A 57,671-nucleotide genomic window follows, 5' to 3' on the forward strand; every position below is an offset into this window, starting at 1 on the left:
GGGGCACGATCTGGAAAGCACCGTGCAGGCCGATCGCATCGGACAGGCGCCCCGTAATGAACGGGCCCGGGGCCAGCCCCAGCATATTGTTGGCCAGCGTCAACGTCGCAAAAGCCGTGCCGTGGACCGAATAGTGCGTCAGGTTGGCGACCATGGCCCCGGCCGGGCCCGTGGTGCCTGCAACAACCAACATGCCCAGGCAGATCATTGCCAGTTGCACGGGCCCGGCGGGCAAGGCGAATGCCAGCGACAGCAGCATGCAACTGCCCAGGCAGTAAGCAATGGCCAGGGCGACCTTGCGCTCCGGCGAATGCCGGCACAGGCGATCGCTGAGCATCCCGCACAGAATCATCCCCGCACCGCTGCACAACACGATGATCGCCGCCATGCCGCCGGCTTTGTCCGCGCCCATGTCGTAGTAGCGATTGAGGTAGCTGGGCATCCACACAATCACGGTGCCGCCAACGAACAACTGCAAACCACTGCCGATGTAGGTCGCGATCACCGAGCGACTGGCAAACAGCGTGCGCAGCCTGGCCTTTGCCGCCGCCTTGTCCAGCGCCTGCGCAGCACGCTGCGGAGCAATGCGAGACTCCTTGACGATGAGCGGATACAGCACCGCCAACAGCAGACCAAACAGCGCCATGCCGGCGAACGACCAGCGCCAGCCCAGCTTGGCGGCGATGGTGCCGCCCAACGCCATGCCCAGCACCGAGCCGAACATGCCGCCGGCCATGAACGCACTGGCCAGGGTTGCCCGCATGTGCTTGGGAAACACCGAAATCACCACGGCGATGCCGACGCTGCCGTACGCTGCTTCACCAACGCCCACCATGAACCGTGCGATGAACATTTGCGGGTAGTCCTGCGCCAGCGCGCAACCCAGGGTCGCCAGGCTCCACAGCAGGGCCATCAACGCCAGGCTCTTGACCCGGCCGAACCGATCGGCCAGCAACGACAACGGAAACGTCAGCAAGCCGACCATCAAGGCCACGATGCCACTGAGCAGGCCGAGCTGGCTGTCGCTCAGTGCCCATTCGCCCTTGAGCATCGGGAACACCGCGTTGAGTACCTGACGCGACATGTAATCGGAGATCAACAGGCCGAACGTCAGGGCGAAGACGATCCAGGCATATTTGCGCGCAACGTTGACGGTACAGTCGTCATCGTCGGCGGCGATTGGATGAAAGGCCATGCAGCCTCCTCGAAACGTTGTTTTTGTTGTTATCGAGCGTTTTTGACATACCACGGGCGAGAGATCATCGATCCCCCGCCCTTGCTACCGGTCAGCCGCGTTGCGGCACACCTTTCTGCCCGGCCTTGCGGTTGGGCGACATGCCGTTGGCCAACAGGGTTTCTTCGATGCTGTTGTACTTCACACCGATGCGATAGATCTCACGGGCTTCTTTGCCCGTGGCGATTTCGCGACCCAGTTCATGGGCGATGCGCACGGTTTGCTGGATCTGCGCCACCGAGCTGAAGCGGTCGCCCTTGTGATCAATGATAGTGTCTTCATTACCCACGCGCGGGTGCATCCCCATGGCCATCGACATGGTGTTGAACGGCATGACGTTCTTGAGCAGCGATTCGGAGGTCAGGGTGCAACCGTCCGGCGCGCGGTGGATGAAGTTGAAGAAGTTGAACGGGTTCGGGCCGTCGAAGCCGCCGCCGATGCCGATCCAAGTCAGGTTCAGCGGGCCCATGTATACGCCTCGGCGTACCAGACGTTCCAGGGTTTCCATGGCGTGCATGCCGGTCAACTGGAAGTGCGGCTGGATGCCGTTGTCCATCAGGCGCTTGAGGTGCTCGGCAACCCAGGCCGGGCCTGCCGGTACGGTCATTTCGCTGTAGGCCGCCTGAATCATCGGATTGGCCAGGGAGGTGCCTTCCAGGTATTCCGGGTACAGCAGCTCCATGATGTTCATTTGCGTGGTGTTGATCGCCACGGTCACCTGATCCGGCTTCGGCGTCAGTTCGGCCAGCATGTGGCGGGTATCGTCGGACAGCCACTTGGCCGCCTCACCATCACTTTCCGGGGCGAAGGAAATCGAACCGCCGACCTGGATGATCATGTCCGGCACGGCTTCACGCACGCCGGCGATCAGTTCGTTGAACTTGGACAGGCGCTTGGAGCCCTTGCCGTCCAATTCCCGCACGTGCAGGTGCAGCACGGTGGCCCCGGCTTCGTAGCAATCGACCGCTTTCTGGACTTGCTCGTCCATGGTCAGCGGGATGTCTTCCGGGAAGTCTTCAGGCATCCATTCCGGGCCGTACGGGGCCACGGTGATGACCACTTTTTCCATGTTTTCGGGGTGCAGGGAATCGTCGAAGAATTGCATGGTTTACTCCAGTTCTTATGATTGTCCCGCCCACCCGGATTCGTGCCGGGCAGGCGTGTTTACGAGAGCGAATGCAGAAGGGGGTGAATCAGTACGTCTTGTCGCCGATGATCCCGGCGCGTTCCATCTTGCGATGACACGGCGGGTAATCCATGACGGCGTAATGCTGGGTGCTGCGGTTGTCCCAGATGGCGATGCTGTTGGGCTTCCAGCGCCAGCGCACCTGGTACTCGGGGATGTAGGCCTGGCTGATCAGGTAGCGCAGCAGTTCGCTGGCGCCGGGGTTCGCGTCCTGGCCGAAGCGCACACGTTCGGGGGTGTGGTAGTTGCTGAAGTGGGTGGTGAAGGCGTTGACGAACAGCACCTTCTCACCGGTTTCCGGATGGGTGCGCACCACAGGGTGTTCGGCGTCCGGGTACATGGCCTTGAGGGCCAGGCGCTTTTCGATCGGCATGGCCGCGCCGAAGCTCGCTTCGATGCTGTGCCGGGCACGCAGGTCGGCGATCTTCAATTTCACATCTTCAGGCAGGTTTTCGTACGCTTCGACCATGTTCGCCCACATGGTGTCACCGCCGACCGGTGGGCACTCCACGCAGCGCAGCACGCAACCCATGGGTGGCGCCTCGCGCCAGGTGGCGTCGGTGTGCCAGGCGTTTTCGTAGCGGTCCATCGGCTGGTCCGGCTTTTTGTAGATTTGCACCAGGCCGGGGTGATCCGGGTCACTGCCGGCCACCGGGTGATCCTCCAGCTCGCCGAAACGCCGGGCGAACGCCACGTGCTCGGCGCGGCTGATGTTTTGATCACGCAGGAACACCACGCGATGGGTGAGCAACTGCGCACGAATCTCGGCAAACAGACCGTCGTCATGGATGGCGTCGGCGAGGTTGACGCCGATCAGTTCCGCGCCGATGTTGCAGGTCAATTGTTCGACTTTCACGGCAAGCTACTCCCTTAAATGACGAAAATCGACGAGCCGGTGGTCTTGCGCGATTCCAGGTCACGATGGGCCTGCACGGCATCCTGCAACGCATAGTGCTGGTTGATCTCGATCTTGATCCGGCCGCTGCCGACGTGATCGAACAACTCACCGGCCAGCGCGGCCTTTTCCGCAGGGTCGGCGATGTAGTCGGCCAGTGCCGGCCGAGTCAGGTACAGCGAACCTTTCATCGCCAGCATCACGGGATCGAACGCCGGAATCGGGCCCGAAGCAGTCCCCACGCAGACCATCAGGCCGCGGCGCTTGAGCGAATCCAGAGACCCCATGAAAGTGTTCTTGCCGACGCTGTCGAACACCACGTTGACCCCGACGCCATCCGTCAGCTCGCGAACGCGCTGGGCGACGTCTTCATGGCTGTAATTGATCACATGATCGCAACCATGGGCCCGGGCGATTTCGCCCTTGACCTCGGTGGACACGGTGCCGATGACGGTAAGGCCCAGTAGCTTGGCCCATTGCGAAACGATCAGGCCAACACCACCGGCGGCGGCGTGCAGCAAAATGCTGTCGCCGGCCTTGAAGTCGTAAATGCGGCGCATCAGGTACGAAGACGTCAGTCCGCGCATGGTCATCGCCGCGGCAGTCTCGAAACCGATGGTTTCCGGAAGCTTGATCAGCGGCGCGGCCGGGATCAGGCGTTCGGTGCTGTAGGCGCCCAGGGTATTGAGAAACCCGGTGTAGGTAACGCGATCGCCCACCTGCACATTGGTCACCCCCTCCCCGACGGCCTGGACCACACCGGCGGCTTCGACCCCCATGCCGTTCGCCAGCGGAATCGCGTAGGTGCCATTGCGAAAGTAGGTGTCGGCATAGTTCAGGCCGACCGCCACGTGACGCAGCCGAACCTGACCGGGCCCGGGGTCACCTACTTCGACATCTTCATAGCGAAGGACTTCGGGACCACCGGTTTCGTAGAAGCGGACGGCTTTGGCCATGTTTTCTTATTCTCCAGTCTCAATTATTGGCGTGCAGCATCGAATTGCGCTGATTGGACTGTAGGTTCATGGCTGGTTCGTCGCTTCTCATCCGACGACAACGACTTTTCATTTCATGACAATTGAATCCGGTGCAGGGGGGCGAAATACCGGCCGTTTGCCGTTGGCCCGCTACACCAGTTTGTCCTGTTGATTGCGGGTTTCCATCAGCATGAACTGGCGGCATCGGGATCGAAGTGAAAGGGCTGCGGATTGAACCGTTGCCGGACTACAGGCCTCCCTCCTCCGGCGGCCGGGCCAGCACCCACTGCCAGAACAGTTTGTAGCCGACTGCCAGCACTACCGGGCCGATGAACAAACCGATGACGCCGCTGGTGACCATGCCGCCCAGGGCACCGATCAGCACCACCGGCATCGGTACGTCGACCCCGCGTCCCAGCAGCAACGGCTTGAGGACGTTGTCCACCAGCCCGGCGACAAACACGTAGATGGCGAACACGATGGTCGCGGTGCTGGCGCCCTCGGTGGCGAACACATAGGCAATCACCGGTATCGTAATGAGGGTCACCGGCAACTGCATGATGCCCAGCAATAGCACTGCCAACGCCAACAGCCCGGCACCGGGAACGCCCTTGAAGACAAACCCGAGGCCCACCAGCAGCATTTGGATAAACGCGATACCGACCACGCCGAGCGCTACGGCGCGGATCGTGGAGGTGCAGAGTTCGGCGATTTTCGGCCCTTTCTCCGGACCGCTGACCCGCGAAGCGATCTGCACCGCCGCACGGCTGCCGGCTTCGCCATAGGCCATGAAAATCCCGGCGATGATCAGCGCGAAGATAAACGTCAGAAACCCCATGCCGACGCCGGCCATTGTACCCAGCAGGGTCAGGCTGACGCCCTTGATTTGCGGTATGTACTTTGCCGTCAGGCTGGGCAGATCGGTGGCGGCCTGCAACCAGATAGCCGACAACGGCTTGCCTATCAGCGGCCACCCGGCGACGGACTCGGAGGGTGGCGGAATATGGATGCCTTGGTTCTGGACACTGGCCATGGCGTTCTGGACCGAGTCGGCAATCGAGGTGCCCAACAGGTAAATCGGCACCATGAGAATCACGATGGACACCAGAATGATCAAGGTGGCAATGCGTCCTTCCTTCTGCCCCAGCGGTCCCGTGAGTTTTTCCTGCAACGGATAAAGGGTGATGGCCAGGATCACCGACCACAGCATCAGGTCGCGGAATGGACTGAAGATCTGAAAGCAGAACAGCACCAGAACCAAAATCAGCCCGGCGCGGATCAGGACATCGAGCAACCCGCGGGACATGGCCTTTTCTGAGAGCGGACTGGGCAACATGGATTCTCCTGGCAGTTCACTGCGAAGATTGGGGTCGGTTTGCCCAGCATAGACGCTCAACAGGCACTGCGTTTTTCTTGAAAAGAGCCAAAACCCAGCACACCGGCTCAATATTCGCGCTTCAATTCAAGTCACGATGCATGACGCCTGGCAAACACCGCCACAGGATGACCCATGACGCTTTTCTCACAGATTTGCACGCCACGCCTGACTGTGTGGCTATCGTTGTTATTCGCCAGTACGGGCGCAATGGCCGATGAGCCGGCGCAAAACGCACAAGGTTTTCTCGACGGGGCATCATTCGACGTGCTCAGCCGAAACTTTTACCTCAACAGTGACTATCGATCGCCTTCGCCCTCTGGCAAGAGCTATCGGCAGGAATGGGCGCAAGGTTTTATCGGCACCTTTCAGTCGGGATTCACGCCCGGCACGATTGGCTTCGGGCTCGATGCCCATGCCTTTTTGGGGCTGAAGCTGGATGGGGGCAAAGGCCATTCCGGCACGGGGCTGTTGCCGGTCGACAGTGACGGGCGCAGCGAGCCCAACTATTCCAGTGGCGGTGGTGCGCTGAAAATCAACGCGTCGCGAACCACGCTGGCCTACGGTGAGATGCTGGTGGAAACCCCGGTGTTCGACACCGCGGACAAACGCCTGCAACCGGAATATGCCACGGGTTTTCTGTTGAACAGCCGTGAAATCGAAGGCATGAACCTACAGGCCGGGCACTTTACGGCCTTCAAGAACCAGGACAGTTCGTCATCCAGGGGCGACTTTTTCGGATATGGGGCGAATACCGAAGCGGGCGGCATCTCGTTTCTGGGCGCCGATCTGTTCACGCAGAGCCCGCTGGGCGGCGCTCTATATGCCTCGGAGTTGACCGACACCTGGCACCAGTACTACGCCAATATGCATCTGAAGCAGGACCGCTGGTTCCTCGACGCCAACCTCTACCACACGCGGGATACCGGACAGGCGCTCGCGGGTGCCATCGACAACACCGCGTTCAGTCTGTCGGGCAAATACACCCTCGATGCACAGGCCTTTACCCTGGCCTGGCAGAAAATCAATGGCGATACGCCCTTCGATTTTGTCGGTGGCGACTCGATCTACCTGGCCAACTCGATCAAGTACGCCGACTTCAATGGCGCGGGCGAACACTCCTGGCAGGCTCGCTACGACCTCGATTTGGCTGCGTTTGGCATCCCCGGCCTGAAATTCATGACGCGTTATGCCAGGGGCAGCGGGATCGACGGCACCCATGCACCCCAGGGTGGCGCCTACAACCCGTTCGATCCGTCAACCGGCCAGTTCGTACCGCAACAAGGCGATGGCGGACGCCACTGGGAGCGTGACATCGACTTGCACTACATCGTGCAATCCGGGGCCGCCAAGGGCTTGTCTCTGCAACTGTCCCATGTGTCCCATCGGGCCAATGCCGCCCAGGCCGGCGATGACATCGACAGGGTCTACGTGGTCATCCAGTACCCATTGGCCTTCGGCCCTTTCTAACCGGAAAATGGCGAAAGGTGCCGAAGTGCAAGCGAGTACCTACACAAACTCCGGTAATACGCGGACTTGTGGGAGCGAGCCTGCTCGCGAAGGCAGTCTGGCATCCACCATTGATGTCGACTGACACGGCCCCTTCGCGAGCAGGCTCGCTCCCACAAGGATTGGGTGCATCCGCGAAAGTCAGATCGCCTCGTTTAACCAAGCCCTTGGTCATTGAAACTGGCGAAAGGTGCCGAAGTGCAAGCGAGTACCTACACAAACTCCGGTAATACGCGGACTTGTGGGAGCGAGCCTGCTCGCGAAGGCGGTCTGGCATCCACCATTGATGTCGACTGACACGGCCCCTTCGCGAGCAGGCTCGCTCCCACAGGGATTGGGTGCATCCGCGAAAGTCAGGTCGCCTCGTTTAACCAGGTCCTTGGTCATTGAAACTGGCGGAAGGTAGCCGGAGTCGAACAGGCCCGGGAACGGATGCCGTCCCCAACCGGGTTTGAAGCCCGGCCGCGCCACCGGGCGCGGTACCCGCTGGCCTTCGGCCCTTTCTAACCGCAAAATGGCGAAAGGTGCCGAAGTGCAAGCGAGTACCTGCACAAACTCCGGTAATACGCGGACTTGAGGGAGCGAGCCTGCTCGCGAAGGCGGTCTGGCATCCACCATTGATGTCGACTGACACGGCCCCTTCGCGAGCAGGCTCGCTCCCACAAGGATTGGGTGCATCCGCGAAAGTCAGGTCGCCTCGTTTAACCAGGTCCTTGGTCATTGAAACTGGCGGAAGGTAGCCGGAGTCGAACAGGCCCGGGAACGGATGCCGTCCCCAACCGGGTTTGAAGCCCGGCCGCGCCACCGGGCGCGGTACCCGCTGCCCTTCGGCCCTTTCTAACCGGAAAATGGCGAAAGGTGCCGAAGTGCAAACGAGTACCTACACAAACTCCGGTAATACGCGGACTTGTGGGAGCGAGCCTGCTCGCGAAGGCGGTCTGGCATCCACCATTGATGTCGACTGACACGGCCCCTTCGCGAGCCGGCTCGCTCCCACAAGGATTGGGTGCATCCGCGAAAGTCAGGTCGCCTCGTTTAACCAGGTCCTTAGTCATTGAAACTGGCGGAAGGTAGCCGGAGTCGAACCGGCCCGGGAACGGATGCCATCCCCAACCGGGTTTGAAGCCCGGCCGCGCCACCGGGCGCGATTACCTTCCTTGAAATCAGTGATCCGTTCGCCGGGCCAGTGCATTGTCCTGGCGGATATGGCGCTGGTCGCCGATTCGTCGCGTCAGGCCGAGCCGGTCGAAATATTCCAGAATCTGGATACTGCGCTTGCGTCCCAGGCCCACCGCATCGCGAAACGCCGCCACCTGAATCACCGGATTGGCGTCGGCCAGTTGCAACAGCATAGCCGCCAGACGATGGATCAGCGTGTCGGTGTAGAACAGGTCGCGCACCACCTGATGCATCAACCCCAACCGGGCCATTTTGCGCAATAGCGCGCGCACCCTGGCTTCGTCATGACCCAGTTCGCGCACCCACGGTGGATCGAACCCGGCCGCCTCGAACAACGGCTGCAACTGATGCCACAGGGTTTCATCATCCTCACTCAGGCGCACCTGATGATCGGGCATGTGCAGCCACGGGCCGTTGGCGGCAATGGCGCCGCTGGCCAACAATTCGTCGAGCAGGCTGATAAAGGTCGGGCGGTCGAGGGTCGTCCCTGTGAAACGGCGCAAACGATCACGGTCCGGGCCCATCTGATCCGGTTCCAATTCGTGAAAACGCGCTAGGTGTTGCAGCAACCCGGCTTTCAATGCGTGCCAGCGGGCAGCGTTGAAGAGTACCGGTCCCTGCCGTGTCTCGATCAACCGCACGTCCTCAGGCAATTCCCAGGTTGCCCGCGGACGGTTGAACTGGCGTTCCAGCCGCTGTGGATCGAGTCCTTTGTCGCTGTTGGCCAGCAACACCGGCAGTAGCGCTTCCAGACGAGCAGTACTGGCCAACACCTGAAGCTGTGCCAACCGTTCGGGGCTGCGGCGGTGACGGGTCGGCGCGAACGGGTCGAGTATCCGACCGCCACCGAGGGTGCGTTGCGCACTCTGGTCGCGCAGGATCAGCGGATCCCCCTTCACCGCCTGCACCGGCGCATTGAGCAGGATCTGCGCGAACATTCGCTCGCCCGGCGCCAGGCTGGCGCCTTCCAGCAACGCCACTCGCCCCGTCACGTCCTGAGTACCGATGTGCACATGCACCGGTTGAAAATGCTCGAAGGCACGAGGTTCGCCAGGCAACAGCTGAAAGTCGATGTCCAGGCGCTGGGTCGATGCGTACAGCCATTCGGTCGCCAGCCATTGACCACGATGGATCTGCTCCAGTGCCAGGCGTTCGGCGTGCAGGTTCAATGCGACGCGCTGCCCGGCCGTGGCGCATTCGGCGGCTTGATTCTGCGCATGCAGGCCCCTTACCCGTACCGGTTTGCCGAGGGGGCCGAGCAACAGCGTATCGCCCACCACCACCTGCCCGGACAGCGCAGTGCCGGTCACCACGATACCCGCGCCGGCCACACTGAACGCCCGGTCGATCCACAGGCGAAAACCACCGTCGAGGCTGCGTTGCTGCACTTCAGCCTGTGCCTCGAGCAAGGCCTGACGCAGCACGTCGATGCCCTTCCCGGTAACGCTCGACAATGCAATCAGTGGCGCATCGGCATAAGGACCGGGCGCCAACAAGCGATTGATCTGCTCGCGCACGGCTTGCACACGGGACGGCTCGACCCGATCGCATTTGCTGATGGCCACCAATGTTCGCGGGATGCCGAGCAGTTCGACGATGGCCAGGTGTTCCCGGGTCTGCGGCATCACGCCGTCATCGGCGGCCACCACCAGCAGCACCAGGTCAATGCCCTGCGCCCCGGCGAGCATGTTGTGGGTGAAGCGCTCGTGACCGGGCACGTCGATGAATCCGGTGAGCGCCGCTCCCGGCTCCAGCGCCGCATAGAGGTAGCCCAGGTCGATGGTCATGCCGCGTTCGCGCTCTTCCCGCCGCCGATCACCGGCCTGCCCGGTCAGGGCCTGAAGCAATGCGGTCTTGCCGTGATCGATGTGCCCCGCGGTGCCGACAATCACCCTGCCCGTCCCTCCTGTTTGCAATCAAGCGTGCAAATGATCCAGTTGCGCCAGCCACGCCGGCTCGTCGTCCAGTTGCCGCAAATCCAGCCACAAGGCGTCGTCGTCGATGCGTCCGAGCACCGGGATCGGCAAGCCGCGCAAGGATTCCTCCAACCCATGCAGGCAGCGTCCGCGCAGGCGTTTCGAACTGTGCGGGCGCAGACACAGCGCGGCACTCGGCAAGCGCGCCACCGGTTGGCTGCCACTGCCGATCATGCCCAGCGCCGGCACTGCGCTGACGCTCCAGGCAGCACCCAACACCTGCGCCAGTGAAGGTTGCAGGCGTTCAGCCTGGGCGAGGATGTCCGCCTGGGGGCGTGTCAGCAGGCGCAGGCTGGGCAGGCGTTCGGCCAATTGATCCGGGTTGCGGTACAGGCCCAACACCGCTTCGAGGGCGACCAGGGTCAACTTGTCGACCCGCAACGCGCGTTTCAACGGGTTCTTCTTGATCCGGGCAATCAGGTCTTTGCGCCCGACAATCAACCCGGCCTGGGGCCCGCCGAGTAACTTGTCGCCGCTGAAGGTGACGATGTCCGCGCCATCGAGCAAGGCCTGGCGCACCGTGGGCTCGGCGGGCAGTCCCCAGCGAGTCAGGTCCAGCAGGCTGCCGCTGCCAAGGTCTTCGAGCAGCGGCAAACCATGCTGGTGCGCCAGTTGCGCCAGCTCTGACGTCGGCACGCTGGTGGTGAACCCCTGAATGTTGTAATTGCTGGCGTGCACCCGCATCACCAGGCCACTGCGCGGACCGATGGCGGCTTCGTAATCCCGGGCATGGGTACGGTTAGTGGTGCCGACTTCGTGAAGCTTCACCCCGGCGCGGGCCATGATGTCGGGAATGCGGAACGCGCCGCCGATTTCGATCAGCTCGCCCCGGGAAATGATCCCCTCCTTGCGTGCCCCCAGGCTGTTGAGGGTCAGCAGCACCGCAGCCGCATTGTTGTTGACCACGGTCACCGCTTCGGCCCCGGTCAATTCTCGGATCAGCCCTTCAATGAGATCGTCGCGGTCGCCGCGCTTGCCGCTGTGCAGGTCGAATTCCAGATTCAACGGATAACGTGCAGCCATTTGCACAGCATCGATGGCCTCCTCCGGCAGCAAGGCACGACCCAGATTGGTGTGCAGCACGGTGCCGGTGAGGTTGAACACCCGGCGAACGTGACTGCGATGCTGGCTGGCCAGGCGCTCCCCGACTCGGCCCGCCAATACTTCGGGGCTTGTTTCGACGGCTTCGACCTGACACTGCCGCAGGTTTTCACGCACCTCATCGAGCAATTGCCGCAAGGCACCCAACAATGCCTCGCGCCCATAACGCTCGGCCAATGGGCTACACGCCGGGTGACGCAGCAGGCTGTCGATGGAAGGCAGGTGCAGGATTTGGCTGGCAAGGCTTGCGGGCATCAGGTGCTCCGGAATACCAGGGGGTTGGCCGTGTCTGTCCCGACCCCATCGCGAGCAGGCTCGCTCCCACATTTGAATGCATACCCCCTGTGGGAGCAATGCTTGCTCGCGATTGAAGTCCAGGCGATGCAATCATTCAGACAGTAGGCGTCATCGTTCACGACCATCGCGAGCAAGCATTGCTCCTACAGGTGATCGACGACATCCTTCGTGCCAGAGTGTAGACCCTGTGCTCACTCGTCTCCCGGTGCCAGCAACAGATTCGGAGCCAGCCGCTGGTAACCGTCCTGGGCCAGGCGCATGTCCAACATCAGGCTGGCAAGGTCCGCCGACAATGCTTCGGCACGGGCGTCGTTCTCCAGATAGAGCAGCTTCAGATAAGCATTGCAGCCCGGGCAGACCTCGGCCCGTAGAGGCGCCTGATTGGCGGCGTGGCGATCGTCTTCGAGGCTGAGGTACTCCAGGCCTTTGCTCCGCTCGCAGTACACGCATTTGACCCGCACCACGTGCCATTCGCAGGCACACAAGGAACAGACCAGATAGCGCAAACCGTTGTGCTTGCCACGATTGCGAATCACCCCGGCCATGGCCGGCGAACCGCAGGCCGGGCACTGGCTGAGGCTGTTGCCGGCGGTCAATTGCAGATTGGGTGTGCTCAGCAGCCAATGGCTCCAGGCGGTTTGCAGTGCCGCACCGAGGAACGGCACCAGGGCCGCCGGCACCAGTGAATACTGGCCACTGACCAGCGCCACCGCCCAGGCGCGGCGTTGTCCGGCACCGGCTTCACGCAGGGTGTCCAGTGCCTCGGCCACGGCGGGTTGGTCGGGGGCGGCATAGCGCTGCAACAAGGCATCGAGCCAGGCCTGCCAATCATCCTCGCGGCTCAGGCTGTCGGCGGCGAATGGCGGCAGCCCATGTTCCAGGCACAACTCGATGCGTTGTCGGTCGAGGGGCTCGCTTTGCGGCGGATCATCCAGCACCTGCTGCTGCGCCCGGCACACCCCGGCCAGCAGGCGCAGGTAATCGGCCAGCGGATGCCCTTCGGCCAGATGCTCAAGGCGCTCGGCGCGCAGACTGAACAGGTTGTGTGGCGGCAGGTGCAGAAACGGCGGCGAACCGGCCGCCGCTTCAATTTGTCCAGGTTCGAGGATGGTCGCCAAGTCGCTATCCCTTTTTGTTCAAAGGCATTTTGTTCAGCGGCGGGTCGGGACGCTCGTCCCGCGTCACTTCCCGATACCACAGTTCGTGGTGTTTCTTCGCCCATGCGCGGCTGACCCAGCCGTGCAGCATGGCGCTGACGGAACCCTTGATCCAGATGCCGGCGTAGATGTGCACGATGATGCTCAGGATCAGCACGAAACCCGCCAGGGCATGCAGCAGCATCGCCCAGCGAATGGCCGTGATGCCGAAATACGCACTGAAATACGCCCGCCAGATCACCAACCCGCTGAACAGCAACACCAGCATGCACAGCAGTAAAGTCCAGAACAGCAGTTTCTGCCCCGGGTTGTACTTGCCAATGGGTGGCACGCCCTCCTCTTCGTTGCGCATGACCCGGTCGATGCGTCGCAGCCACAATCGATCATTGGCGATGAAGGTGTTGGCGCGCCAGAAACGGAACACCAGACCAAGGAAAAACAGGAACATCAGCACGCCCATGAACGGGTGCAGGATGCGGGTCCAGGGGCCGCCGCCGAACAGGTTGCTCAGCCAGAACAAGGCCGGATGAAACAGTGCCAGCCCGGACAACCCGGCCATGAGAAACAGGATCGCCACCAGCCAGTGATTGGTGCGCTGGTTGGCGGTGTAGCGAAGGATCTGCTTGCGAATCATGGTCTGCCCCCTGTCTTCGGAGCCTGCTTCGGATCATAGGTGTGCACCGACGGATCGACTTCATGCACCGCCGGGTCCGGGCCGTGTGGAAGTTCATCCTCTTCGACCACCTGCGGACCGACACGCACGTAGTGGAAGAACCCGGCCAGCACCGCCGCGCCCATGGCCAGCAGCGCCAGGGGTTTGCTCACGCCTTTCCACAGGCTGACCAACGGGCTGATGACCGGATCGCTGGGCAACCCGGCGTACAGTTTCGGCGTGTCGGCGTGGTGCAACACATACATCACGTGGGTGCCGCCGACGCCTGCCGGGTCATACAGACCGGCGTTGTCAAAGCCGCGGCTCTTGAGGTCGACGATGCGCTCGGCGGCATGTTCCTTCATGTCTTCCTTGGAGCCGAACACGATGGCGCCGGTCGGGCAGGTTTTCACGCAGGCCGGCTCCAGCCCTACTGCCACCCGGTCCGAACACAGCGTGCACTTGTAGGCCTTGTGATCCTTCTGCGAGATGCGCGGAATGTTGAACGGGCAACCGGTGATGCAGTAACCGCAGCCGATGCAATGGTCCTGATTGAAATCGACAATGCCGTTGGCGTGCTTGATGATCGCCCCGGGGCTGGGGCATGCCGCCAGGCAACCGGGCTCGGCGCAGTGCATGCAACCGTCCTTGCGAATCAGCCATTCCAGGTTCCCGGCATCGGTTTCGTGCTCGGTGAAGCGCATCAGGGTCCAGGTTTCTGCGCTGAGGTCCTGGGGATTGTCGTAGGTGCCGAGGTTGTGACCGACATCGTCGCGCAGCTCGTTCCATTCCGAGCAGGCGACCTGGCAGGCCTTGCAGCCGATGCACTTGGTGGTGTCGATCAGCTTCGCCACTTCCTCCAGGTTGCGCACCGACGAAGGCACGGTGGTGGTGGCCGAGCGGGCAATGATGTCTTGGCTGGCCATTTAGATTTTCTCCACGTTGACCAGGAATGACTTGGATTCCGGGGTCTGGGTGTTGCCATCGCCGAGGAACGGCACCAGGGTGTTGGTCAGGTAACCGTGACGCGTCAGGCCGGTGAACCCCCAGTGCAGTGGAATCCCGATCTGGTGCACCACCTGATTGTTGACCTGCAACGGCCGGATCCGTTTGGTCACCACCGCCACCGCTTCGATGTGCCCGCGCTTGCTGCTGACGCGCACGCGGTCACCGGCGACGATGCCTTTCTCCTTGGCCAGCACCTCGCCGATTTCGACGAATTGCTCGGGCTGGGCAATTGCGTTGAGCCGGCAATGCTTGCTCCAGAAGTGGAAATGCTCGGTCAGTCGGTAGCTGGTAGCGGCGTACGGATAATCCTTGGCCACGCCGAGGGAATCCCACACCGAATCGAAGATCCGCGCCGCCGGGTTGCTGGTGGCTTTCTTGTTTTGCGGGTGCAGCGGGTTGATGCCGATCGGCGTTTCGAACGGTTCGTAATGCTCGGGGAACGGGCCTTCGTTCATCTTGTCGACGGCAAAGAACCGCGCCACGCCTTCGGGGTTCATGATGAACGGATTCATCCCCGCTTCCGGAGGCACGTCGGCCTTGTAGTCCGGCACATCGGTACCGCCCCAGGCTTTTCCGTTCCACCACACCAGGCGTTTTTTCTCGTCCCACGGCTTGCCTTGCGGGTCGGCGGAGGCTCGGTTGTAGAGAATCCGTCGGTTGGCCGGCCAAGCCCAGGCCCAGCCCTGATGCTGGTGCATGCCGAACGGATCATTGTTATCGCGCCGGGCCATCTGGTTGCCCGCTTCGGTCCAACTGCCGCAGAAAATCCAGCAACCGGAGGCCGTGCTGCCGTCATCCTTGAGCTGGCTGAACGCGGCCAGTTGCGCATTGGCCTTGATCGCCGCGCCGGTGGCGTCGGTGAAGTCGGCGGCGGCACTGCCGTTGATTTCCTTGGCCAGTTCCTCCGGCGAAGGCTCGTCGGGAACCTTGTACGGCCAGGTCAATTTAAGGATGGGATCTGGATAAGCACCACCATTGGCCTGGTAACGCTGACGCAGACGCAGGAACAGTTCGGCCATGATCCGTATGTCGGTCCGTGCCTGGCCGGGGCCATCAGCGCCTTTCCAGTGCCACTGCAGCCAACGGCTGCTGTTGACCAGCGAACCGTCTTCTTCGGCGAAACACGTGGTGGGCAGGCGGATCACTTCGGTCTGGATATCGGCGCTTTTCACATCGTTGTACGGCCCGACGTTTTTCCAGAATTCCGAGGTCTCGGTGGACAACGGGTCCATCACCACCAGCCATTTGAGCTTGGCCAACGCCGCCATCACCCGGTTCTTGTCCGGCAGCGCGGCAATCGGGTTGAAGCCCTGGCACATGTAGCCGTTGACCTTGCCCTGGCCCATCAGGTCGAAGACCTTGAGGATGTCGTAGTTGGGAATGTCCAGTTTCGGCAGGTACTCGTAAGCCCAGTTGTTCTCGGCCGTGGCGTTGGCGCCATACCAGGATTTCATCAGGCTGACGTGGAACTTGCTGTAGTTCTGCCAATAGGACAATTGCCCCGGACGCAATGGTTTTTGCGTGCGTTTGACGATGTAGGCGTTGTAATCCTGCTCGGCGTCGAGGGGCAACGTGAGGTAACCCGGCAGCGAGTTGGACAACAGGCCCAGGTCGGTCAGGCCCTGGATATTGGAGTGCCCGCGCAAGGCATTCACGCCGCCACCCGGCATGCCGACGTTACCCAGCAGCAATTGCACCATCGCCGCGCTACGGATGATCTGCGAGCCGATCGAATGCTGGGTCCAGCCCAGGGCATAGAGAATCGTCATGGTCTTGCCCGGTGTCGAGCAGGTGGCGATTTCTTCCCAGATTTTTTGCATGGCATCGACCGGCATGCCGCAAATCTGGCTCGCCAGTTCGAGGCTGTAGCGGCTGTAATGCTGCTTCATCAACTGATAGACGCAGTGCGGGTCCTGCAGGGTCGGATCGGTCTTGACGAAACCGTCCTCACCGAGTTCATAGCCCCAGCCGGATTTGTCGGTGTAGAGGCGTTTGGCTGCGTCATACCCGCTGAAAATACCATCCTCGAAGCCATAACCGGCCTTGACGATGAACGACACGTCGGTGTAATTGCGCACGTACTCGTGCTGGATCTTGTCCTCGGTCAGCAGGTAGTTGATCAGACCGCCCATGAACGCGATGTCGGTACCGGTACGAATCGGCGCGTAATAGTCGGCCACCGAGGCGGTTCGGGTAAAACGCGGATCGACCACGATCAGCCGCGCCTTGTTGTGCGCCTTGGCTTCGGTCACCCACTTGAAGCCGCAGGGGTGCGCTTCTGCTGCGTTGCCGCCCATCACCAGGACCAGGTTCGCGTTGGCGATATCGGTCCAGGTATTGGTCATGGCACCACGGCCGTACGTCGGGGCAAGACTTGCCACCGTCGGGCCGTGTCAGACACGCGCCTGGTTATCGAACCCCAGCATGCCGAGACTGCGAACCACCTTGTGGGTGATGTAACCCGCTTCGTTGGACGCCGCCGAGGCCGCGAGGAAACCGGTGGTCAGCCAGCGGTTCACTGTCTGGCCCTGGGCATTCTTCTCGATGAAGTTGGCGTCGCGGTCAGCCTTCATCAGGTCGGCGATGCGATCCAGCGCTTCATCCCAGCCGATACGCGTCCATTCACTGCTGCCGGGTTTGCGCACTTGCGGGTATTGCAGGCGCCCGGGGCTGTGAATGAAGTCCAGCAGGCCGGCGCCTTTAGGGCACAGGGTGCCGCGGTTGACCGGGTGGTCGGCGTCACCTTCGATGTGGATGATGCTTTGCGCGACATTCTTCGCCGCATCGCCCTGGCTGTACATGATCACCCCACAACCGACCGAGCAATACGGGCAGGTGTTGCGGGTTTCATGGGTATGGGCGAGCTTGAAGTGACGCACCTGTTCGGCAAAGGCAGGCGTCGGGGCCATGCCCAACGCGCCCAGGCTAGAGCCTGCAAGGCCGATACCGGCGACCTTGAAGAACTGACGACGGCTGAGGTCCATCGTGCACTCCTGATCAGGTGGAGATCCGGTGCTTTGCCGGATTTTTCCGGGCAAACACGGTCGCGGCAGACGGGCTGCCGACATCTCAAACTTTAGTCAACACACTGACAATCTGTGTGAAAACCGACCGTCGGCCGTTTGTCGAAACCTGTGGGAGCGGGCTTGCCCGCGATAGCGGTGGGTCAGCCAAGATCAATTTTGACTGTGCCGCCGTCATCGCTGGCAAGCCAGCTCCCACAGGGATTGTGTTGTTTGAACCGATTGGCGCTTATCATGGCCGGCATGATTAACCCCGCCTTCACGAGACCGCGCATGACTTTCGATTTTGACCAGGTGTTCGACCGCCACAACACCGGCAGCACCAAATGGAGCCGCTACCCGGCCGATGTGTTGCCGATGTGGGTCGCCGACATGGATTTCGCCGCGCCGCCGATGATCATCCAGGCCCTGCAAAAGCGCCTGGAACACCCGATGGTCGGCTACAGCGTGGCCCCGGACAACCTGCGCGAAGCCATCGTTGCCGACCTGTGGAACAAGTACGCCTGGCGCGTCGAGCCGCAGGAGTTGATCTTCCTGCCGGGGGTTGAATCGGGCTTCAACATGGCGCTCAAGGCACTGGTCCAGCCACAACAGAATGTCGTGGTGCAGGTTCCGAACTACCCACCACTGCGCCATGCCCCGGGCCATTGGGGCCTGAACAAGGTCGAGCTGAATTTCGACGCACAGCCGGACGGCACCTACACCACGCCGCTGCAAACCCTGAGCCGGTCGCTGCAAGGCGGCGGTGCCCTGCTGCTGAGCAACCCGCACAACCCGCTGGGCAAAGCTTTCCCCCGCGACGAACTGCAAGCCATCGCCGACATCTGCCAGGAGCACGACGCCTGGATCATTTCCGACGAGATCCATGCCGAGCTGTGCTTCGATGGGCGTAAACACATTCCGATGGCGACCCTGGGCCCACAAGTCGCCCAACGCACCATCACCCTGATGTCGGCCAGCAAGGCCTACAACATCGCCGGGTTGAAAACCTCGTTCATGATCATCCAGAACCGCCACCTGCGCGAGCGGGTCAACCACGCCCGTTGCGGCATGGTCGACAGCGTCAACCCGCTGGGCCTGGAAGCCACCCGTGTCGCCTACAGCGAAGCCGGGCCCTGGCTGGCCGAGCTGAGCGCTTACCTGCAAGGTAACCGGGATTACCTGGTCGACGCGGTGCGCACCCGCCTGCCAGGCATCACCATGAACGTGCCGCAAAGCACTTACCTGGCATGGCTCGACTGCACGGCGCTGGGGCTGGACAACCCGCAGCAGTTTTTCCTCGAACAGGCCAGGGTGGGCTTGAGCCCCGGTTTGGATTTCGGTGATGACTGCAAACAATTCGTACGCTTGAACTTCGGTTGCCCACGGTCGTTGCTGGAGGAAGGGATTGCCCGGATGGAGCGCAGTTTGCGTCACCTCAAGGCCTGATCCACCACAGATCCCCTTGTGGGAGCGAGCCTGCTCGCGAAGGCGTCAGCACAGTAACATTGCTGGAGACTGACATACCGTCTTCGCGATCAGGCTCGCTCCCACAGAGGATTTCTGTGATTTCTGAAGTAGTGCAATCCCTCTGAAATCCAACCGAACTCAAGCCAAAACACCACGGTCAACCTTTTGAATCCTCCTTGAGCCCGGAGATCAATGATGACCGACTATCCAAAACCACCCTTCCCCAAACAACACCAGCCTGTCCCCGGCTCGCAACGAAAAATGGACCCGTATCCCGACTGTGGTGAACAAAGCTACAAGGGCTCGGGACGCCTGGAGGGCAAGATTGCCCTGATTACCGGCGGTGACAGCGGTATCGGCCGTGCAGTCGTCATCGCTTTCGCCCGCGAAGGCGCGGATGTCGCCATTGCCTACCTCGATGAGCAGGACGATGCCGAGGAAACCGCGCGTTGGGTCGAGCAGGCAGGCCGGCAATGCCTGCTGCTGCCCGGGGACCTGGCGCACAAGGTGCATTGCCGCGCACTGGTGGAAAAAACCGTCGAACGCTTCGGTCGTATCGACGTGCTGGTCAATAACGCCGCATTCCAGATGACCCACGAGACCCTTGAAGACATCTCCGACGAAGAATGGGTGATGACCTTCGACGTCAACATCACCGCGATCTTCAGGATTTGCCAGGCTGCGTTGAAACACATGAAGCCCGGTAGTTCGATCATCAATACCAGCTCGGTCAATTCGGACATGCCCAACCCCACCCTGCTCGCCTATGCCACCACCAAAGGGGCAATCGCCAACTTCACCGCGGGCTTGGCACAAATGCTCGGGCCCAAGAACATCCGCGTGAACAGCGTGGCGCCGGGGCCGATCTGGACACCCCTGATTGTCTCGACCATGCCACAAGAAACGGTGCAGAACTTCGGCGGCAACACGCCGCTGGGGCGCCCGGGCCAACCGGTGGAAGTGGCGCCGATTTATGTCCTGCTGGCCTCGGACGAGGGCAGCTACATCACCGGCCAACGCTTTGGCGTGACCGGGGGCAAGCCGATACTTTGACGCCGATGAAAAATGGAACCGGCGGACACCTCCAGTGCTCCACAGCTTATGAGCCCGGCCATGGCGAAATACGGCCATGGCGGTTTCTTGATACCTGGAGGTCGTCATGTCCGCACCTTTCGTCAAGCTGTTCACCCAACCGAACTACGCGTGGACGGATATTCGCAAGGAAGAGGAAGCGCATCCTCGCCACTATCTCGCACATTTGCTCCTGCTTGGCCTGGTCCCCCCGGTGTGCCTGTATTTCGGGACGACTTATGTGGGCTGGAGTCTGGCGGAAAATGAAACGGTCAGGCTCAGTGCTGCCAGTGCGCTGCAACTGTGCCTGTTGCTATACGTGAGTATCCTGGTCGGCGTCGTGCTGATCGGGCTGTTTATCCGCTGGATGTCGCGTACTTTCGACGCGCGGCCAACGGTCAACCAATGCATAGGTTTTGCCGCCTACACCGTCACGCCGTTCTTCGTGGCGGGCCTTGCAGGCCTGTACCCCAGTCGCTGGCTGGCGATCCTGGTGCTGGGGGCTGCGTCGGTCTATTCGACGTTTTTGCTGTTCGTGGGGCTGCCGACGTTCATGCATGAACGCAAGGAACAAGGTTTGCTCAATTCGACTTGCGTCTGGGGCGTCGGGTTACTGGTGCTGGTCACGATCCTGGTGGAAATGATCCTGATTTGGTTCAACATGCTGTCGCCGGGATATTTGCGTGCCACGGTCGGTTGATGACCCGGGGCCATGAGCTTCATTGCCTGGGTCGCGGTGTTGGGTGCCGTGTTGCTGACACTGGCACTCACCTCGTCGTACCTGCGCTGGCTGCCGGTGACCACGTCAGCCGTGTGCCTGACGCTCGGGGTGGCCATCGGGCCGGCAGGTTTGGCCTGGCTCAGGCTGGATATCAAGGACGCCGCCTTCTGGATGGAGCACCTGACCGAAGTCGCGGTGTTGTTTTCCTTGTTTGTCTGCGGACTGAAATTGCGCCTGCCGCTCAGGGATCGCAAGTGGCGGGTGGCGTTCGGTCTGGCGGGGCCGGTGATGCTCCTGACCATTACCGGTGTCTGCCTGCTACTGCACGTTGCCTTCGAGCTCCCATGGGGCCCGTCGTTGCTGATCGGCGCGATTCTGGCACCCACCGACCCGGTGCTGGCTTCGTTGGTGCAGGTCAACGACGCCAAGGATGACGACCCGGTGCGTTTCGCGCTTTCGGGCGAGGCGGGGCTCAACGATGGCATCGCCTTTCCGTTTGTCATTCTCGCTCTACTGTTCCTGCAACAAGGCAGCGGCTCCTCCAGCGCCTGGCTGGATGACTGGGCACTCAAGCGCCTGTTGTGGGCCGTGCCCGCCGGTCTGTTGATCGGTTACTGCATGGGACGCGGCATCGGCCGCTTGACCCTGTCGATGCGTATCCGCAATGCCGACAGTACCTTCTCCCCCAATGATTACCTGACATTCGCGCTGATTGCCCTGGCCTATGTCACGGCAGAATCGGTATACGCCTACGGTTTTCTTTCGGTGTTTGCCGCCGGCTTGGGCCTGCGTGGGGCGGAGGTCAATTCCACGGGACATTTGCAGCCGCCGGCCGAGCACCTGGTGCAACCGGTCGTCGGTCACCAGAATGTCGAACCTGACGATGCCGTGCACGGCGATGTGGAACACCTGGAGGACACGCAGGTTGCCGCCGGGATCATGATCGGCGACATGCTGTCCTTTGGCAGTCTCGTCGAACGGGCCATGGAAGTGTTTCTGGTGACCTTGCTCGGGGTGGTATTGGTCAGTCACTGGGACTGGCGCGCGCTGTCGATTTCCCTGGCGCTGTTCTGCGTGATTCGTCCCCTCAGCGTCGCACTGGTGCCATGGGGCCGTTTGCTGAACGGCCGGCAACGATTGTTGATCGGTTGGTTCGGGATTCGCGGCATCGGTAGCTTTTACTACCTGTTCTACGCCTTGAATCACGAGCTTGCGCCAGCGCTGGCCAGCCTGTGCACCGACCTCACGCTGTCAGTGGTCGCGCTAAGCATTCTGCTGCACGGCATCAGCACTCAGCCAATGCTGGCGCGCTATGAGCAGCACAACCGTCGGCTCACTTCATCGTCGAGGCAATGATTTCCACCAGGCTTTTTTGCGTAAAGGGTTTCGACAACCGTGGAAGTCGGGTCGCAAAGCCATCCAGCCGCTCCGCAAAACCGGTGGCGAGGATGATCGGCAGGGTCGGGTTCATGATCTGGATGGCTTGTGCCAGTTGCGCGCCATTCATTTGCGGCATGGCCATATCGGTGATGACCAGGTCGAAGTGCTGCTGGTTTTCAAGCAACTGCAACGCCTGGGCGGCGGACTCCGCAATGCAGACGTGATGTCCGAGGTCTTCCAGCAACAGGCAGGTGCTGGTCAATACCAGGCTGTCGTCATCGACCACCAATACATTGAGCCGTGGAACCTGCGGTGCTGCCAGCTCCGGGCCCTGTCGCTCGGCCACCGATCCGACCCTGGCCACGGGCAACCAGAGTTCGGCGGTGGTGCCTTTGTCCTTCTCGCTTTTGAGTATGAAGCGCCCGCCCATTTGTTCGATAAAGCCATGCACCATCGACAGCCCCAGGCCCGTCCCCTTGCCGACGCCCTTGGTGGTGAAAAACGGGTCCATCGCCGAAGACAGCGTGGCGTCGTCCATGCCCATCCCTGTATCGGTGATGGAAAAACACACGTAACGCCCTGGCGCCAGCGTTGTATGCGGCTGATCGAGGACCACTTCCGAGCGGGTGCCAAGCACGATGGTGCCGCCATTGGGCATCGCATCGCGAGCATTGGTCGCCAGGTTGAGAACCGCCAGCTCCAGCTGATTGACGTCGGCCAGCACCGGCTCGGGCTCTGGCGTAAAACAGGTTTCGATTTTCACCGTCGGCCCCAGGGAGCTGCGCAGCAGACCGGTGATGCCCTCCACCAGCTTCGGTATTTCGATGGGTTCGGCCTTGAGTTCCTGCCGTCGGGCAAACGCCAACATGCGCTGGGTCAGGGATACACCACGCAAGGCGCCCTGGGTGGCGTTATCCAGCAAACGGGTTAATCGCGGATCGTCGTCTATGCGTTTGCGGACGATTTCCAGATTGCCCAGGATAACGGTCAGCAGATTGTTGAAGTCGTGGGCAATACCGCCACTGAGCTGGCCGATGGCCTGCATTTTCTGCGCCTGGAACAGCGCCTCGCGGGTTTTCTCCAGGGCTTGCTGCGCCTGTGCGGCCTCGGTGATGTCCCGGGTGATCTTGGCGAAACCGAGCAATGTGCCGGTATCGCCCCAGATCGGGTCCACCACCACATGGGCGAGAAACCGCGTACCGTCCTTGCGCAAACGCCAGCCCTTGTTTTCGAACCGCCCTTCGCGCGTCGCGATGTCCAGGGTGCGAAACGGCTCGCCGGCTGCGCGATCCTCGGGGGTATAAAACATCGAAAAGTGCTGGCCAATGACCTCTTCGGGCAAGTAGCCCTTGATGCGCTGGGCGCCAGGATTCCAGTTGGTCACACGGCCATCGGGGCCTAGCATGTAGATGGCGTAATCGGTGACGCTTTGCACCAGCAAACGGAATTGCTGCTCGCTTTGCTTGAGGGTTTCTTCGGCTGCCTTGCGATCGGTCAGGTCGCGGGTGATCTTGGCAAAACCCAGCAGCCTGCCCGAAGGATCGCGGATCGGATCGATCACCACATGGGACCAGAAATGCGTGCCGTCCTTGCGCACACGCCAGCCCTCGCCTTCGAAACGCCCCTCGCGAATCGCCGTGTCCAGCGCCCGTTGCGGCAAACCGGCCTGGCGATCCTCTTCGGTGTAGAAACGGGAGAAATGCTGGCCGAGAATCTCGGCTTCCTCATACCCCTTGAATCGCCTGGCGCCCGCGTTCCAGCTGGTTATGATGCCGTCGGGATCAATCATGTAGATCGCATAATCGACCACCGCATCGATCAGCAGGCGGAAGCGCGTTTCCTCGCTGACGCCCACTTTGCCTCGATCCTCGCTCATTGAGTTCTCGCATCAGAATTGTATGTCTGGAGTATGCGACAGATTAGCCGTTTGGACAGCCGGGCAAGCGCTATCGATTGACGTATTTGACGATGTAGGCGTTCAGCTCGTTATAGACGAAGTCCGGAACTTTCTCGGCATGAATCGCCGCCTGGAACAGTGCCAACTGGCACTCCTTGATCATTTCATTACGATCGCTCACTGCGAAAACGTGGTTCTCGATAATGCTGGAGTACGCGTCGTACGAAAAATCGACCTTGGTTGTCGTAGTGGTGACTTTACCATCTGCGGCTTTTGAATACGTGCTGTGGGCAACCTGGGTCCGCTCCTTCAGAGGCCCGAAACCGCGCTCGTACAGGTTGATCCGGGAGCCACTGATCGCCTTCGCCGCGTTTTCCAGGGCCACAAGGATTGCCTTGGCATGGCTCATGCTGGCATCCAGCTTCGACACGGAGAGAAATCTCTCCATTTCATTGTTTTGCAGACTTTTGAGCGCCCTTTTGAAACTCGACACGTGGGCAAACTCTTGAGTACAACCAACGATGTGGGTCTCGAATTGATACCCGCTGGCCGTCGCCAAAGGAGGAAAGGACACGAGGTCGATATTGTCGAAGGCTGACTCCATGATGATGTTGTATTTGCCGGTGAAGGCCTTGGTGAAGATCATCGTGCAGACCTCTCGCACAAACGACTCCGTATGTTCATAAGCATGCAAGACACCCTCTTTGATCATGTCTTCATATTGGGGGTGTTTCTTGCGGTATTGAGGCAGGTACAGCCGAACGTAATTGGTGTAGCGCTGCGTTGGCAGGAGGGCCTTTTCAAGCAGGTAGGTTTTACCTGAAGATTCCAACCCGACAACAGCCAATAGCTTGGGGATGGGTTCCACCGTTTTGCCATCGAACAGCGTTGCGCTTATTTCACTGAATGCAGCAGTGACCTGGTCAGAGGTGTAGGTGTATTTCGATGTTTGCGACATGGTTTGATTTCCTTATCAAATAGTTGGGTGATCCGGTCACCAGCCCTATCAATAAAGTGTGCTTTCGCTATTTAATCAAATGGATGATTTGATCAAGGCATGTCGATGTTTTTTAAAGTAAAAAATCCTACATCGCCGAATGAAAAAGCGTCGGTTCGATCGACCACCAGCGCGGCAACAATTGCCTGACCTTGCTCTCGCCGAAGCGATCATCGATCAGCATCACCACCCCTTGGTCCTGTTGTGTACGAATCACCCTGCCGGCGGCCTGCACCACTTTCTGCACACCGGGAAACAGGTAGGTGTAGTCGTAACCGGCACCGAAAATCGCGGCCATGCGGCCTTTCATCTGCTCATTGACCGGATTGAATTGCGCCAGCCCCAGGGTGGCGATGAACGCACCGATCAGCCGCGCGCCGGGCAAGTCGATGCCTTCGCCGAATGCCCCGCCCAATACCGCAAAACCGATGCCCTCGCCGCCTTCGGTGAACCGGTCGAGAAATTCCTGGCGTTGTGCCTCCGCCATGCCTCGGGACTGCGACCACAGGTTGATCCCTGGATAACGTTCGGCCAGTGACTGCGACACTTGCTGCAAATAATCAAAGCTGCTGAAAAACGCCAGGTAGTTGCCGGGGCGCTGGCTGAACTGGCTGGCGATCAATTCAACAATCGGCGCCACGGACGCCTGGCGATGGGCGAACCGAGTGGAGATCCGGCTGACGATATGCACTTGCAACTGGTCGGCGTCAAACGGCGATTCGACGTCGATGCACACCGTATTCGCCGGAGTCCCCAGCAGATCGGCGTAATAGTGACGCGGACTGAGTGTTGCCGAGAACAGCACAGTACTGCGTGCCGCTGTCAGGCGAGGTCCGATGAAGCGGGCTGGCACCACGTTGCGCAGGCACAGCTGCGAGAGCTGTCGTTTGCGCTCAAGGTCGCGTTTGCTGATATCGAACAGGAAGTGTTCGTCGAAGAGCTCGGCCACCCGTCCGAACTGCAACAGGTCGAAATAAAAGCCCTGGAGCGTGCTGTCCAGTCCTTGCGGGTGATCGTTGAGGTAGTCGCCGATGCTGGCACTGCAGGATGAGAGTGCCTGGAGCAGTTTCTCCGGGGCCTTGTCATAAGCCTGATAGGTGCCTTGTTGCTGATCATGCAAGGCATTCCATTCGCGATTGACCCGCTGCAAGGGCTTTTTCAACGGCTCGGGGGCGGTTTTTCGTACGGCGTTGAGGGTCGCTTGATCAAGACTGGCGCTGTACATCTGACGGCCGCGCTCCACCAGGTTGTGGGCCTCGTCCACCAGTACCGCGACTTTCCATTGGTTGGCCTGTGCCAGCCCGAACAGCAAGGCGCTGAAGTCGAAGTAATAGTTGTAATCGGCAACCACCACATCGACCCAGCGGGCCATTTCCTGACTCAGGTAGTACGGACATACCCCGTGGTCCAGGGCGATCCGGCGCAATGCATCCTGGTCAAGCAGGTTCACTTCGCTGGCAGCCTGGCGTGCGGCCGGCAGGCGGTCGTAGAAACCCTGGGCCAATGGACAGGACTCCCCATGGCAAGCCTTGTCCGGATGCTCGCAGGCCTTGTCCCGGGCAATCATCTCCAGCACGCGCAAGGGCGGTGCATCGGCACTTTTAAGGATCACCTGCGCCGCGTCCAGTGCCAGTTTGCGCCCCGGGGTTTTCGCCGTGAGAAAGAACACCTTGTCCAGTTGCTGCGGCGCGAGGGCCTTGAGCATCGGGAACAAGGTGCCAACGGTCTTGCCAATCCCCGTCGGTGCCTGGGCCATCAGGCAGCGGCCGGTGCTGACGGCTTTGAACACCGATTCGGCGAGATGACGCTGGCCCGGTCGAAAGTCGGCATGGGGAAACGCCAACGCTTGTGCCGCCCGATTTCGCCCCTCGCGATGGACCATTTCCTGCTCGGCCCAATTCAGGAACAGTGCGCAATGCAGCTCGAAGAATGGCTGCAACTGGGCAGCGCTGAAGGTCTCGACCAGGCAGGTTTCCTTTTCACTGACGATGTCGAAGTACACCAACGCGAGATTGATCTGCGCGAGCTCAAGTTTGCGGCACATCAGCCAGCCGTAGATTTTCGCTTGGGCCCAGTGCAGTTGGCGGTGATTGGCCGGTTGTTTGCTCAAGTCGCCACGGTAGGTCTTGACCTCTTCCAGGCAGTTTTGCGCGGGATCGTAGCCATCCGCCCTGCCCTTGACTGTCAGATTCCGGTACAGGCCTTCCAGTGCCACTTCGCTCTGATAGCCCTCGCTGCGCCGGGAGGCCACGGTGCGATGCCCGACGATGCCCTCCAGGGCGGTCGGCGAGGGTGTGAAGCGCAGGTCGAGGTCGCCGGCCTTGGCGGTGAACTCACACAGTGCCCGCACCGCGATGCTGTAGCTCAAGCGCCCTGCTCCGCCCATTGCACGTAGCACACGGCAATCGGCATGTGGTGTTCATGACAGAACTCCAGCCAGCGCAGCTGGTTGTCCTGCAGGCGATCCCCCGGACCCTTGACTTCGATCATGCGGTAGGTCTTTTGCTGCGGCCAGAACTGGATGAGGTCCGGCATCCCGGCGCGATTGGCCCTGATGTCGAGCAACAGCCGGTTGAACCAGTGCTTGAGGTGCTCGGCCGGCAGGCAATCCAGGGCTTGTTCCAGCAATTCGTCGTTCAGTACGTTCCAGAATACGAAGGGTGACTGCACGCCCCATTTTTCGACGTAACGCTTTCGGATGGTTTGCTGGTAACGCCCATCGTCGAGCTCGGCAAGACAGGCCTGGAACAAGTCAACCCGTCGCTCATGGAAATCCTCGTTGAGCAGGTCCGCCGGGCCGCGCTGGAACGGGTGGAAAAAGGCCCCCGGCAGCGGCGCGAAAATGGCTGGCCAGCAGAGCAGGCCGAACAGTGAGTTGACCAGGCTGTTTTCAACGTAATGCACGGGTGCCGAATCTTCGGCCAGATGCGCCTGAACGTAAAACTCCACCGACATCACCGGGTCGGTCCGGGGCAATTGCAGCTCCAGACGCAGCATTTCCCGCGCAGACGCGCGTTTCACCGGCGGCCCGCCCAGTTTGCGTCGCAACCGGGGCAAGATGCGCAACACCTGCTGATGTTCGGCGGCGCTTTGTGGCGATTGTTCGGCCTGGGTGGCGAGCTCTAGCGCCAGCTCGTATTCCTCGCAGCGTTCCAGCACGCGGATCAACCGCTGGCGTGCACCGGGGTAGGCGCATTGACGGTACAGCGCCAGCGCCGTGGAGAAATCCGCCAGGCGTTCACAGTGCTGGGCGATCTGGAACAGCAGTTTCTCACGACGCCTTTGCAGCCAGGGATTGCTCAGCCTCAACCCGTTGATCTGCTCGACGATCCCGACCACTGCCTCGCCAGCCTCGAAATGCTGCTGGCATTGGTGAAGGAACAGGCAGGCATCCACGTCCTCGCGGCTGCGCAATCCCCGGGAATCGGCGCAAAACTCGACTTTTTCGTAGGTGAAGATCCCAAGGTCGGCCAGCACGAATTCGGACCAGTCCTGGTAAAGATTGCCGAAAAACATCAGGCGCAAGCGATCGCACAGGTCCATGATGGTCAAACTGAACAAGCGGTCGTTCAGCGACGGGCACCATTGATCAAAGCTGCGCGTCTCGGGAAAGTGCTCGATCAGCGTCGGTAGCCACTCAGCCTTTTTGCCCTTGGGCTGGACGATGGCGCTGCCCAGGCATTCAACGATTTCGGCCTTGAGCAATACCTCGAACAGCGCCTCGACCGACAATGGTAATTGTTCATCGAGCCAGCCCAGTGCCACGAGGGGTTCGGCTGCGCTGGCGATGTCACCGATTTCGGCGTAATGCAGTTTGCTGCGCCTGAAATGAATGCCCTTGCGCATCACCATCCTGACCAGTAGTGCCCGGGATTCACGGGACAGGTCATTGAAGTCGGCAATGAACCGTTGCTCCTCGACGCTCAGCACATCGCCATAGCGATGCTCAAGCCAATCAAGCACTTGCATGAAATTGTTGAGGTAATAGAACGGATCGTCGAGCGGGTTTGCAGTCACGGGTAAATGGACCATGGCGAGCGAATACTGGTTATGCGTACAGATACCAGCAACACCCTGCCCGGCGCAATCGGAAAAGGATGGGTGGAGGGGGCTGTCAGTTAATTTTTTCGATCCATCGAACTTTCTGCGTTTACGTGGCACCAACCGCAATAGAGGTGCTGTCGTGCGCGACAGTCGCAACGAATTTTTGAAGTGTTTTAGAGGCGGTTATGAACATCAAGACTCTGGGTTATCCCTTGGCGGCAGCAGCTTTCATGATGCTGACCGGCTGCTCGACGCCAACCGTTGTGACCCTGCAGAACGGCACCCAGTATTTGACCAAGGACATGCCGAAAACCAAAACCAAGGATGGCTTCTTCGAATTCGAGGATATTTCCGGGGCGAAGGTCAAGGTCAAGGCGGATGAAGTGTCGACGATTCGCAAGGAAGACTAGGGACCGAGTTATCGTTCTTCGCGAGCAGGCTCGCTCCCACATTGGACTGCATACTCCTGTGGGAGCGAGCCTGCTCGCGAAGAGGCCCTGTCAGCCGATCACAATCCCCGAACCAGACAAACCATCCAGCCCCACCCCGACCAGCGTCACCGAATCATTACCAAAGCTCAGTACGGTATCCTGCCCCACCGCCGTGGCATGGGCCCGCAAGTCGTCGTTCGGCGCCACGCCTTGCACCCCGAGAAACACCAGTTTGTCGTTGGCCTGATAGCCCAGCACCCGGTCGTGGCCAAACGCGCCGCTGAACAGGAAGGTATCGATCCCGCCCCCCGATTCCAACAGATCGTTGCCAGCCCCGCCGACCAGCACGTCGTTGCCTTTGCCACCGATCAAATGATCGTTGCCGTCGAGGCCGAACAACCAATTGCCGTCCACCTGTGCCTTGAGCGTATCGTTGCCCGCACCGCCGTTTACCGACGACACGTACTGAGTCAGCTGGTTGCCGGCCGCCAGCCCGTTGGCGGTGACGCTGTGGGTCACGTCATCCTTGAACAGCCCCCATAAAAAGCCCGGTTCCTTGCTCACGATGCTGCCGATGTCACGGGTAATGCTGATGCCGCCATTGGCATCGCGGATGTACAGGTTGCCGGCACCGTCGTTGGCAAAATCGAAGTTCTTCACCGATTGCTGCAAATCCAGCACATTGTGGCCCTTGCCGCCCGACAGGATGTTGTAGCCACCGGCATCGCGAAAGGTGTCATTGCCATCGCGGCCTTCCAGATAGTCGTTGCCTTTGCCGCCCTGGATCAGGTCATTGCCGTCGCTGCCGATGATGAAGGTGCTGCCCTTGTGGGTCTCGGCATTGCGGTTCAGGTCCTGGACCCAGGTGTTGGCCCGTGCCGGGTCCGATAGGTTGGCAACGATGATGGTCGAGTCTTTGCTGGTGAGGTTGTAGAACCCGGATTCCAGTACCCGGGTCATGCCGTCGCCATAACCGGTCGGCAAATGGGAAATCCAGGTCGGGATGTTGAGGATGGAAAACGGCAGCAGATTCCAGGCGGCCGACGCATAGTGGTCGTTGAAACTGACAATGTTATTGGTGGCCGAGGCTTGATTGGCATCGTGCACGCCGACCGATGACAGGTTGAATGCCGAGCCGTCCAGTGCGCGGAACACCGGATCGTTTTCGTAGCCGACGTTCAGCACCTTGTCGCTGCTGCCCTGCGTCGGCGAGGCATAGGCGATGTAGTTGGAATCCTGGAAGAAGCCGCCCCATTTTTCACCACTCAAATCCGCCAGGCTGTTGACCGCCAACCCGCCAAGGCTGTGACCGCTGACCAGCACATCCTTGCCGGACAACCCGTTGGCCTGGGCAAACGCCGCGACGTCGGCGAACAGCTTGCCGAACGCTTCACCCGCATAGTTTTTTGCGTAATCCTTCGGACCCAATGCCGCCAACAAATCATTGATGACATCGCCGATGGAGTCACTGATCTGGCTTTCACGAGGGCCACTGGTACCGCGAAAGGCGACGCCGATTTCCGTGAGGTGCCCCTGGGCATCGTATTTGCCGAGGATTTCCACCTGGGCACTGGTGTAGCCGGCCTTTTCGCCGAAGAAGGTTCCCCGGGCATCGACTTTGCCGTCATAACCCAACTGCGCGGCGGTGACAGGTGTCCAACCGGCTTTCTTCACGGCGTCCAGTGCGGCTTTCTCCGAGTCGGGGTTCCAGGGAATGCCGGGAATCGCTCCCTGGGAGTCGGTGCCACCGATCAGCGCAGTCACCAGCGTGGCGGGCAGGCCCAAGCCGAAACCATTGTGCTGGTAACCGGTGGCGAAGCCGTTATCGAGGTTGTGATAGGAATACAGCGTGATTGCCATCGCGTCGGTGAACAACGCTTTGGCGTCTGCTGTACCAAGGTTCTTGTAGTCGTACACACCCATGGGTATTGCCTCTCTCTTTGTTGGAATTGTCAGAGATAGCTCACAGCCGGAACCTCACGAGGCGCCCCGGAGCCTCCAGTGCTCAAGTCTGTTACGCGGATACGAACGCTATCGGGTTCCCGGCCCTTGTCCGAACGCTTCATCAACCCTGGCCAGGTCCTGCTCACTCAGGGTCCCGGCGTAGTAATGCAATTTGGTCCAGGCCATCAGATAGTCATAACGGGCCTGAGCCAGGTCGCGGCGGGTGGTGAACAGTTGTTGTTCGGCGTTCAGCTCATCGAGGTTGACCCGCTCGCCGCCAAGGATGCTTTGCCGGGTCGAGACCACCAGCGCTTCGGCGGAGACCAGGGCTTTGTGGTAGGCGCGCAATTTGCTCACGCCCGACAAGCAGGCGCTGAATTGCCGACGCAACTCGATCAGGGTTTGTCGGGTCTTGCCGTCCAGTTCGTACTCGGCTTGCTCCATTGCACGGCTGGCCTGGCGGGTCGATGCCGAAACACCCCCGCCGGCGTACAGCGGTACGTTGATTTCGATGCCGATGGTGTTGGTGTCGTAGCGCTGGTTGTAGGTGTTGCCGCTTTCCGATTCGTTTTGGCGTACCGTGGCGTAGGCGCTGACTTTCGGCAGGTGCCCGGCCCGATTGCGCTCGACCTCGTAGCGTGCCACTTCCAGCGCCTGGCGCTGGGACGCGAGGTTGGGGTTATTGGCCACGGCCATCTCATGCCAGGTGTCGTAATTGGCCGGTTGCAGGGTGAAGGTCTGGAAGTGTTGATCCAGCGGGGCCAAATCGGCAATGTCGATCGACGGCACGCCAATCAGCGCACCGAGTTCACGCAGGGAGGCATCCTGTTCGTTGCGCGCTTCGATTTCCTCGGCGGTGGCCAGTTCGTAGCGAGATTCGGCTTCGAGAATGTCTGTGCGCGTACCCTCGCCCTGGCGGAACATTTGCTCGTTCTGCCGGAATTGCTGTTCGAAGGCTTTTTTCCTGGCCTGGGCGATGTCGATCTGGTCCTGGGCGAACAACGCCTTGGTGTAGCTGTCCAGCACCCGCACCAGCAATTCCTGGCTCTTGCCGCGAAAGTTTTCGTCGGCAAACAGCGATTGCGCGACCCCCTTGCGATAAGCCGCATAAGCCTCGTAGTCGAGCAACGGCTGTTGCAGGGTCAGGCTGGAGCCGTAACTGTTGTAATGGCGGTCATCGCTCTGGTTATTCCCGCGCTCGTTGAGGTAAGTGGCCTTGGAGCTGTTGCGGCCCTTGTTGTAGTTGTAACCCAGTTTCGGCAGCAATCCGGCACGGCCAATGACTCGGTTCTCAAGGCCTGCATCGCGCTCCTTGATGGCCCCGAGGTAGACCGGATCATTGCGTATTGCCTGTTCATAAATCTCGAACGGCCCCATGGCCGCCACGGCCGGGTTACCCGCGAGCAGCATCAATGCGGCCCCGAGCAAGGAAAGCTTATTCATACAGCCGAACATCCTTATTCCTCGGTCAACGCGGAGCCTGCCCGGTCGAGCAGCGGTTTGAACAAATAGTTGAGGAGCGAACGCTCACCGGTGCGCACGAACATTTGCGCCGGCATGCCGGGCTTGATCACCAGGCCATTGAGTTTTTCCATGGCCTGGTCGCTGACACTGCTGCGCAGCACGTAATAGGGTGCGCCTGTTTTCTCATCGACCATCTGATCGGCGGAGACCAGGCTGACTTCGCCCGGTACACGTGGAGTGCGGCTCTGGTTGAAGGCGGTGAACAGGATGTCCACCGGCAGATGCGGACCGACCTTGTCGACGAGGTTGACCGGGAGGCGCCCTTCCACCTCCAGCCCCGTGTCCTGAGGCACGATCTCCAGCAGACTCTCCCCCTGACGCACCACGGCGCCTACCGTGTGCACACCCAGGTTCACCGCAACGCCGTCAGCCGTGGCGACGATCTCGCTGTGCTGCAGTTCGAACCCGGCAGAATTCAGTTGTTCTTCCAGTGTCACGCTCTTGAGCTGGGCATCGGCCAATTGCGTGCGCACTTCTTTCTGGTACTCCTCGATGTGCTGTTGCAGCTTGAGGCGCGATTCGATAATCCCCTGCTCCACCCGGCCGCTTTCACCAAGGTTTTCCGCCAACTGTTGCTGCACCTGCGACAACTGCCGCTGGTACTCCATCAATCGGTTGCGCGGGATGTAGCCGTTTTCCGCCAGCGGCGTCAGATTGCTTAGCTGCTGGTGCAGGGAATCGGCCTGGGCGCTCAAGTCGGTGCGGGCACGGCGCATGCCGGTGAGTTGCGCGCCGGCACCTTCGATGCTGGCGCGCAAGGCGGCCTGCTCGCGGGCAAAGGCATCGCGGCGGCTGCTGAACAACTGGCGCTGACCGTCCAGCACCAACGCCAGGCGCGGGTCGGGATCGTTGCTCAGCTCGGCGGGGAAATTCACCTGCTTGAGGTTGTCCCGCTCGCTTTGCCATCGGGCAAGGCTGGCCCAGGCCATGCGGTACTGCGCTTGCAGCGATTGCACGTCTGCGCCGACCTGGGTCTGGTCGAGCCGGAACAGCGGCTGCCCCTGAGTCACCCATTGCCCTTCGCGCACCAGAATCTGGCTGACCACGCCGTTGCTCATCGACTGCACGGCCTTGCGCTTGCCCGACACCACCACCGTGCCTTGCACCGCAATGCCCTGATCGAGAGGTGCGAAGCTCGCCCAGGTAAAGAAACTGCCGGCGCCGACGATCGCCAGTAGCCAGCCGAGGCGGACGAAGTAACGGGCGTCGCGTTCAGGCCGTTCGGCCAGGTAACCCTGCTCCATCGTCGTTTCGCGTTGAGGGGTCGAGTGGGTGTTGCTCATACGCCGGAACTCCTTGTCGTCGGCTGAGACTGCCAGCTCATACTGAGCCCGCCCGACGCTGGCGCGGGTCTTGGCTGTTGGGACTGCTGAGCCCCCGAGAGCGCCTTGAGCACCTCCTGGCTCGCACCGAACGCCTGCAAGCGTCCGTCGTTGAGCACCAGCAACCTGTCAGCCTGGGCCAACGCGGAGGAACGATGGGTAACCAGAATCACGCTGGTGCCCTGGGCCTTCATCTGCGCGATGGCGCCGGCCAGCGCCGCTTCGCCCACGGTGTCGAGGTTGGAATTGGGCTCATCCAGCACCACCAGGCTCGGCTGGCCGTACAGTGCCCGCGCCAGGGCCACTCGTTGTTTCTGCCCGCCGGAAAGGCCTGCGCCGTTATCGCCAAGCACGGTGTCGTAGCCTTGTGGCAAGCGCAGGATCAGTTCATGAACCCCGGCCTGCTGCGCGGCGGCCACGACTTTTTGCGGATCGGTTTCCCGGAAACGCGCGATGTTTTGCGCGATGCTGCCGCTGAACAATTCGATGTCCTGTGGCAGGTAGCCGATGTAAGGCCCGAGGTCGTCCCGATTCCAGCGATGGATGTCCGCGCCGTCGAGCCGCACCGTCCCACCGAGCGTCGGCCAGACACCCACCAGCACCCGCGCCAGTGTCGATTTGCCCGAACCCGACGTACCGAGCACGCCCATCACCTCACCCGCGGCCAGGCTGAAACTCACCAGGTGCAGAGTCGCCTCCCGTTGTCCTGGTGGTCCCGCGCTGACCTGTTCAAAGGTGATCTGGCCCTTCGGCGCCGGCAGCGCCATGGCCTCGTCGCTGGACGGGTAAGCTTGCAACAAGGCGTCGAGGCGGTGGTAAGCCAGCTTGGCACCGCTCCATTGCTTCCACACGGCGATCAGCTGATCGATAGGGCTCAGCACGCGCCCCATCAGGATCGAACCGGCAATCATCATGCCGGCGCTCATGTCGCCCTTGATCACCAGCAACGCGCCAAGGCCCAGCACCAGCGATTGCAAACATAGACGCAGGGTTTTGCTCAAGGAACTGATGACCGCGCCGGTATCGCTGGCCTGATTCTGCAAGCCGAGGAAGCGTGAGTGCACCTCAAACCAGCGGTTGCGCAACGCCCCCAGCATGCCCATGGCTTGAATGGTTTCGGCGTTGTGCAAGTGGCTGGTGGCCAGTTGGCTGGATTGCTGGGAACACACGGCCGCTTCGCCCAACGGCTTTTTGGTCATGGACTCATTGAGCCAGGCCAGCGCAATCAGCAGCAGCGCCCCTGCCGTGGCAAAGACGCCGAGCCAGACGTTGAACAGATAAATCACCAACAGGTACACCGGAAACCACGGTGCATCGAAGAACGCGAACAACGCCGGGCCGGTGACGAACTGACGAATATGCGTCAGATCCCCCAACGCCTGTCCGGCGTGACCTTCGCCCTTGAACAGGTTGCGCTCGAACGCCGCCCGATACACACGCAGATTAAACCGCCGCTCCAACTCACTGCCGATACGAATAACGATGAAACTGCGAACCGCCTCCAACAAACCGATAAAGGCAAAGAACCCGACGATCATCAGCGACAACATGACCAGCGTCGTTTCATTTTGCGAAGACAGTACCCGGTCATAGACTTGCAGCATGTAGATAGAGGGCGCCAACATCAGGATATTGATCAGGGCAGTAAAACAACCAACGCTGATCAAGAGGCTCTTATAGTCTCCCAACGCCTTGATTAATGGTGCGGTGGCTGGGGCCTTCGCCATCTTCATGGGTTATTCCTGAATTGATATTCATCGCCACGCCTGGGCGAAGTTCCAATAGTTTGTCCGCACGCAGCCGATTCAGTGTCTGGTTATATTTAACCCACACTGTTTAGTGATCGATAAGGTGTCGGGAGTTAGCGATTAACCCGTTAAGCGGTTAATGCCCTGCCCGCTTGAAAGTAATGCGCTGGCCCGACTGCAACATGCCTTGATAAAGCCCCTCGTGCTGGCGGCTGAAGAACAGGATTTTTGAGCCTTCCTTGCCGGTTATTGCAATGCCGTCCGGTTCGGGGAACCAGCCGGTTACCTGCTCGCCAAGCCAGGCGGCGATGCACGGCGCGCCAGCGCCGAACGTCTGGTCTGGCCGAAGGTCGATCGAGCATTCATTCGACGCACCGACGGGCAATGTGTCCGGGTCTTGCGCGGCATTCAACGTGGCCAGCCACGTGCCGGCCAACTCCGACGGATCCGCCAGTTTAAGAATGCTTGCCATGGTTGCCTCTCCAGAAAAAATCATTAGCGCTGCCAGTAGCCATGCGCTTGCCTTGGGGGAACAGACTCTGTGCGTCATGGGTTTTGTACTCCGGGCCACGAGGGAGAAAGAGCGGCGCATCGAGCGCCGCTCTCCTTGTTCACCTCACATCAAGCGACGATGTCCGAGTACGCCGCCTGGCCCACCGTGCTGACCAGGAAATCAGCCACGCCATGCCCGGAGAAGTCGATCGACAACAGGCTGTTGCCGCCCGACGTGCTGAGCACCGCGTCACCCACCGCCCCGGTGAAGGCGCTGACAAAATGCAGTCCCGCACCGTTGGTGATGCCGGTCAGGTCGATCTTGTCCAGACCGCTGGCAAAGTCGAGGATCTGGTCGACCGCACCGGGTTTGGAATCGCTGCTGGCCGCAAACACGAACGTGTCCGAACCCGCGCCGCCCCACAGTTTGTCGGCACCGCCAGCGCCGAAAAGGATGTCGTTGCCGGCACCGCCTTTGAGCTCGTTGGACAGGTTATTACCGATCAGCAAGTCATTGCCCGAACCGCCAATGGCATTCTCGACAGCGACACCCTTGGCGATGGAGACGTTACCCACCAGGCCGCCAACGTCGGAGAACGACGCCTCATTGAGGTTGATCTTCTGGTTCTGGGTAAACCCGGAAAAATCCAGGGTGTCCTTGCCGCCTGCATCCCAGACCGAAAACACCACTTTGTCCGCTGACGAAGACGCGCTCAGGAAGTCGCGGCCAGTGTTGGAGTTGAAACCGTAGGTGGTGTCGCCGGTGCGGGTCGTGGTGTTGGCACCGTAGAGCTGCTGAATAGCCGCGATATCGTCCATCAGCGGGCCGGACGAATAGGCTTCGACGCCACCCTTGCTGAAGTTCTGGCTGGTGTTGCTTTCACTCCAGTAGCTCATGACGCTGTAGCCGCGGGTGTCTTGCCCGTAGGACGCATCATTGTAGGTCGGCGCGCCTTCGCCGGCGTTGTAGTCGCCGGGGTGGGCCAGGCCAAGGGTATGGCCGATTTCGTGGGTCAGGGTTTGCCGGCCATAGTTGTTCAGGTCCGGGGTCTTGTTGGGCGTGTAGCTGCTGTTGATCAGGTACCAGGACGTCCCGTCGTAACCGGCCCCGGTGCCAGGCAGGTAGGCAAACGCCGCCGCGCCATCCTGGCCGCCGCTGTAGTTGCCGAAGGTCATGTGGCCGTCGCCGCCGCTGGCCTTCTCGGCGAAGGTGACATTGGCTACATCGGCCCAGGATTGCATGGCAAGCACGGCCTGGGCTTTCTGCTGCGCATTGAACTGACTGAACCCGGTAATGCCGTGCTTGTTCATCGTGCTCGATGAGGCCGACGTCAGGAAGGTATAGGTCAGTTCGATTTTGCCGCTACCGTCCTTGTCCTGGTAAGCGGCGCCGTCGCGCAGCAATTGATTGGCTGCCTGGTCGACGGAGAACGAGGGTTTGCCATTGACCGTGAGGTTGCCGCCCCGATCATACTGATGGCTGAAGCCATTGATCTGATTGAATGCAGAACTGCTTGCCGCCAAGGCGGACAGCGGCAAAAACGCCTGTTCGGCGGAATCAATAGCCTGGTCTTTTACTTTCGACATAAACACACTTCCTTGTTTAGCTATGGAACAGTTTTTGTTTGATAGCGACAATCCCTGGCGAGATCGTCCTATCACTCGCCCATTGAAGGCGAATGAAAACTGACACAATTCGAAATCAAACGTCCACTACTTTTTTGGCGTCAAATCTAGTGTGTTTTGGGAAGACCCCGGAAACATTAGGCACACTGAGAAAGTCTTGAATTAAAAAATATTGAGAGCGCGTTATTGTCGGACAATCGACAATTTAATTATTAAATAAAGATAAGTTATTCGGCATACGAATCGTCCGACTATTCATGTTTAAGTGATGAAGTAACCACCCTTAATACCGAGTTATCGTTCTTCGCGAGCAGGCTCGCTCCCACAAGGTTGTGCACATATCTTGTGGGAGCGAGCCTGCTCGCGAAGAGGCCATTACAGGCGCCGAATTACCATCAGGCGTTAACAATTTCAGCTCCAGATAGGCTGCGCAACCGGTGTTATCACCCCCCCGGAACCCTCTGCGGTGTGGCAGGTTTCGCACACTGCCTTAAACTGCGATACAGCCCGGTGAACTAACGACGGGCCTCACGAAATGATCCGGGTGAAGCTGACATGAAAAAGGTCACGCCCCTTTTGACCGCTCTCCTCGCCGCCACCGCGTGTGCGGCGACGAGCACCTGTGCCAATGCCGGGACTGTAACGGTCCTGGCCACCAGCTTCGACTGCGCCAGGGCCAGCGCAACCATCGAGAAGCTGATCTGCCGCGACCCGCAACTCAAGCAGATGGACATTGAAATGACGCGCCTTTATCGCCTGGCGCTCACGGACGATCATTCGATCCCGCCCCCCGACAAGGTCGAGATCGACCAGCGCTTCTGGGTCATCGCCCGCAATCAATGTGCCACCGAGGCAGAGCCCAAGACCTGCACAATCCGCAGTTACGCCGAGCGTGCACACCAGCTTCGCCAGGGTTCGGCGATTGTGCGAACCAAGGATCCGCACAGACTCACCGATGGCCCCGTCGCCTTTCGTTGCGCAGGGCTCAACGCGTTGATTGCCGCCACGTATTTCCATGTCGAGCCCCGTGTCCTGTACCTGAAATGGGCGAACACTTCAGTCACCCTTGTCCAGGTGCCGAATGTTTCTGCCACCCAATACAACGGCAAGGACTTTCGGGGTAATTACAGTTTCTGGCAAGACGGCAACGATGCCTGGCTACAGTTGCCAGGTTCGGGGCGAATGACATGCACGGCCGAGCCGGTCGGTTAGAGACGCAACGGGACATCCTGTCCCGATGGCCTGGTGCAGCCTGTCAGCTGCCGGTGCGAATCTTGTTCCACACCCGGGTACGAACCCGGTCGATGTTCAGCGGCATCGCTTCGAGCGCGAACAATTTGCCCATCATTTCCGGGCTCGGGTAGACCTTGGTGTCGCTCTTGATGGCCGGGTCGATCAAGCTGTCCGCCTGTTCGTTGCCATTGGCGTAGTGCACATAGTTACTGACGCCGGCCATCACGTCCGGGCGCAGCAGGTAATCCATGAAGGCGTAGCCGGCCTTCTCATCGGGGGCATCGGCGGGCATGGCGACCATGTCGAACCAGATCGCCGCGCCTTCCTTGGGAATCGAGTAGCCGATGTCGATACCGTTGTTGGCTTCTTTGGCGCGGTTCTCCGCTTGCAGGATGTCGCCGGAGAACCCGACCGCCACGCAGATATCGCCGTTGGCCAGGTCGCTGGTGTATTTGGACGAATGGAAGTAGCTGACATAAGGCCGGACTTTCATCAGCAGCGCTTCGGCCTTCTTGTAGTCTTCCGGGTTTTTGCTGTGGTGCGGCAGTCCCAGGTAGTTCAGTGCGGCGGGCAGCAGTTCCGGACCATTGTCGAGAATGGCCACACCGCATTTCTGCAGCTTTTGCATGTTTTCCGGTTTGAAGATCAGGTCCCAGGAATCCACGGGGGCGTTATCGCCCAGCACGGCTTTGACCTTGGCGATGTTGTAGCCGATGCCGGTGCTGCCCCACAGGTAAGGGAAGCCGTGCTCGTTGCCCGGATCGTTGGTCTGCAAGGCCTTGAGCAGCACCGGATTGAGATTCTTCCAGTTGGGCAATTGACTCTTGTCGAGCTTCTTCAGCGCCTTGCCTTCAATCTGCCGCGCCATGAAGTGGTTGGACGGGAACACCACGTCGTAACCGGATTTCCCGGTCATCAACTTGCCATCGAGGGTTTCGTTGCTGTCATAGACGTCGTAGGTGAAGGCGATGCCGGTTTCTTTCTGGAAGTTCTTCGTGGTGTCCGGCGCGATGTAGTCCGACCAGTTGTAGATCTTGACGGTTTCCGCCGCCTGACTGATTGAAGCGGCGAGCATCAAGGGGGCCAGGGTCAGTGTCTTTCGGAGCATGAGTCGATTCCTGTATGGGTTATTTTTGTTGGCAGGCAATCAAGGGATCGGTATTAAAAGATCAAAACGTAGGTCTTGCGCACGGTCTCCTGGATGTCCCAGATCCCGAGGGTGTTGGCAGGCAACATCAGTGCGTCGCCGGCTTCTATGTGCAGGGTTTCACCGTCGTCCGGGGTGAAGGTGCAGCGGCCCTGGATGAAGTGACATAATTCCTGGGCGACGATCTGCCGCCGCCAGCGCCCGGGGGTGCATTCCCAGACGCCAGTTTCGACGCCGTCATTGCGCTCCACACTGGTGGTCGAAGCGACCGCCACGGGCGTGCCCAATGGCACGGCGACCGGGTTCGACTCTTCCAGTTTCAGGGTTGCGGTGTTCTTGAATTGCGTAATGCTCATGGGAGTACCTGTCGATGACAGCCTATGGATAGAGTGCGCGCCGCTTACTGCATGAAACCTTCCATGAACCCCGCGACTCCGCTGGCGAGTTGGCGTCGCCAAGGGGCCGTTGCCGGATTGGCCAGGGTCTGGTCTTCATGGACGAAGCTGCGGATGATCGCGTTGTAACCGAGCCAACGGCAGGGTTCGGGTTCCCAGGCCTTGAGTGCGCCGAGGCCGCCCTGCGGGATGACCCACGGCTGGTGAACCAGCTCGGTATCCCGTTCCAGGATCAGGTCAGCCAGGGTTCGCCCGCCCAGGTTGCTGGCACCGACGCCCTCCCCGCCGTAGCCGCCGGCCAAGGCGATGCCGCTGGCCCGGTCGCACAGCATGTGCGGTTTGAAACGCCGGGACATGCCCAGGTTGCCGCCCCAGCCGTGGGTGATCCGCACGTTCTTGAGTTGGGGGAACAGTTCGCCGAACAGATAACGGCGCAGCTCGATTTCGCTGCTGGTCAGGTCGAAGTCATGGCGCAGCCGGCCGGCAAACTGGTATCCGCCCCGTGCGCCGAAGATCAGCCGGTTGTCGGCCGTGCGCTGGCCATAAGTAACCTGGCGGCTGCTTTCACCAAACGCCTGGCCATGGCTGAGGCCGATTTCATCCCAGGTGGCGGCGGACAGTGGCTCAGTGGCGACGATCAAGCTTTGCACCGGCAACTGATAACGCCCCAACGGTGGCAGCGTGACGGCATAGCCTTCCACCGCCGGCACCACCCAGCGGCTGCGCACCGAGGCTTGTGCCGTGCGCAGGCTGCCGGATTGCCACTGGGTGACCGGGCTGTTTTCGTAGATGTTGACGCCCATGCGCTCGACCGTGCGTGCCAGACCACGGGCCAGTTTCGCCGGGTGCAGGGTCGCGACGTGGGGCGCATGGATACCGCCATAGGGTTTGGCGATCCGGATCTGTTGCGCCAGTTGTTCCGGGTTCAGCCAGCGGTAATCACTCTCGTTGAGGCCCTGACGGTAGAGCTTGTCCAGATACTGGCGAAGGCTGGTTTCCTGTTCGGGGTAGCGGGCCGCGCAATACAATGCGCCGCCCTTGCGAAGATCGCAGTCGATGCCTTCACGTTCGAGCACGATTCGCACTTCATCAGGAATGTTGTGCAACAGATCGTAGGAAGCCCGGCGCTGCTCCGGTGAAAGCTCGGCCAGTAGCCGGTCTTCACCCAACAGATTGCCCATCAACCAACCACCATTGCGCCCCGAGGCGCCAAAACCGGCGGTTTGCGCCTCGATGATGGCAATGTTCAGCTCGGGTGCCTGACGCTTGAGGTAGTACGCGGTCCACAGCCCGGTGTAACCGGCACCGATGATCGCCACGTCGATATCCAGATCCTGTTCCAGCGCCGCACGCGCCTGAAGCGGCTCGTCGAGTTGGTCCATCCACAAACTGATAGTGCGCCACGCCGGCATGCAAGACTCCGCCACTCAAACTTCGATGGCGTTGATCCTAGTGCGTGGCTTTAGAGGCTGTCTTGCGCGCGTGCACGCAAAGAAATTTGTTTGGCGTAGACCTTGGGCGACTGACCGGTGTGCTGGCGGAAACAGCTGTAGAACGCCGACAGTGAATTGAAGCCGGCGGCGAAGGCCAGTTCGTCGATGCGCACCGGTGGCGTGGCATTCTCCAGCGCGGCGAGCAGGTGTTGCAGGCGTGCCTGGTTGACGTAGCGATAGAAGCTCTGGCCGAGCACCTGGTTGAGCAGATAGGAAATCTGGTTGCGGCTGTACCCGCACTCCTTCGCCACCCGCTGCAGGTCGAGTTCGGGGTCGAGGTAGGGTTGCTGGCGCTGAAAATACTGCTGTAGATCATCGGCCATGAAACTCAGCTGGCGCGGTGACAAACCGAGGCGACTGACTGCCGGACGCTGGGTGCCGGTGGTTTTGCGAGTCGATGGCTCATGCACCAGCGAAGCGTACTCGTTGACCCGCCAGATCAACCCGTCCCGCACGGTGATGGCCTCGCTGGCGCGAAACGACACCAGGCCTTCGCCACCGCGCAGGGTTATCCGGTACTGAATGAACGCGGTGTTGCCATCCAGGCGAATGCGGTCCGAATGTTCCAGCGCTTCATCCGGGTCCCGAGGCATGCTGCTGCGTACGTATTCGCGTAATTCGTCCAGGCCCATCACACGGTTCTGGAAAAAGTCGTTGTACTGGATCTCGGGGTGATACAGCGCCATGACGCCGTCCAGATCCCGGTGCTTCCAGCGCAGGTGATAACGCATGACCGTTTCGCCTGTGGCCAGGGTTTGCAACGGGCCATCATCCTCGGCGTGCATAAAGGTCTCGACGAAAAAAACCGAGCTTGCCGAAGTTTCCCCTCGCCTTCAATGGCTACCGGGTCAGGAGCCGCGCTCGAACAGTGACCTGAATCAAAAAAAAGACAGCAATCGCTAATCGGCCTGAAAAAAAAACATTTTTTTCACACGTGGGTGCTACTTTTAAAGTCTGTCACTGGTTGAACCAATGAAGGTTCTTCCCTCCTAACATGAGCTAAAGGAAGCGCTCGATGAAGAAGGCGGGCAACACATGAATAGAGGGTTCAGCAAGGTCACTTTTCCAAATGCCTGCCAGCTGATGCGCTGGCATTTTCATCCCATGGGATTCGAGGCGAGCATGGATGCCCCGGGCAGCATGATTGCCCGTTTGTTTGATCGGGCCAGTGGCGAGACCATGATCGCTATTGCCGGTATTCCCTGTGCGACGGTCATGAATGCCGCCGACGTCGAGCGAATAATCGAAGCCGTCGAGGATGAGCTGGAAGCGTTCGTTCCCCCGATGGCCCTCAGGAGTTATGCCTGATAGCCGGATATCCAACAAAAAGCCCACATCCCGTGGGCTTTTTTACGCCTGACATAAAACGCTGTAGGAGCAAAGCTTGCTCGCGATGGCGGCAATTCAGTCAACAATGATGGCGCCTGATACTCCGCTATCGCGAGCAAGCTTTGCTCCCACAGCAAGCTCGCTCCTACAGGTGATTTACGCCGATGCCTTGCCTTGACGATGATCGGCAAAGAACGCCTTGCCCTTGCCAATCCGGTCCGATGCCTTAGGGGTATTGGCGGCCTGGGTATCCTGCCCGTCGACATACCAGTAGCAGTGACTCACCGCCCGAGTGATGCCCACGTAGGCCAGGCGCAGGATTTCGTCTTTCTGCGCATTATCGTATGGCTCACTGTCACTGGCCTTGCCCAGACCCGCCATGCGATACACCTGGTTCTTGTAGGGCGAACTGGTCAGGTGCTGACAATCACCGAGCAGAAAAACCGCATCGGCCTGCAAGCCCTTGGCGCTGTGATAGGTCAGTTGCCTCAGGCGCCGGGCTTCGTGCGGCAAGCTCGAATCAACATTAACTACTGACTGAATATGCTCTTCAATCAATGACTTATCGCTACTTTTTCGATAAAGCATCAAGATTGAATCACCCTTGCGGTAGTGCTCAATCAGGCGTTTGGCCATGCCTTGGTCGTCGCGGTCCAATACGTTGACCGGCAGCAGCTCCCTCGGCTCGCCACAGGCCTTGGCCTTCTTGCCGGCAATTGCCGGGGCGGCGCGCACGATGTGTTCGGCAGCATCGATGATGTGCTGGTGACTGCGGTAGTTGTCGCTGAGCATGACCTTGGTGGTGCTCGGCGAAGAAAACTCTTTGTTGAACTCCATGAAGTAACTCGGCGAACTGCCGCGCCAGCCATAGATCGATTGCCAATCATCCCCGACGCAGAGCAACGATGAACGCTGGGCACCGCGCCCTACGTGCATGGCCGGGCCACGGCTGCGTATCTCGGCCAGGCTCGCGCGGATCCAGGAGACGATCTGCGGCGATACGTCCTGGAATTCGTCGATCATCAAGTGCGACAGCGGTCGTAGCAGCTCATCGCTGAGCAGTTTGAGGTTTTCCGGGGAGTGCTCGCTGAACAGGGCAAACATCCGATTGTAGGTCATGATCGGCGGTTTCTGGTCGAGCAAATGATCTTCCAGCGCACGCCAGTACAGACTCAGGGCCTCGAAGAAAAACCGGTCCGGGTCGTCCTTGGCGAAACTCATCTGGCTCACGGCGTTCGGCACGTCCAGACCGAGGTTTTCGATAAACCCGGCCGCCGCGACAAAACAGTCCAGCAACGGTGCGGACGCCAGTTCGCCCTTGACCTTGTAATCGAAGCCCGGCCCCGCACTGGCATCACCGGCCAATGACGCCAGAACACGCCGCGAAGATTCGTAACTATCCAACCATATCAATGGCTTACGGCAGAAAGCTTGAAACAGGGTGCGCTTCACGGCCCACTCTGCGCGCACCGTCAGCTTGGCATTCGGACGGCTGACCTGCGGGTTTTCCCGGGGATCGAAACCCAATACCACCCAGGCGTCCAGGGATGGAATGTAACCATGGCAATGGAAGGTGGCGCCGTTGATATCGAAGGTCTGGCGCTTCGGTTCAATGCCTTTGATCGGCCAGGCCCCCGCGCGAAACCACAGATCTTCGATGGTGTCGCACAGTTCTTCATCGCGCCTGGCCGCCAGTTCGGTCACGGCCACCCGCTTCTGCACGTCCGGGTGATCGCGCTCCAGCTCCTTGAGCTGCAAGGCATGGCGCGACAAGGGCTTGATCAGTTCGCGAAAGCGCTCATCGCGGGTATGCAAGGCGTGATAACAGGCATTGAGTTGCTGGCGCTGGGCGTCGTTGATGCGCAGGTCGAACGGGTTGCTGTCCACCTCTTCATCGCCGCCTGGCGCGCGCAGGCTGAGGTTTTCGAATGCCTGCAGGCGTTCGAAGCCTGGCAGGCTGCGGACCATGGGTAGAATCCGCGAATGGAAGGTGCGCACCAGATCCCGTGCATCCTTGAAGCCGAGCACCCGACCCCAGAGCGCGAATATCTCGATCAGCTTGTTGATGAAGTCCTTGCGTGATTCGCGGGTGAAGGTCACCACGGTCATCGAGCTCAGCTCGAATCCCAGGTAATGCGTCAACAGCACAATGCGCAGGACCAGCGTCGTCGACTTGCCGGCGCCGGCACCGGCGATCACCGACGTTGAGGGTGTATCGCTGAAGATCATCTTCCATTGGGCGACGCTGGGTTGGACATGGGCCGGCAGCAGCCGGGCGACATCGGCTTTCATGCGCTTTTTCAACTCTGCCGTCAGGGGCAGTCGCCAGTCGTCGAACAGGTGATCATCGATGTTCGGTGGCCGATGTTCGGTGCAGCGCGAGTCGCGGATCAGCAGCACCTGTCGACCTTCTTCCAGACCTTCGAGCTTGCCTTCCTTGTAGCCATACTCCACCCCGGCAATGTGCCCGCTGCGAAAACCATCCGCCTGACCATGCAACCAGGACGCGCGGTGTTGCGCGCGCAGGCGCGTCAAACCGTGGCCAAAGAAACGCGCGGCCAGCCGCTTGAGCAGCGGCATCTCGGCCAGCGGACGAAGTTCAGGGGGAAGATCGGGGGTGTGTTGCGACACGCGGACGGACTCCAGGGTGTGAGGCTGTTGAGGGCTATGGTGTCTGCATTTGCCTTTGAGTTCTAGTGAAATGCTTATGACTCATTGGCTTATGCGCTGAATTGAAGGCTGGATGAGATTATCCATGGGGTGCGTCGCATCAAGTTACTCGATAGGTATGAAGCATTTTTTACGCTTTTTATCGATGTTTACCTGAAGGATGATGCCCTTCATCAACTACCGGTCTCGCTTCATGGCTTATGCGTCCTGCCCATGACGAACCTTTCCAGGAGACGATCATGCTCGAACTCAGACCTTTCAAGTCACTCGGTGGCGCGCACCACGGCTGGTTGGATGCCCATCACCACTTTTCGTTCGCCGAGTACCATGACCCCAAGCGCATGAACTGGGGCAACCTGCGGGTGTGGAACGACGACGTGATCGCCCCCGGCACCGGTTTCCCGCAGCACCCGCACCGGGACATGGAAATCATCACCTATGTGCGTGAAGGCGCCATTACCCACCAGGACAACCTTGGCAACAAGGGGCGTACCGAAGCGGGTGATGTCCAGGTCATGAGCGCTGGCACCGGCATCGCCCACAGCGAATACAACCTGGAGGCGACACCGACCAAGATCTTCCAGATCTGGATCATCCCCAATGAATCCGGCCTGGCACCGTCCTGGGGCGCCAAACCCTTCCCTAAAGGCCAGCGCGAAGGGTTCGTGACCCTGGCCAGCGGCAAGGCGGGCGACGATCAAAGCCTGCGCATTCGTGCCGATGCACGGCTGGTGGCGGCAAACCTGAAGGCCGGCGAAAGCGCTGAATATCACCTGGACAGCGGCCGTCGTGCGTACCTGGTCCCGGCCACCGGAGTCATAGAAATCAATGACTTACGTGCACAAGCTCGAGACGGTGTTGCAGTGGCCGATGAGCAGGTGTTGCGGGTGACGGCGATCGAGGACAGTGAAATCGTGTTGGTGGATCTGGCGTGATCCGGTAAAAACCGGGCAAAAAAAGGGGCGACCGTGAATGGTCGCCCCTTTTTTTTTGATTCGAAATCTGTGTCGCTCATAAGACCGTCATCGCGGGCAAGCCTTGCTCCCACAGGGAATGCGTTCAACTGTGGGAGCAAGGCTTGCCCGCGATGGGCCATCAATCATTTCGCAGAAATCGCGCCATCCACGAGCGTCTGAGCCTCAGCCACCAACTGCTTCAGATGCACATCGCTGACAAAGCTTTCCGCATAGATCTTGTAGATATCCTCGGTACCCGACGGACGCGCTGCGAACCAGCCGTTCTCGGTCATGACCTTCAGGCCACCAATCGCCTGGTCGTTGCCCGGCGCGTGGCTGAGGATGCGCTGGATCGCTTCGCCCGCCAGTTCGGTCGAGGTGACCTGATCCGGTGACAACTTGCTCAGCAGCGCTTTCTGCTCCGGATTGGCCTTGGCGTCGACCCGTACCGAGAACGGTTCGCCCAATTCATCGGTCAGGGCACGATAGGCCTGGCTTGGGTCACGACCGGTGCGGGCGGTCATTTCGGCTGCCAACAGCGCCGGGATCAAGCCGTCCTTGTCGGTGCACCAGACGCCACCGTCCTTGCGCAGGAACGACGCGCCAGCGCTTTCTTCACCGCCAAAACCCAGAGAGCCATCGAACAGGCCGTCGGCAAACCACTTGAAGCCGACCGGCACTTCATACAAACGACGACCCAGGCGCTTGGCCACGCGATCGATCAGCCCGCTGCTGACCACGGTTTTACCCACGGCCGCATCGGCACGCCAGTGCGGACGGTTCTGGAACAGGTAATCGATGGACACCGCCAGGTAGTTGTTCGGCGCCAGCAGGCCGCCGGACGGGGTGACGATGCCGTGGCGGTCGTGGTCAGGGTCGCAGGCAAACGCCACATCGAAACGTTCCTTGAGACCGATCAGGCCCTGCATGGCGTGAGTGGAGGACGGGTCCATGCGAATCTGGCCATCCCAATCGACGGTCATGAAGCGGAACGTCGAATCGACCTGCTTGTTCACCACCTCCAGATCCAGGCGGTAGTGCTCGGCAATTGCCGACCAGTAGCGCACGCCTGCCCCGCCCAGCGGATCGACACCCAGACGCAGTTTGGCGTCACGGATGGCGTCGAAGTCGATGACGTTGATCAGGTCGGCGACGTAGGTGTTCACATAGTCGTGACGATGGGTGGTGCTGGCTTTCAGGGCCTGTTCGTAGCTGATGCGCTTGACGCCGGCGAGCTTGTTGGCCAGCAGTTCGTTGGCCTTGGCTTCGATCCATTTGGTGATGTGGGTATCGGCCGGGCCACCGTTGGTAGGGTTGTATTTGTAACCACCGCTTTGTGGCGGGTTGTGGGATGGCGTAATGACGATGCCGTCCGCCAGACCCGAGGTGCGCCCGCGGTTGTAGCAGAGAATCGCATGGGAAATGGCCGGGGTCGGCGTGTATTCGTCGCCTTCGGCAATCATCACCGTGACGCCGTTGGCAGCCAGCACTTCCAGGGCACTGGCGCCGGCCGGGGTCGACAGCGCGTGGGTGTCGATGCCGACGAACAGAGGACCATCGATACCCTGGGCTTCGCGATACAGGCAAATGGCCTGACTGATCGCCAGGACGTGCCATTCGTTGAAACTCAGGTCGAAGGAGCTACCTCGGTGCCCGGAGGTGCCAAAAGCCACGCGCTGGGTCGAAATGGTGGCATCAGGCTGGCCGGTGTAATACGCCGTTACCAGTCGCGGGATGTCGACCAACAATTCTACCGGTGCCGGTTTGCCCGCAAAATGACTGAGTGTCATGCAAAACCTCTGGAATAGAGTGGTTCAGGAATTGGAACGCAGTTTACTGGCAGTTTGACCGCTGCGCGACGTTATCGATCCCGACTCAACTCAAGCGCACTGTTATAAACCTCGGGCAGACCGATTCAGTCGAGCGATTCCAGGCGCAATGCCTCGCCCAACAAGCCCAGTGCGATGGTGAGGTCGTGATCGCTGCCGAAGCTGTGGCTCAAGCGCAGATGTTGGGTATGCAGCCCCTGGAGACTGAACAACTCGCCCGGTGCAATGACCACCTGATGCTTGAGCAGGCGCTGGAACACCTGTCGCACATCGACCCGGCGCATCGAACGCACCCAGATCGTTGCGCCACCTTCAGGCTCGACGAACTGCAGCGCATCGCCCAGGCGTTCGCACAGCAATTGGCTCATCTGCGCCTTGCTGTCCTTGAGCCGGCGTCGCAGCAGTTGCAAATGCTGATCAATGCGACCGTTGTTGTACAAACGGGCAATGGCTTTCTGGCGAATCGAAGACAGGCGAAAGGCGCGCAGCAAAAACTGCCGCTGCCATTCGCTGCTCAGATGGCGCGAGAGCAAATAACCGTACGGGGCTTCCGGACCGATGACTTTTTCGAACGTGGAAAATACCAGCAACCGGTTCGGGGCCAGCAGATCGCGAAACCGCAGGCCATCCGGCTCGAATCCGAGCTCACCGTAACAGTCGTTTTCCAGCACCCAGCAGTCATAGCGTTCCAGTAACTGCGCGACGGTTTGCCGGTTATCGTCCGGCGCCCGGCTGCCTCGGGGCATGTTCAGCGCGGATGAAACCATCACCAAATGCACGGGCTCGGTTTCCAGCAGCTCCTTCAGATGTTCATGGTGCAGGCTGCCATTGGCCATCAGCGGCCATTCAATCACTCGCACACCCGCCGTCTGAAACAGGCGCAATATCCCCCAATCGCAAGGCGACTCCACCACCACCGTGGCGTCCTTGAGGCACAGCACGGCGATGAGAATTTCCAGCACACCGCGAAGATCGGCACCGATATAAACATCATCGGCGTGCCAGCAGCGCACCGGCGACGTGGTATAGCGCGCGGCCAAGGCCATGCGCAGCTCCAGTTCGCCACAGGGTTGTGAATTGGGTTGCGGCTGGCGTGGGTACTGGCGCAGCAGCTCTCTTTCCAGCAGCAACAACGGGCTATCGATCGGCTGCAGCAATGCCGGCTCGTCGCCGCTCAGCACCAGCATGCCAGGCCGGCGAGCATTAACATACACGCTTTCGAGCAAGTCGTTACCGCTGTAGAGCGTGCCGATGGCCGGTGTCGGCAGCGCGTAATAACCGGACTTGGCCACCGAGTACACCCGCCCTTCTTTCTCCAGCAGTGAGTAGGCGTACTGAATGGTCGAGATCGACACGTTGAGACGCTCGGCCAATTGGCGCAACGAAGGCAGGCGCAGGTGTTCATCGCCGGCGGTTTCGCCGATCAGGCTGATCAGGTAGCGGTAGACTGCCTGGTAGGCGAAATCGGTTTCGCGGGAGCCTTTCATGGCAGATGACCGCGGGGGTGACGACGCTTGTCATGCGATGCCCGGGGGGCTTTCGGTCCGCGCATTTTCAACGACCTGCCGACCGTTCACCCATCATGACGGTGTTGTCGTTGCCCTCGCCGGCCTGGACTTCCATATCCGGATCGCCCGTTGCCGATTCAACGGCCCTGCCCTGATTTACAGGCACCGGCCCAATGCGATAGAGCTGGCCAATAAGATTGACCGGCAGGCCGCTGACATCGACCATCCATTGCATGACCTGATCCGCGACCGGATACCCCTGCATGGCCCGGTGCAATTCCGGCATGGCCACCAGCATGCCGGGGTGACACTGGCGCAGAAACCGTTCGAGGGTCGCGGCATTGTCACCAAAAGGCGCGAACAGCAGGCACACCATTTGCGCTTCGCTGAGTCCCAGGCTGCGCTGTGCCTCGGCCGCCGCCCGTACACGCAGATCCGCCAGCGTCGCCGGATTGCCGAACACCTCCTCCGCCAGCTCGCACAAGCGCTCCGGCAATTGCTTGCGACGCATCATCACCAAGGCCCGTTGCAGGTATTCGGCGACACCCGCCTCGTAACTGCGGTCTTGCACGAAGCAGGCTTGCAGCCCTCGCAGGTGCGCCGCAACCGGAAGGCTGACGTACTCGTTGTCACTGAGTTGCGCCGCCAACTCGTCTGCCTGAAACCCGAGAAATTCGGTGAGCAATGGCCAACGCTCCTTAAGATTGCTCACCAGCATGTCGTGGATATCGATAAACGTTGTGCGGCGACAGGTTTCAAACTGTTCGGCCGGGTGCCACGGTACCAGGTCGTCCTCGGTGTAGAACCGCCGAAAACCTGCTCCGCCCAGTTCATCGAGCAACGCGAACAACCCGGCGTAGCCAGGCTCAGGGTAGTCCGCAGACTCAAGCCCGGCCTTGGCGACCGCTCGTTTCAAACCCTCCATGAACTGCTTCTGCTGCCGAGGCGTATCGCTGCTCACCAAGGCATCGACGCCACGGTTCCAGCGGGCGATTTGCCCGCAGAACTCACCCATGGCCAGATAACTGTCATCCCACAGATCAAGCGGCCCATCCCAGACCCGGCGATGTCCCAGCATCAGCAGGTTCGTCCGATTGGATTCGTGCCCGGCCGGCGAAACCGGCGCCGCGTGGTTGAACGGCAGGATTTCCCGGTTATCGGCCATCAGCACTTCAACCCGTGGATCGTCATAGACGAACAGTGCATTGCAAGTGCGATGGATATTTTCCAGAGCCGTCGGATTGCTGCCGTTCACACGCAAGGTTGCCACCCGCAACTGGAATGTCGCCGGCGCCCGGCCGGCGATGGTCAATTGGGCGGCGCGCAGTAATGCCAGGGTGTAGCAACTGTCACGGGAACCTGACTGGATCGCCAGCACCTTGAAGTCGCCCATTCGTTCCATGCCGCCGGCGGCAACCGCCAGGCGTTGAATCAACAACTGCAGTGCCGTGCGTTCGGCACGGGAAAAGAAACTCAGTAATCGTTGCAGCACTTGTTGGTAGACATAGTTCATCGCTTGATCATGGATGTGGGTCATCTTTATTTACCTGATGCTTGTAAGTTCGGTATTGCGCTAACAACGGCATGCACAGCGCAGGGAATGGCCTGGATATGAGGTGATGAATGGGTTTTATTGCCGAATGCTAGCACTGAAGTTTCAGCTCGACATTTCAGACAGTGAACGGGTGCAGCCACCCTTGATCACGCGCAGACAGCCGAAAGGCCCGGCCAGCGGGCCTTGCTGCGCCGGCACCCAACGTCCTAGGAAATGCCCTACAGAATCCCACAGATACTTAACACAAGAAATACAGAAAGAAGTTGCCGACAATTGTTCTGCAACTGCGTAAGAGTGCGCTGTTTGTTCAATAGACAAATGTGCAGCGCATTGAAAAGTATCGATCCGATACCCGCCCATGACTCATTCCTTGAGATGAAAGTAATCATCCAATTATCAGGGCTTAGTTACGCAATAGAAGCTACAGATTGAGCGCAAAAACCAGTTCAGTTGCTGGATTGCCTACATATGCAATGTGCTGAAAACGAAAGAGTCCGTATGAAACGGACTCTTTGAGGGGGGGACGTCGAGGGGTGAATCAGGCCGGTTCGACCTGCAGCGCCACTCTTTCGCGGCAAGGACACTCGCCCATGTAGCGATGCGCTTCGACAAACTCGGCAAACGGGAAGACCCGAGTCTTGAGTGGCAGCAGAACGCGATCGGCAGTCAGCTGGTTGATGTCACGCAAGGCACGTTGCAGTGCGACCTGATCCTGGATGATGCCCAGTTCCGGCTTGCCGGTGAAGTTGCCGATGCAGTGCACGAAAAACTGAATGTTCTTCTGGAACGCCGCGCAGGCCGGGAATGGCGTCTGGTTGCCCCCTTGCAGGCCGTACAGGACCAGGCTGCCGCGTGGTGCCAGTACATCGCCGAGCAGCGACATCTGCGGTCCGCCCAAACCATCGAACACCACGTCCACGCCGCGGTTGTCGGTGATCTTGTTGATCCGCATCAGCAGATCTTCTTCTTCGGTGACGATGACTTTCTCGGCACCCAGCGACAGCAGGTACTCGCGTTCCTCCGCCGTCTTGGTAGCGGCAATCACCCGTACACCCAAGGCTTTGCCCAGTTGTACGAACGATGGGCCGGCGCAGTGGCTGGCGTCGGTGACCAGGGCGAATTGCCCGGGTTTGACACGCGCCAGATCGATATAGGCGAAATAGGCGACCAGCAGCGGCGTGTAGTGCACGCTGGCTTCGATCGGGCTGAGCACGTCCGGGTAACGGGTCAGCGACGTACGCGGCAGGACAATCTGCTCGCCGTAGACCGGATAATCGTTCGGGCTTTCAGCCGGGAAACTGGCGACCTTGTCACCGACCGCCAGGTCATCGACCCCCTCACCGACAGCGGTGACGATGCCGGCCATTTCCTGGCCGAGACCTGAAGGCAGACGAGCATGGGAAGACGCCAGGTTCTGACGCCAGAGAATGTCGTACCAGCTGATGCCAATGGCTTCGACGCGCACCTGCACTTCGCCCGGTGCAGGCAGAGCCGCCGCATGCTCTTCGCATTTGAGCACCTCGGCTGGACCAAACTTGTGAAAACGGATCGTGCGGGACATCGCAAACCTCGCCAAATGAACCTCTAATGCCATGAACTCTAGCTGGGCTTTCAACCCAACACTATCAGTGGCTATTAATAGTCGACATGCCTGTCATTGATTCGGCAGCATCGGAAACATCGTCTAACGACGTACGGCACCAAATCCTTCCTTTGTAGGAAAACTGAATTACTCGGTGCAGAGTACCAGCCTTTCCCCGTAATATTCCTGCTGGCCATTGTTCTCATATGGCCGCTCACGTCAAGCTTGCTGACTCTGCCAGGACTCCAGATGAATCGTAATGACCTGCGTCGTGTCGACCTGAACCTGTTGATCGTATTTGAAACCCTGATGCACGAACGCAGCGTGACCCGCGCTGCGGAGAAGCTGTTCCTCGGTCAGCCGGCCATCAGTGCGGCGCTCTCGCGCCTGCGCGGGCTGTTCGATGACCCGTTGTTTGTGCGCACCGGCCGCAGCATGGAGCCGTCCGCGCGCGCCGTGGAAATCTTCGCCCTGCTCTCTCCCGCTCTGGATTCGATATCCACCGCGGTCAGCCGTGCGGCGGAATTCGACCCGGCCACCAGCACCGCGGTGTTTCGCATCGGGCTGTCGGACGACGTCGAATTCGCCCTGCTGCCCATGCTGCTCAAGCGCCTGCGCGCCGAGTCCCCGGGAATCGTGCTGGTGGTGCGGCGGGTCAACTACATTCTGATGCCGGGGTTGTTGGCGTCTGGGGAAATTTCCATCGGCGTCAGCTACACCACCGACTTGCCGGCCAATGCCAAGCGTAAAGTGCTGCGTCGTAGCCAACCGAAGCTTCTGCGTGCCGACACTGTACCGGGGCCGCTGAGCCTGGATGATTACTGCGCCCGCCCCCACGCGTTGGTGTCGTTCGCCGGCGACCTGAGCGGCTTCATCGATGAAGAGCTGGAAAAGTTGGGGCGCAAACGTCACGTGGTGCTGGCCGTGCCGCAGTTCAACGGTTTGAGCACCCTGCTGTCCGGCACGGACATTGTGGCCACGGTGCCGGATTACACGGCCGATGCGCTGACGGCGGCAGGTGGCGTGCGGGCGGAAGATCCGCCGCTGCCGGTGCGCAGCTTTGAATTGCACATGGCGTGGCGTGGGTCGCAGGATAATGATCCGGGTGAGCGTTGGCTCAGGTCGCGCATACAAATGTTCTTTGGGGATCCGGATAGCCTGGCCTGATCCAGATCATGTATCGAGGCTGATGGCCTCTTCGCGGGCAAGCCCGCTCCTACAGGGATTGTGGCGTTTCAAATAACCCTGTGGGAGCGGGCTCGCCCGCGATTGAAGTCCACTCGGTTCCAGGCCAGACCTTTGCAGTTCTGGAAACACAGAATTGCCATCGACCTCATTGATCGTCTCCTGGCAAAAGGCGCAGGCTAGAGAGCTGCCCCGGCTCTCATATCATTCCGAATGATAGTTACCTTCGCCCCGTTCGATTCGTGCGATACCCACCCGCCGAGCATCATTCGCCAATCTCAATACATTGGCGGATGCATCCATGGAACAATCACTCAAACATTTGCGCTTCCCGTTGGCCCTGCTGGCTGTCGTGGTGATCAGCGCGTGCGGCAAGGCGCCGCAAACGGCCGCAACCATGCCTGCAGCCAAGGTCAGCGTGGCCAAGGTGCTGGAGCAACCGGTCAACGAGTGGGACGAATTCACCGGACGTCTTGAAGCACCGGAAACCGTCGAGATTCGTCCACGGGTGTCCGGCCAGATCGATGAAGTGGCTTTCACTGAAGGCGCGCTGGTCAAGAAAGGCGACCTGCTGTTCCAGATCGATCCGCGTCCGTTCCAGGCCGAAGTCCGCCGCCTCGAAGCCCTGGTTGCCCAGGCCCGCGCCAATGCCACCCGCAGCGAAAACGAAGCCCAGCGCGGTGAGCGCCTGCGCACCAGCAACGCCATTTCCGCCGAGCTGGCCGACTCCCGTACCAGTGCTGCCCAAGAGGCTCGCGCCGCGGTCGGTGCCCTTCAGGCGCAACTCGATCTGGCGAAATTGAACCTGAGCTTCACCCGCGTCACTGCGCCGATCAGCGGCCGCGTCAGCCGTGCGGAAATCACCGCCGGCAACCTGGTGACTGCCGATACCACCGCGCTGACTAGCGTGGTCTCCACCGACAAGGTCTACGCCTACTTCGACGCCGACGAGCGTGTGTTCCTCAAGTACACCCAACTCGCCCGCCAGGGTAAGCGCGGCGCCACCACGCCGGTGTACATGGGCCTGTCGAACGAAGACGGCAATCCGCACCAGGGCGTCATGAACTTCGTCGACAACCAGGTCAACCCGAAAACCGGCACCATCCGTGGTCGCGCCGTGTTCGACAACAGCGATGGCAGCTATACCCCGGGCCTGTATGCACGCCTGAAACTGGTGGGCAGCGGCACCTACAGCGCCATGCTGATCAACGATGAGGCGGTCGGCACCGATCTGGGCAAGAAGTTCGTGATCGTGATGGATGGCGACAACAAGACCGCCTACCGCGCAGTAGAACTGGGCCCGAAGATTGAAGGCTTGCGCATCGTGCGCAGCGGCCTGAACAAGGACGACACCATCATCGTCAAGGGCTTGCAACGGGTCCGTCCTGGCTCGCCAGTCACCCCTGAAGTGATCCCGATGGCCAGCGAACAAACCCTCGCGGCCCTGGCACAACAACGACAAGCGCTGGAAGCCAGCAACCTGCCACAAGTCGCGCCTGCCAAGGTCGCGCCGGGCACGGTTGTGAAACTGGCTGCTGCGAACCCACGCGGTTAAGGGATAACGACTCCGATGAATTTTTCCCAATTCTTCATTTCACGGCCGATCTTCGCAGCGGTGCTATCGCTGCTGATCCTGATCGCCGGCGCCATCTCGCTGTTCCAGCTACCGATCAGCGAATACCCGGAAGTGGTCCCGCCGACCGTGGTGGTTCGCGCCAACTTCCCGGGTGCCAACCCTAAAGTCATCGGTGAAACCGTGGCTGCGCCTTTGGAGCAAGCCATTACCGGCGTCGAGAACATGCTGTACATGTCCTCGCAGTCGACCGCCGACGGCAAGATCACCCTGACCATCACCTTTGCCCTGGGCACTGACCTGGACAATGCCCAGGTGCAGGTGCAGAACCGCGTGACCCGGACCGAGCCGAAGCTTCCCGAGGAAGTGACGCGCATCGGTATCACCGTGGACAAGGCCTCGCCCGATCTCACGATGGTGGTGCACTTGACCTCGCCGGACAAACGCTACGACATGCTCTACCTGTCCAACTACGCGATCCTCAACATCAAGGATGAGCTCGCTCGTCTGGGCGGTGTCGGTGATGTGCAGCTGTTCGGCATGGGTGATTACTCGTTGCGTGTCTGGCTCGACCCGAACAAAACCGCTTCGCGCAACCTGACCGCAACAGACGTTGTAACCGCTATTCGTGAACAGAATCGCCAGGTGGCCGCCGGTGCATTGGGTGCTCCCCCTGCCCCGAATGCCCAAAGCTTCCAGCTGTCGGTCAACACTCAGGGCCGTTTGGTCAGTGAGGAAGAGTTCGAGAACATCATCATTCGCTCCGGCGATAACGGTGAGATCACCCGCCTCAAGGACATCGCACGGGTTGAACTGGGCTCCAGCCAATACGCCCTGCGTTCCTTGCTGAACAACCAGCCGGCGGTGGCGATCCCGATCTTCCAGCGTCCGGGCTCCAACGCTATCGAGATCTCCAACGAAGTTCGGGCCAAAATGGCCGAACTGAAGAAGGGCTTCCCGGAAGGCATGGATTTCAGCATCGTCTATGACCCGACGATCTT

42 protein-coding genes and 1 tRNA gene (2 of these 43 cut by a window edge) are annotated in these 57,671 nt (G+C 60.2%); 12 read left to right on the top strand and 31 right to left on the bottom strand.

The annotated features are described in order from the left end of the window. The 5 genes from BJ917_RS02095 to BJ917_RS02115 all read right to left on the bottom strand — a co-directional run. On the bottom strand, positions 1-1,195 hold the 5' portion of the coding sequence (locus tag BJ917_RS02095; protein WP_121101481.1) for an MFS transporter. 128 nt of this gene lie to the left of the window's left edge; 1,195 of the gene's 1,323 nt are visible here — the first part of the coding sequence; it begins with the start codon at positions 1,193-1,195; the stop codon falls past the left edge of the window. 91 nt (positions 1,196-1,286) lie between these two features. Beyond that, positions 1,287-2,339 (bottom strand): 3-keto-5-aminohexanoate cleavage protein, encoded by a 1,053-nt coding sequence (locus BJ917_RS02100; protein ID WP_096511397.1) that lies wholly within the window; start codon positions 2,337-2,339, stop codon positions 1,287-1,289. A gap of 88 nt (positions 2,340-2,427) precedes the next feature. Then, on the bottom strand, positions 2,428-3,276 hold the full coding sequence (locus BJ917_RS02105) for a TauD/TfdA family dioxygenase (RefSeq protein ID WP_096511395.1): 849 nt from the start codon (positions 3,274-3,276) through the stop codon (positions 2,428-2,430). A gap of 14 nt (positions 3,277-3,290) precedes the next feature. Continuing rightward, positions 3,291-4,271 carry a quinone oxidoreductase gene (locus tag BJ917_RS02110; protein ID WP_096511393.1) on the bottom strand — a complete coding sequence of 327 codons (981 nt, stop codon included), beginning with the start codon at positions 4,269-4,271 and terminating at the stop codon, positions 3,291-3,293. A 268-nt stretch (positions 4,272-4,539) separates the two neighbouring features. After that, a complete protein-coding gene (locus BJ917_RS02115) occupies positions 4,540-5,628 on the bottom strand; it encodes an AI-2E family transporter (RefSeq protein ID WP_096511391.1) in 1,089 nt (362 codons plus the stop codon). Positions 5,629-5,802: 174 nt separating this feature from the next. Here BJ917_RS02115 and BJ917_RS02120 point away from each other — a divergent pair, with 174 nt between their 5' ends. Next, positions 5,803-7,137 (top strand): OprD family porin, encoded by a 1,335-nt coding sequence (locus tag BJ917_RS02120; RefSeq protein ID WP_121101484.1) that lies wholly within the window; start codon positions 5,803-5,805, stop codon positions 7,135-7,137. 1,100 nt (positions 7,138-8,237) lie between these two features. Here BJ917_RS02120 and BJ917_RS02135 read toward each other — a convergent pair. From BJ917_RS02135 to fdnG, 7 genes are all read right to left on the bottom strand, one after another. Next, a tRNA-Sec gene (locus BJ917_RS02135) sits at positions 8,238-8,333 on the bottom strand. 6 nt (positions 8,334-8,339) lie between these two features. Continuing rightward, positions 8,340-10,247, bottom strand: a complete 1,908-nt coding sequence (selB, locus tag BJ917_RS02140; RefSeq protein WP_121101494.1) for a selenocysteine-specific translation elongation factor — start codon at positions 10,245-10,247, stop codon at positions 8,340-8,342. A gap of 24 nt (positions 10,248-10,271) precedes the next feature. Continuing rightward, the gene (gene selA, locus BJ917_RS02145) at positions 10,272-11,687 is read right to left on the bottom strand and encodes an L-seryl-tRNA(Sec) selenium transferase (protein ID WP_121101497.1); all 1,416 of its coding nucleotides are present in this window, start codon (positions 11,685-11,687) and stop codon (positions 10,272-10,274) included. Positions 11,688-11,920: 233 nt separating this feature from the next. After that, entirely contained in the window at positions 11,921-12,847 is a 927-nt protein-coding gene (fdhE, locus tag BJ917_RS02150; protein WP_121101500.1) for a formate dehydrogenase accessory protein FdhE, read from the bottom strand. A gap of 4 nt (positions 12,848-12,851) precedes the next feature. Beyond that, positions 12,852-13,520 carry a formate dehydrogenase subunit gamma gene (locus tag BJ917_RS02155; protein WP_096511381.1) on the bottom strand — a complete coding sequence of 223 codons (669 nt, stop codon included), beginning with the start codon at positions 13,518-13,520 and terminating at the stop codon, positions 12,852-12,854. Further along, complete coding sequence (fdxH, locus tag BJ917_RS02160) at positions 13,517-14,464, bottom strand: formate dehydrogenase subunit beta (protein ID WP_096511379.1); 948 nt, start codon at positions 14,462-14,464, stop codon at positions 13,517-13,519. The genes BJ917_RS02155 and fdxH overlap by 4 nt, the downstream gene beginning before the upstream one ends. After that, positions 14,465-17,530: a formate dehydrogenase-N subunit alpha gene (gene fdnG, locus BJ917_RS02165; RefSeq protein WP_147432534.1), complete on the bottom strand. Its 3,066-nt coding sequence runs from the start codon at positions 17,528-17,530 to the stop codon at positions 14,465-14,467. A 312-nt stretch (positions 17,531-17,842) separates the two neighbouring features. On the opposite strand from fdnG, the gene BJ917_RS02175 reads away from it, so the two are divergent. The 4 genes from BJ917_RS02175 (at position 17,843) to BJ917_RS02190 (ending at position 22,166) form a co-directional block, all read left to right on the top strand. Continuing rightward, positions 17,843-18,997 carry a MalY/PatB family protein gene (locus tag BJ917_RS02175; RefSeq protein ID WP_121101507.1) on the top strand — a complete coding sequence of 385 codons (1,155 nt, stop codon included), beginning with the start codon at positions 17,843-17,845 and terminating at the stop codon, positions 18,995-18,997. Between the two features lie 216 nt (positions 18,998-19,213). Then, a complete protein-coding gene (locus BJ917_RS02180; RefSeq protein ID WP_121101510.1) occupies positions 19,214-20,071 on the top strand; it encodes an SDR family oxidoreductase in 858 nt (285 codons plus the stop codon). 106 nt (positions 20,072-20,177) lie between these two features. Next, positions 20,178-20,789, top strand: coding sequence for a Yip1 family protein (locus BJ917_RS02185; protein WP_121101513.1), 612 nt, complete (start codon positions 20,178-20,180; stop codon positions 20,787-20,789). A 12-nt stretch (positions 20,790-20,801) separates the two neighbouring features. After that, on the top strand, positions 20,802-22,166 hold the full coding sequence (locus BJ917_RS02190; protein WP_121101516.1) for a sodium:proton antiporter: 1,365 nt from the start codon (positions 20,802-20,804) through the stop codon (positions 22,164-22,166). On the opposite strand, the gene BJ917_RS02195 is transcribed toward BJ917_RS02190, so the two are convergent. The 4 genes from BJ917_RS02195 to BJ917_RS02210 all read right to left on the bottom strand — a co-directional run bounded on the left by BJ917_RS02195 (position 22,144) and on the right by BJ917_RS02210 (position 29,116). Continuing rightward, a complete protein-coding gene (locus BJ917_RS02195) occupies positions 22,144-24,066 on the bottom strand; it encodes a PAS domain-containing sensor histidine kinase (protein WP_096511365.1) in 1,923 nt (640 codons plus the stop codon). The two genes, BJ917_RS02190 and BJ917_RS02195, sit on opposite strands and share 23 nt — an antisense overlap. A gap of 70 nt (positions 24,067-24,136) precedes the next feature. After that, positions 24,137-25,045 (bottom strand): zeta toxin family protein, encoded by a 909-nt coding sequence (locus BJ917_RS02200; protein WP_121101519.1) that lies wholly within the window; start codon positions 25,043-25,045, stop codon positions 24,137-24,139. Positions 25,046-25,172: 127 nt separating this feature from the next. Then, complete coding sequence (locus tag BJ917_RS02205) at positions 25,173-27,452, bottom strand: ATP-dependent DNA helicase (RefSeq protein ID WP_121103079.1); 2,280 nt, start codon at positions 27,450-27,452, stop codon at positions 25,173-25,175. After that, positions 27,449-29,116 carry a VRR-NUC domain-containing protein gene (locus BJ917_RS02210; protein ID WP_121101522.1) on the bottom strand — a complete coding sequence of 556 codons (1,668 nt, stop codon included), beginning with the start codon at positions 29,114-29,116 and terminating at the stop codon, positions 27,449-27,451. Before BJ917_RS02210 ends, BJ917_RS02205 begins: the two co-directional genes overlap by 4 nt. A gap of 197 nt (positions 29,117-29,313) precedes the next feature. Here BJ917_RS02210 and BJ917_RS02215 point away from each other — a divergent pair, with 197 nt between their 5' ends. Further along, positions 29,314-29,538, top strand: coding sequence for a YgdI/YgdR family lipoprotein (locus tag BJ917_RS02215; protein ID WP_096511360.1), 225 nt, complete (start codon positions 29,314-29,316; stop codon positions 29,536-29,538). A gap of 90 nt (positions 29,539-29,628) precedes the next feature. Here BJ917_RS02215 and BJ917_RS02220 read toward each other — a convergent pair whose 3' ends face one another. The 6 genes from BJ917_RS02220 to BJ917_RS02245 form a co-directional block, all read right to left on the bottom strand. Next, positions 29,629-31,482 (bottom strand): polyurethanase, encoded by a 1,854-nt coding sequence (locus tag BJ917_RS02220; RefSeq protein ID WP_121101525.1) that lies wholly within the window; start codon positions 31,480-31,482, stop codon positions 29,629-29,631. 108 nt (positions 31,483-31,590) lie between these two features. Further along, complete coding sequence (locus tag BJ917_RS02225) at positions 31,591-32,958, bottom strand: TolC family outer membrane protein (RefSeq protein WP_121101528.1); 1,368 nt, start codon at positions 32,956-32,958, stop codon at positions 31,591-31,593. 2 nt (positions 32,959-32,960) lie between these two features. Continuing rightward, a complete protein-coding gene (locus BJ917_RS02230) occupies positions 32,961-34,310 on the bottom strand; it encodes an HlyD family type I secretion periplasmic adaptor subunit (RefSeq protein WP_372237661.1) in 1,350 nt (449 codons plus the stop codon). Next, positions 34,307-36,082, bottom strand: a complete 1,776-nt coding sequence (locus BJ917_RS02235; protein WP_096511354.1) for a type I secretion system permease/ATPase — start codon at positions 36,080-36,082, stop codon at positions 34,307-34,309. Before BJ917_RS02235 ends, BJ917_RS02230 begins: the two co-directional genes overlap by 4 nt. Positions 36,083-36,233: 151 nt before the next feature. Next, positions 36,234-36,647: an AprI/Inh family metalloprotease inhibitor gene (locus BJ917_RS02240; protein ID WP_121103081.1), complete on the bottom strand. Its 414-nt coding sequence runs from the start codon at positions 36,645-36,647 to the stop codon at positions 36,234-36,236. 71 nt (positions 36,648-36,718) lie between these two features. Continuing rightward, the gene (locus tag BJ917_RS02245) at positions 36,719-38,176 is read right to left on the bottom strand and encodes a serralysin family metalloprotease (protein WP_121101531.1); all 1,458 of its coding nucleotides are present in this window, start codon (positions 38,174-38,176) and stop codon (positions 36,719-36,721) included. A gap of 594 nt (positions 38,177-38,770) precedes the next feature. Between BJ917_RS02245 and BJ917_RS02250 the strand changes: the two genes are divergently transcribed. Continuing rightward, a complete protein-coding gene (locus BJ917_RS02250) occupies positions 38,771-39,427 on the top strand; it encodes an MliC family protein (RefSeq protein ID WP_121101534.1) in 657 nt (218 codons plus the stop codon). Between the two features lie 43 nt (positions 39,428-39,470). Here BJ917_RS02250 and BJ917_RS02255 read toward each other — a convergent pair whose 3' ends face one another. From BJ917_RS02255 to BJ917_RS02270, 4 genes are read right to left on the bottom strand one after another with little or no spacing between them, the layout of a single operon-like run. Continuing rightward, positions 39,471-40,556, bottom strand: coding sequence for a polyamine ABC transporter substrate-binding protein (locus BJ917_RS02255; protein ID WP_121101537.1), 1,086 nt, complete (start codon positions 40,554-40,556; stop codon positions 39,471-39,473). 53 nt (positions 40,557-40,609) lie between these two features. Then, on the bottom strand, positions 40,610-40,951 hold the full coding sequence (locus BJ917_RS02260; RefSeq protein ID WP_121101540.1) for a cupin domain-containing protein: 342 nt from the start codon (positions 40,949-40,951) through the stop codon (positions 40,610-40,612). A gap of 44 nt (positions 40,952-40,995) precedes the next feature. Beyond that, positions 40,996-42,402, bottom strand: coding sequence for an FAD-binding oxidoreductase (locus tag BJ917_RS02265; RefSeq protein ID WP_121101543.1), 1,407 nt, complete (start codon positions 42,400-42,402; stop codon positions 40,996-40,998). A gap of 50 nt (positions 42,403-42,452) precedes the next feature. Next, positions 42,453-43,268: an AraC family transcriptional regulator gene (locus tag BJ917_RS02270; RefSeq protein WP_121101547.1), complete on the bottom strand. Its 816-nt coding sequence runs from the start codon at positions 43,266-43,268 to the stop codon at positions 42,453-42,455. Positions 43,269-43,518: 250 nt separating this feature from the next. Between BJ917_RS02270 and BJ917_RS02275 the strand changes: the two genes are divergently transcribed. Beyond that, positions 43,519-43,791: a DUF1652 domain-containing protein gene (locus BJ917_RS02275; protein ID WP_096511341.1), complete on the top strand. Its 273-nt coding sequence runs from the start codon at positions 43,519-43,521 to the stop codon at positions 43,789-43,791. Between the two features lie 177 nt (positions 43,792-43,968). Here BJ917_RS02275 and BJ917_RS02280 read toward each other — a convergent pair whose 3' ends face one another. Beyond that, positions 43,969-46,443, bottom strand: coding sequence for a UvrD-helicase domain-containing protein (locus BJ917_RS02280; RefSeq protein WP_121101550.1), 2,475 nt, complete (start codon positions 46,441-46,443; stop codon positions 43,969-43,971). 278 nt (positions 46,444-46,721) lie between these two features. Between BJ917_RS02280 and BJ917_RS02285 the strand changes: the two genes are divergently transcribed. After that, complete coding sequence (locus BJ917_RS02285) at positions 46,722-47,417, top strand: pirin family protein (RefSeq protein WP_121101553.1); 696 nt, start codon at positions 46,722-46,724, stop codon at positions 47,415-47,417. Positions 47,418-47,581: 164 nt separating this feature from the next. On the opposite strand, the gene pgm is transcribed toward BJ917_RS02285, so the two are convergent. The 4 genes from pgm to BJ917_RS02305 all read right to left on the bottom strand — a co-directional run bounded on the left by pgm (position 47,582) and on the right by BJ917_RS02305 (position 53,891). Next, positions 47,582-49,228 carry a phosphoglucomutase (alpha-D-glucose-1,6-bisphosphate-dependent) gene (gene pgm, locus BJ917_RS02290; RefSeq protein ID WP_121101556.1) on the bottom strand — a complete coding sequence of 549 codons (1,647 nt, stop codon included), beginning with the start codon at positions 49,226-49,228 and terminating at the stop codon, positions 47,582-47,584. Between the two features lie 125 nt (positions 49,229-49,353). Continuing rightward, positions 49,354-50,754 (bottom strand): PLP-dependent aminotransferase family protein, encoded by a 1,401-nt coding sequence (locus tag BJ917_RS02295; RefSeq protein ID WP_121101559.1) that lies wholly within the window; start codon positions 50,752-50,754, stop codon positions 49,354-49,356. A gap of 67 nt (positions 50,755-50,821) precedes the next feature. Beyond that, positions 50,822-52,312, bottom strand: coding sequence for a hypothetical protein (locus BJ917_RS02300; RefSeq protein ID WP_121101562.1), 1,491 nt, complete (start codon positions 52,310-52,312; stop codon positions 50,822-50,824). A 556-nt stretch (positions 52,313-52,868) separates the two neighbouring features. Then, positions 52,869-53,891 (bottom strand): zinc-dependent alcohol dehydrogenase family protein, encoded by a 1,023-nt coding sequence (locus BJ917_RS02305; protein WP_096511330.1) that lies wholly within the window; start codon positions 53,889-53,891, stop codon positions 52,869-52,871. Between the two features lie 270 nt (positions 53,892-54,161). Here BJ917_RS02305 and BJ917_RS02310 point away from each other — a divergent pair, with 270 nt between their 5' ends. The 3 genes from BJ917_RS02310 to BJ917_RS02320 form a co-directional block, all read left to right on the top strand. Next, a complete protein-coding gene (locus tag BJ917_RS02310) occupies positions 54,162-55,079 on the top strand; it encodes a LysR family transcriptional regulator (RefSeq protein ID WP_096511328.1) in 918 nt (305 codons plus the stop codon). A 319-nt stretch (positions 55,080-55,398) separates the two neighbouring features. Then, positions 55,399-56,652: a multidrug efflux RND transporter periplasmic adaptor subunit MexE gene (gene mexE / locus BJ917_RS02315; protein WP_096511326.1), complete on the top strand. Its 1,254-nt coding sequence runs from the start codon at positions 55,399-55,401 to the stop codon at positions 56,650-56,652. A gap of 15 nt (positions 56,653-56,667) precedes the next feature. After that, positions 56,668-57,671 carry the 5' end (the start) of an efflux RND transporter permease subunit gene (locus BJ917_RS02320; RefSeq protein ID WP_096511324.1) on the top strand. The gene runs 2,173 nt beyond the window's last position, so 1,004 of the gene's 3,177 nt are visible here — the first part of the coding sequence; it begins with the start codon at positions 56,668-56,670; its stop codon lies off the right edge, out of view.

Source organism: Pseudomonas sp. WPR_5_2 (assembly GCF_003634475.1).
In the GTDB taxonomy this organism is placed as follows: domain Bacteria; phylum Pseudomonadota; class Gammaproteobacteria; order Pseudomonadales; family Pseudomonadaceae; genus Aquipseudomonas; species Aquipseudomonas izuensis.

Coding starts and splice junctions, on each gene's coding strand:
- BJ917_RS02100 (WP_096511397.1), bottom strand. CDS start 2,339: ATGCAATTCTTCGACGATTCCCTGCACCCCGAAAACATGGAAAAAGTG.
- BJ917_RS02110 (WP_096511393.1), bottom strand. CDS start 4,271: ATGGCCAAAGCCGTCCGCTTCTACGAAACCGGTGGTCCCGAAGTCCTT.
- BJ917_RS02115 (WP_096511391.1), bottom strand. CDS start 5,628: ATGTTGCCCAGTCCGCTCTCAGAAAAGGCCATGTCCCGCGGGTTGCTC.
- BJ917_RS02120 (WP_121101484.1), top strand. CDS start 5,803: ATGACGCTTTTCTCACAGATTTGCACGCCACGCCTGACTGTGTGGCTA.
- selA (WP_121101497.1), bottom strand. CDS start 11,687: ATGCCCGCAAGCCTTGCCAGCCAAATCCTGCACCTGCCTTCCATCGAC.
- BJ917_RS02155 (WP_096511381.1), bottom strand. CDS start 13,520: ATGATTCGCAAGCAGATCCTTCGCTACACCGCCAACCAGCGCACCAAT.
- fdxH (WP_096511379.1), bottom strand. CDS start 14,464: ATGGCCAGCCAAGACATCATTGCCCGCTCGGCCACCACCACCGTGCCT.
- BJ917_RS02175 (WP_121101507.1), top strand. CDS start 17,843: ATGACTTTCGATTTTGACCAGGTGTTCGACCGCCACAACACCGGCAGC.
- BJ917_RS02180 (WP_121101510.1), top strand. CDS start 19,214: ATGACCGACTATCCAAAACCACCCTTCCCCAAACAACACCAGCCTGTC.
- BJ917_RS02185 (WP_121101513.1), top strand. CDS start 20,178: ATGTCCGCACCTTTCGTCAAGCTGTTCACCCAACCGAACTACGCGTGG.
- BJ917_RS02190 (WP_121101516.1), top strand. CDS start 20,802: ATGAGCTTCATTGCCTGGGTCGCGGTGTTGGGTGCCGTGTTGCTGACA.
- BJ917_RS02195 (WP_096511365.1), bottom strand. CDS start 24,066: ATGAGCGAGGATCGAGGCAAAGTGGGCGTCAGCGAGGAAACGCGCTTC.
- BJ917_RS02200 (WP_121101519.1), bottom strand. CDS start 25,045: ATGTCGCAAACATCGAAATACACCTACACCTCTGACCAGGTCACTGCT.
- BJ917_RS02210 (WP_121101522.1), bottom strand. CDS start 29,116: ATGGTCCATTTACCCGTGACTGCAAACCCGCTCGACGATCCGTTCTAT.
- BJ917_RS02215 (WP_096511360.1), top strand. CDS start 29,314: ATGAACATCAAGACTCTGGGTTATCCCTTGGCGGCAGCAGCTTTCATG.
- BJ917_RS02220 (WP_121101525.1), bottom strand. CDS start 31,482: ATGGGTGTGTACGACTACAAGAACCTTGGTACAGCAGACGCCAAAGCG.
- BJ917_RS02225 (WP_121101528.1), bottom strand. CDS start 32,958: ATGTTCGGCTGTATGAATAAGCTTTCCTTGCTCGGGGCCGCATTGATG.
- BJ917_RS02230 (WP_372237661.1), bottom strand. CDS start 34,310: ATGAGCAACACCCACTCGACCCCTCAACGCGAAACGACGATGGAGCAG.
- BJ917_RS02235 (WP_096511354.1), bottom strand. CDS start 36,082: ATGAAGATGGCGAAGGCCCCAGCCACCGCACCATTAATCAAGGCGTTG.
- BJ917_RS02240 (WP_121103081.1), bottom strand. CDS start 36,647: ATGACGCACAGAGTCTGTTCCCCCAAGGCAAGCGCATGGCTACTGGCA.
- BJ917_RS02245 (WP_121101531.1), bottom strand. CDS start 38,176: ATGTCGAAAGTAAAAGACCAGGCTATTGATTCCGCCGAACAGGCGTTT.
- BJ917_RS02250 (WP_121101534.1), top strand. CDS start 38,771: ATGAAAAAGGTCACGCCCCTTTTGACCGCTCTCCTCGCCGCCACCGCG.
- BJ917_RS02255 (WP_121101537.1), bottom strand. CDS start 40,556: ATGCTCCGAAAGACACTGACCCTGGCCCCCTTGATGCTCGCCGCTTCA.
- BJ917_RS02260 (WP_121101540.1), bottom strand. CDS start 40,951: ATGAGCATTACGCAATTCAAGAACACCGCAACCCTGAAACTGGAAGAG.
- BJ917_RS02265 (WP_121101543.1), bottom strand. CDS start 42,402: ATGCCGGCGTGGCGCACTATCAGTTTGTGGATGGACCAACTCGACGAG.
- BJ917_RS02270 (WP_121101547.1), bottom strand. CDS start 43,268: ATGCACGCCGAGGATGATGGCCCGTTGCAAACCCTGGCCACAGGCGAA.
- BJ917_RS02275 (WP_096511341.1), top strand. CDS start 43,519: ATGAATAGAGGGTTCAGCAAGGTCACTTTTCCAAATGCCTGCCAGCTG.
- BJ917_RS02285 (WP_121101553.1), top strand. CDS start 46,722: ATGCTCGAACTCAGACCTTTCAAGTCACTCGGTGGCGCGCACCACGGC.
- pgm (WP_121101556.1), bottom strand. CDS start 49,228: ATGACACTCAGTCATTTTGCGGGCAAACCGGCACCGGTAGAATTGTTG.
- BJ917_RS02295 (WP_121101559.1), bottom strand. CDS start 50,754: ATGAAAGGCTCCCGCGAAACCGATTTCGCCTACCAGGCAGTCTACCGC.
- BJ917_RS02300 (WP_121101562.1), bottom strand. CDS start 52,312: ATGACCCACATCCATGATCAAGCGATGAACTATGTCTACCAACAAGTG.
- BJ917_RS02305 (WP_096511330.1), bottom strand. CDS start 53,891: ATGTCCCGCACGATCCGTTTTCACAAGTTTGGTCCAGCCGAGGTGCTC.
- BJ917_RS02310 (WP_096511328.1), top strand. CDS start 54,162: ATGAATCGTAATGACCTGCGTCGTGTCGACCTGAACCTGTTGATCGTA.
- mexE (WP_096511326.1), top strand. CDS start 55,399: ATGGAACAATCACTCAAACATTTGCGCTTCCCGTTGGCCCTGCTGGCT.